Origin of the sequence: Cupriavidus sp. SK-3, from assembly GCF_000611145.1 — a bacterium.
In the GTDB taxonomy this organism is placed as follows: Bacteria; Pseudomonadota; Gammaproteobacteria; order Burkholderiales; family Burkholderiaceae; genus Cupriavidus.
Genome location: NZ_JFJV02000029.1, coordinates 1 through 55,767 on the forward strand (window position 1 = coordinate 1; position 55,767 = coordinate 55,767).

Here is a 55,767-nt window from a genome sequence, read left to right on the forward strand (position 1 = left end):
AAGTTGAAGTTGAAGTTGAAGTTGAAGTTGATTCTCAAAACCCCCGGGAGCCCCCCCCAAATCATGCCCAAACAAAGCCCCCCCCTCCTCCTCTTCGCCCTCCCGGCCCTAATCATCTTCACCGCCTTCTTCTGCCTCCCAATGGCAAAACTCCTGGCCATCAGCATCACCGGAGAAAAAGGCGCAAGCGTCTACTGGACCGTAATCTCAAGCCAACGCTACCTCCACAGCCTGATGGTAACGGTACTGCTCTCGGCAACCGTAACCCTGGCAACCCTGATCATCGCCGGCATCACCGGCACCTTCCTCCAACGCAACGCCGTCCCCGGCAAAGCGCTGCTGGTAGCCATGCTGACCTTCCCGCTAGCCTTCCCCGGCGTAGTCATCGGCTTCATGGTCATCATGCTGGGCGGCCGCAACGGCCTGCTGGCCATGGCAGGCGACTGGCTAGCCGGCGACCGCTGGACCTTCGCCTACGGCCTCACCGGCCTGTTCGTCGGCTACCTGTACTTCTCCATCCCCCGCGTCATCCTGACCGTGATGGCCGCGGTAGCCAAGCTCGACGCCTCCCTGGAAGAAGCCGCGCGCTCGCTCGGCGCAGGCCGCTGGCGCGTGGTGCGCGACGTCATGCTTCCCGCCCTGATGCCCGCCATGATCTCCAGCGGCGCGATCTGTTTCGCCACCAGCATGGGCGCCTTCGGCACCGCCTTCACGCTGGCCACGCAGCTCGATGTACTGCCGCTCACCATCTACAACGAGTTCACCAACTACGCCAACTTCGGCATGGCCGCTGCCCTGTCGGTACTGCTCGGCACGGTCACCTGGGCCTTGCTGGCGCTGGCGCGCTGGTTCTCGGGCGACGCCGTCGCCGCCACCGCGTGAGGATTGCCATGACTACGACTTCCCGCCGCGGCAACGCTTACTGGCTGCAACTCGCGCTCACGCTCCTGGTTTGCCTCTTCATGGTGGTCCCGGTGGCACTGTCGGTGCTGGCCGGCCTGACCAACAATATCTTCATCGGCGTGGCCAGCGGCCTGACCACGCGCTGGCTGGTGGAGGTATGGTCGCTCTACCGCAATACCATCTTCCTGTCCCTGGGCATCGCGCTGGCCTGCCTTGCCTGCACGCTGGTGCTGGGCGTGCCGGCGGCCTACTACATGGCACTGCGGCGCGGCCGCATCACGCGCCTGATCGAAGAGCTGCTGATGCTGCCGGTGGCAGTGCCGGGCCTGGCTACCGCGCTCGGCCTGATCCTGCTCTATGGTGGCTGGCAGGCGTTCCGCACCAGCTGGGTATTCATCCTGGTTGGCCATGTGCTGTTCACGCTGCCGTTCATGGTGCGTTCGGTGCTGGCCATCATGTCGGCCATCGATATCCGCACGCTGGAAGACGCCGCCGCCAGCCTGGGCGCGAGCCGGCTGCAGCGGTTCTTTACCGTGGTGCTGCCCAACTGCCGCCAGGGCATCCTGGCCGGAGCGCTGATGGTGGTGACGCTCTCGGTGGGTGAGTTCAACCTGACCTGGATGCTGCATACGCCCACCACGCAGACATTGCCCGTGGGTCTGGCCGACAGCTATGCATCGATGCGGCTGGAGATCGGCTCGGCCTACACCATCGTGTTCTTCTTCATGATCATTCCGCTGCTGGTGCTGATGCAGGGCCTCTCCGCGCTCGGCGCGCGCGCCCGCAAGCACCAGCCGCTTGCAGACAGCGCCGGGGCGATCTCCGGCGCCGATCCGCTTTCCCCATCCGAGGCCCGCCATGCATGAACCGACCCCCATCACCCTGCGCCACTGCGGCAAGACCTTCGCCGACGGTACGCTGGCGCTGCAACCCCTGGACCTCGACATCGGTGCCGGCGAAACCGTGGTTCTGCTTGGTCCTTCCGGCTGCGGCAAGACCACCACGCTGCGCATCATCGCCGGGCTGGAATTCCCCGATCCCGGCGGCGTGGTCATGTTTGGCGATAGCGATGTGACGCCCCTGCCTATCGAGCAGCGCGGCGTGGGCATGGTGTTCCAGAGCTATGCGCTGTTTCCCAACATGACCGTGGCGGAGAACATCGCCTATGGCCTGCGCGTGCGCCGGACCGATCCCGCCGCGCGGCGCCGCCGGGTGGACGAGATGCTGTCCATGATGCAGCTCGGGCCCTTCGCCGAGCGGCGCATCGACCAGCTCTCCGGCGGCCAGCGCCAGCGCGTGGCGCTGGCCCGCGCCATCGCGGTACAGCCGCGCGTGCTGCTGCTCGACGAACCGCTGACCGCGCTGGATGCCAAGCTGCGCGATGCGCTGCGCGCCGACATCAACCAGTTGCTGCGCAGCCTGCATATCACCGCCGTCTATGTCACCCACGACCAGGCCGAGGCGATGGCGCTTGGCGACCGCATCATCGTGATGGACCGCGGCCGCATTGCCCAGACCGGCACGCCGCAGCAAATCTACCGGGCGCCGGCCAATGCCTTCGTGGCGGATTTCATCGGCACCATGAACCGCTTGCCGGCGGTGCCGGAAGCTGGTGCCTGGCGTGTGCCGGGTGGTCTGGTGCCGCGCCAGGACAACGCAGCGGGCGCCGCGCAGCCGGCCCGCGCCGAACTGTTGTTCCGCCCCGAGGACGTGGCGCTGGCCCGGGCCGAGGAGGCGCACCTGGGCGGCTCGGTCGTCACCGCGCTGTTCCTGGGCAACTACACGCGCTTGCTGGTCGACGTTGGCGCACCGGCGCCGCTGGTCGTCGACACCACCCGGCGCGATGCCTGGCATGCGGGCGACCGCGTCGGCCTGCGCCTCGATACCGGCCACCTGATCACGCTTTCCGAAGCGCTCGCAGCATGAACTCCCTGACCAGCACTCCGGGCAATCCGGGCAATCCCGGCGATCCGGCCGGCACCTACCTGCTCGCCCACATCACCGACCTGCACATCAAGGCCGGCGGCAAGCTGTCCTACCGCATGGTGGACACCGCCGGCGCCCTGCAGCGCTGCATCGACACGTTGCTGGACGCGCCACAGCGGCCGGATTCGGTCGTCATCACCGGGGATCTCGTCGACTTCGGCACCGAGCCGGAATACCGCTTCCTGCGTGACATCCTGCAAGGCCTGCCGATGCCGGTGCGGCTGCTGCCGGGCAACCATGACCACCGGGCTACCTTGCGCCGTGTCTTCGCGGATCACGATTACCTGTTCGCCGCCGGCGATGGCGATGCGCCCATCCACTACAGCGTGGAAGCCGGCCCGTTGCGCCTGGTTGCCTTCGACTGCACGGTACCGGGCAAGCCTGGCGGCCGGGTCGATCCCGCCGCGCTGCCGTGGCTCGAAGCCACGCTGGCGGCCGAGCCGGGCCGGCCCACGCTGCTGATGCTCCATCATCCGCCCTTCCACACCGGCATCGGCCACATGGATCAGCAGGGCCTGGCCGGCGCCGGACTGCTGGAGGCGGTGGTGCGCCGGCATCCGCAGGTGGAGCGTGTGCTGTGCGGCCATTTGCACCGGCACATCACACGCCGTTTCGGCGGCACGGTGGCCATGACGGCGCCCGGGCCCGCTCACCAGGTCACGCTGGACCTCGACCCGCGGGCCGTTTCGCGCTTTCGCATGGAGCCTCCCGGCTACCTGCTGCACTGGTGGCATCCCGCGCATGGGCTGGTGAGCCATACGGCGGTCATCGGCGCGTTCGGTGCCGACCACCCCTTCTTCGATGCCGCCGGCAAACTGATCGACTGAGCGACTGAGCGGCGGCCGGACAAAAAAAACCCACAGCCGGGTGGATGTGGGTAATAAAGTGGTATGGGCAAGTCGCGGAAATCGCCCATGTCCGTATGGTGACACCCCGCGGCCGCGAGTGAAATAATCTTTCCGGACTAGAAGGCCAACACGCGTTGCGCAGGCCGTCCCCAGCGTGCCTACCGGTCACATCCCGGAAGCCGCGTGGGCGCGCGCGGCGCGGCACGGCACGGCCCCCGGTACACAAGCCAGGCTCCGCATTGCGTATCCCCTCTTTAGTGGGGAAATGGACAACACTGCCATAATCTAGTCCAATTCGCCCTTGGCGATCGCTTTGAACCGGCACTCCTTTCGCATTACCGTGGTTCCAGCGGCCGCTGCCGGCGCGCCGGCCGCCGTCCAACTTCCTACCATGCTCAACGCCCACCTGCTGCTGATCGACGACCACACACTGTTCCGCACCGGCCTGCGTTTGGTGCTGGCTGACAGCCCAAGCGTGGCAAGCATCATCGAGGCGGGTTCCGTCATGGGCGCGGTGGAGGCGCATCGCGGCGCCGCCGTGGATATCATCCTGCTCGACATCCAGATGCCCGGCCTCAATGGCATCGAAGGCGTCAAGGTATTGCGCCGCCATTTTCCCGTTGCGCGCATCCTGATCGTTTCCGGCACCTCCGGGCTGGAGACCATCCCGGCCGAGGTACGCAAGGAGATTGCCGGCTTCTTGCCGAAATCCGCGGACAGCGTCCAGATCGAGGTAGCCATCGCCGCCTGCCAGCAGGGCGACACCTACTTCATTCCGGCCCCGACCGGCGACAGCCACGACAATCCGGACGGCTCGCCAAACGGCACGGCCAGCGGCATCGCATACCAGTCCAGCTCGCTCACGCCGCGCCAGCTTGAAGTGCTTGAGCAACTCAGCCAGGGCCGCTCGAACAAGATCATTGCCCACCATCTGGGCCTCTCCGAGAACACCGTCCGGGTTCACGTGGCGGCCATTCTCGATCACCTCGGCGTAGTCAGCCGGGTGGAGGCGGTGCTCGAGGCGCAGCGCCGCGGCCTGGTGCAGACAGGCAGGTAGGCCATGCCCTTGCTCATCCCCCGCTTCGACGAACCGCGCCTGCTGGCCGCGGAAATGGAGCTGATCGACCAGAGCTTCGGCATCGCCATGCTGGGCTGTGCGCTGGCGGCCTTCATCCTGGCCCTCGGGCTGGCGCTGGGCGGCGGGCGTCCCGGCGCCTTCCCGTGGGCCCTCGCCATGGGCCTGGCCTGCGCTGCCGGGCACTTCGGGCGGCGCAGGCTGCCCGAGCGCACGAGCCAAGCCAAAGCGGGTCTTTACGCCCGTGCCATGACGGCCTTGCTGACACTGATCGGCGCGCTCTGGGGACTGGCGGCATGGCTATACATGGATGTGAAGTCGCCCGCGACGGTGATCTGCATCCTGTCGCTGATCGCCGGCATGAGCGCGGCCGCGCTGGCGGTGTTCTCCGCCTGCCTGCCGGTCGCCGTGGGCTTCTTCGTGCCGGCCATCGTGCCGGTCTGGGCGGTCTTCATCGCCACCGGCGATGCCGCCTATCTGGCCATGTTCCTCGGCACGCCGCTCTATCTCGTTGTACTCATGATCTTTGCGCGCAACTACGCGCGCGTGGCGCGCCACGGCATCGCGCTGCGCTTTGCCAACGTGGAACTGATCTCGCAATTGCGCGAGCAGACCGCCCGCGCGGAGAACGCACAACGCGAGGCAGAGGAAGCCAACCGCGCCAAATCCGTATTCCTGGCCTCGGCCAGCCATGACCTGCGCCAGCCGCTGCACGCGCTCGGCCTGTTCGTGGTCACGCTGGGCCGGTCCGATCTCACCGACAAGCAGCGCCAGTTGCTTACGCACATCGAGGCCGCCTCCTGTGCCGCGCGCGAGATGCTCAACACGCTGCTGGATTTTTCCAAGGTGGACGCCGGCGTGATCACCGCCCGGCCGCGCGCGTTCCGCCTGCAGCCGTTGCTGTACAAGCTGGAAAACGAGTTTGCGCCGCAGGCCGACGGGCGCGGCCTGTTCTACCGCACCCGGGATACCACCGCCACCGTGTTTGCAGATCCGACGCTGGTCGAGCTGATCCTGCGCAACCTGATCGCCAACGCCATCCGCTACACCAGCCAGGGCGGCGTGCTGGTGGCATGCCGCCGCCGGGGCAAGAGCATGGTGCTCGAGGTCTGGGATACCGGCGCCGGCATCCCCGCGTCCCAGCATCGCGCCATCTTCAGGGAGTTCCACCAGTTGGGCAACCCGGAGCGTGACCAGCGCAAAGGCCTGGGGCTCGGCCTGGCCATCGTGGAAGGACTGGCCCGCACCATGTCTACCCGGGTCCTGCTGAACTCGCGGCCCGGCCGCGGCTCGGTGTTCCGCTTCGCCCTGCCCGTGACCGAAGACCGTGCCGAGACACCCGCCGCCGGCTTGCACCAAAGGCCCGGTCTGCGCGGGCTGCGCGTGCTGGTGATCGACGACGACCAGGAGATCCGCATCGCCATGAGGGCGCTGCTGGAGAGCTGGCAAGCCGTTTGCCTGGCGCTGGAATCCGAGGAAGAAGCGCTGGCGGCGCTTGACACCTTCAGACCCGACCTGTTGCTGGCGGACTACCGCCTGCGCGGCGAGCGCACCGGCCAGGAAGCGATGATGGCGATCCGCGAGCGGCTGGGCCACGCCCTGCCCACCATCATCATCACCGGCGATACCGCCCCGGATCGCCTGCGCAGCGTGCATGCCGGCGGCGCCGCACTGCTGCACAAGCCCGTAGTGGCGCAACAGTTGCATACCGCCATGACCGCCCTGCTGCGCGATGCGGGCTGGCGCCAGGATATCCCCCGCTCCGCCGCCGGCAATGGCGCGGACCGCATGGCGCGTGCCGGGCGCTGAGGGGCCTTTGCGGCTCGCCAGCGCCCCTCGCCGCCTCATTCATGCGATTTTCGTATTAATCGATCCGTCCTATTAATTGGACTTAGAGCCAGTGCCCACCCAAACTGCATCGTGACAGTCGGCACGGGCGCCATCAGCAAGCCGCATCGCTTTCTCGCCAACGTGCCGCCAGGTTTCACCGATCCTAGCGAGGAGCCACCATGAGCACGCAGCCCGAACTGCCAAGACACGACTTGCTGATCGACGGCAAGCGCCTGCCACCCGGCACCGGAGAGTATTCCACCGATATCAACCCTGCCACGGAACAGCCGATCGCCCTGGTTGCGCAGGGCAGCGCCGCCGACGTGGACCTCGCGGTGACCGCCGCGCGCGCCGCGCTCAAGGTCTGGAACGGCCTGCGCGCGGCCGAGCGCGGCCGCATCCTGTACCGCTTTGCCGAACTGCTCGAAGCGCATCAGGAGGAACTGATCGCGCTCGAGAGCCTGGATGCCGGCAAACCGCTGGCCGCCGTGCGGCGCCAGGACATGCCGGCGGTGATCGATACCGTGCGCTACTACGCCGGCTGGGCCGACAAGATCAACGGCCAGGTGGTACCGACCCGCCCCGGCGCGCTGACCTACACCGTGCGCGAGCCGGTCGGCGTGGTCGCCGCCATCGTGCCGTGGAACTTCCCGCTGATGATCGGCATGTGGAAGATCGCGCCGGCGCTGGCCTGCGGCTGCACCCTCATTGTCAAACCCGCCGAGATCACGCCGCTGAGCGCGCTGCGCGTCGGCGAACTGGCGCTGGAAGCCGGCCTGCCGCCCGGCGTGCTCAATATCGTCACCGGCAAGGGCAGCGTGGTAGGCAATGCGCTGGTGGCGCATCCCGGCATCGACAAGGTGACCTTCACCGGCTCGCCCGGCGTGGGACGCGGCATCATGCAGGGCGCCGCCGCCAACTTCAAGCGCGTCACGCTGGAACTGGGCGGCAAGTCCGCCAACCTGATCTTTGCCGATGCCAACGTGGACGCCGCCGTGCGCGCGGCCGCCTCCGGCATCTTCTTCAATGCCGGCCAGGTGTGCTCGGCCGGCTCGCGCATCCTGGCGCAGCGCGAGGTCTACGACGAGGTGGTGGAGAAGCTCGCCGCCCGCGCCGCCTCGATCCGCGTGGGCGATCCGGCCGCGCCGGAGACCACCATGGGGCCGCTGGTCTCATCCGCGCAGATGAAGACCGTGCTGGACTACGTGGAGATCGGCAAGCGCGAGGGTGCCGTCGCGGTGACCGGCGGCGAGCGCGTGGGCGGCAAGGGCTATTTCGTGCAACCCACCGTGTTCGCCAACGTCGAGCACGAAATGCGCGTCTCGCAGGAGGAGATCTTCGGCCCGGTCGCCAGCGTGATCCGCTTCGAGGATGAAGCCGACGCCGTTCGCATCGCCAATGGCACCGCGTTTAGCCTGGCAGCGGGCGTGTGGAGCGCCGACATCGGCCGGGTGCACCAGGTAGCCGCAGACCTCAAGGCCGGCACCGTGTGGATCAACACCTATGGCCACACCGACGTACGGCTGCCCTGGGGCGGCGCCGGCGACTCCGGGCTGGGCCGTGAACACGGGGACGCCGCCATCGACAACTTCACCGAGCCCAAGGCAATCTGGTTGTCGCTGCGGCAGTAAGCGAACGAGGGGAGGCACGGCGGCGCCTCCCCGCCCGACGCCAGGAGGGTTAAGATCGCGGATGCGCCGGCATTGCCGGATTTGCCGGATTCGCCAGTGTTGTTTTTGGCATTGCGCGCCACACGATCCGTTCATTACGTCCCTCCTCCATGCCTGACAGACGCAAGTTCCTGCGTGCGGCGGCCGGCACCGTTGCCGGCGCCGGCGCGCTTTCCCTCTTGCCGCCCGCCATCCGCAAGGCGCTCGCCATTCCCGCCAACCATCGCACCGGCAGCCTGCGCGACGTCGGGCACATTGTGGTGCTGATGCAGGAGAACCGGGCCTTCGACCATTACTTCGGGGCAATGCGGGGCGTGCGTGGCTTTGCCGACCGCTTCCCGATACCGGTGGCCGACGGCCCGGGCCTCGCCGGCAAGACGGTCTGGTACCAGCGCGACGTGAGCGACCCGGCCGCACCCGCAACGCTCGCGCCGTTCCATCTCGATACGGAGCACGTGTTCGAACTCATGCGCGTCACCGGCACGCCGCACACCTGGTCGAATACGCAGGACGCCTGGGGCCAAGGCTGCATTCAGCAATGGCCCACCTTCAAGAAGCGTCATGCCATGGGCTACTTCAAGGAGGGCGACGTGCCCTTTCAGTACGCGCTGGCCAATGCCTTTACGGTGGCGGATGCCTACCACGCATCGTTTCTCGGCGGCACCAATACCAACCGCTGCTTCCTGTGGAGCGGCACCAACGACCCGCTGGGCAAGGGCAACGGCCCGGCCATCGGCAACGCCTACAACAAGCTCGGCGGCGGCGAGCCCGATGGCGGCTATGCCTGGACCACCTATCCCGAACGGCTGGAAGCCGCCGGCGTCAGCTGGCAGATCTACCAGGACATGGCCGACAACTACGCGCTCAATGCCACCGTCGGGTTCAAGACCTACCGGGATGCCTATCGCGGCGCGCCGGGTGCGCAGGCCGCGCTCAGGGACAAGGCACTGGGCACGCGCAACCTGGACCTGCTGCGCCAGGACGTGCTGGAAGGCCGCCTGCCGCAAGTGTCGTGGATCTGCCCCACGCGGCAGGGCTCCGAGCATCCCTCCCCGTCCAGCCCGGCGCAGGGCGCGGCCTATGTGTCCGCCGTGCTCGACGCGCTGACGGCCGACCCGGCGGTCTGGAGCAAGACCGTGCTGCTGCTGATGTACGACGAGAACGATGGCTTCTTCGACCATATGCCGCCGCCGGCGGTGCCGTCGTACCTCGCGTGGCACGCGGACCCGGCACAGGCCACGCTGGCCGGCGCCTCCACCGCCGACACCCGCGGCGAATACCACGAACTGATCACCGGCGTGGAGGCCGACGACCTGCCGCGCTACCTGCATCGCCCGTACGGCCTCAGCATGCGCGTGCCGATGATCGCCATCTCGCCGTGGAGCAAGGGCGGCTGGGTCAACTCCGAGGTGTTCGACCACACATCGGTGATTCGTTTCATCGAAGCCCGCTTTGGCGTGCACGAGCCCAATATCACGCCGTGGCGCCGCGCGGTCTGCGGGGATCTCACCTCGCTGTTCGATTTCGCCGCGCCGGACCAATCCGACGCCGTGGCGTCGCTGCCAGCCACCGCGCCACGCGCGGCGCGAGCGCGGGCGCTGAAGGGCACGCGCACGCCGGTCATCCCCGCGCTACCCGAATTGCCCGTGCAAGCCGGCGGCACGCGCCCCTCGCGGGCGCTCCCCTATGCGCTGCACGCGCAGGCCCAGGCAGATGCCGGCAGTGCCGCGCTGCACCTGAGCTTTACCAATAGCGGCCGGGCCGGGGCCGTGTTTCATGTCTACGACCGGCTGCACCTGGAGCGCCTGCCGCGCCGCTATACGGTCGAAGCCGGCAAGCGCCTGGCGGGCAACTGGGACACGCGCGCCGACGGCGGCCGCTATGACCTGTGGGTGCTCGGCCCCAACGGCTGGCACCGGCATTTCACCGGGACCGCGGGCGCAGTGCCCGCACCGGAGATCGAGATCGTCTACGACATCCCCACGCAAAGCCTGCGCATCACCTTGCGCAACGATGCGGACCAGCCCTGCACGTTCATGCTGGCTGCCAACGCCTACGTTAGCGGCGCGGCCCGCAGCACTACTGTGGCAGCCCGCGCCAGAAGCACCCTGGCATGGCCGGTGGACGCGTCGGGCGGCTGGTACGACTTCACCGTGACCGTGGCCGCCCTGCCCGGCTACGCGCGGCGCTGTGCCGGCCGCATGGAAACCGGCGCGCCCTCGGTGAGCGACCCCGCCATGGGCGGCCGTGCTATCGGGGAGCAATGGCAGCCGGCGGGATCATCGGCGCCTGCGTGAAGAACTTTCCCCAGTCTTGCAAATTCGTGCCGGCCAAACTCCATTCAGCCCCTAGATCTTCGGGATGCGCAGGGTCTTGCTGATCATCAGCGAGCCGGACAGCACGAACAGCAGCGCGAGCGGATGCAGGTCCGCCGGCCCGATGGCCCACACGCCGCCGTAGAGCGCATCGCCCACCCGGCCCTGCCACGCGCAGAAGGCCAGCACGCCAGTCAGCAGCACACTGGTGGGAATCGGCGTGCCCTCGAAGTACGCCACCTTGTCGCCGCCCTCGGACAAGGTCTCGGCAGTCACGTTGAAGCGTGCCAGGCGGCTCACGCCGCAGCAGACGAAATACATCAGCGCCGCCATGTCCCAGCCACCACGCATGCCGGCGGCAAAAGCCAGCGTTGCCGGGCCGACCCCGAACGAGATGATGTCCGCGAGCGAATCCAGCTCGCGGCCCAGCGCGGAGTGCTGGTGCCGCCAGCGCGCGATGCGGCCGTCGAGCACGTCGAAGATAAAGGCCGCCGGCGCCAGCGCTGCCGCCGCCATGAAATGGGCGGACGACTGCGTGGCGACGTAGAACATGGCGAAGAACACCGATGCCATGCCGCAGGCCGCGTTGCCCAGTGTGAACAGGTCGGCGAGATGCAGCTCGCGGACCATGGAGAAATGCTTGGGACGTTCTGGTGTGGATGCCATGGGGCGAACTCCTGAATCCTCTGGCGCATGAAAACTCCCGGCTCGCCAACAAGAAACGAACCAGGCGGCGGCGTGACTAGAAACGCAATCCCGCGTCGCGTAACGCGCTGGCGGTTTCACCTGCGCCGACGTGATGCACGGCCTGCCAGCCCAGGGACCGTGCCGCCGCCACATTGGCGGCGCTGTCATCGATAAACAGCAGCTCGCGCGCCGCAATTCCCGGCAGGTGCACACCGATGCGCGCCTCCATCAACTGGTAGATGGCCGGATCGGGCTTGGCGATGCCAACCTCGCCGGACACCAGGATATCGCGGAACAATGACAGGAAATCGCCACTGCGCACGGCGTGCGGATAGGTCTCGCTGGACCAGTTGGTCAGGCCGAACAGCGGCACCCGCGCGGCGTGCAGGCGCCGCAGCAACGCCACGCCGTCGGCCAGCGGCCCGCGCAGCATCTGCGGCCAGCGATCATAGAAGGCGCGGATCAGGCCGGCCTGCGCCGGATGCTCGGCCACCAGCGACTCGGTGGCCTCTCGCAGCGGCCTGCCCGCATCCTGCCGGACATTCCAGGCGGGCGAGCAGACTTCCGACAGGAAGCGGGTGCGCTCTTGCGGGTCCGGGATCAACTCGCGATAGAGGTACTCCGGGCTCCAGTCGAACAGCACGCCACCAAAATCGAACACTACGGCACGGACGGTCACGGTATCTCGTTGGCTCGGTTGAATACAAGACAGCATTCTCGCAGAGTCTGCCGGCCGTCAATATGAGATTTCTCTCAACATGCGGGCACGGCTTTCCCCCTAAGCTTGCCGTTACCGGTCCATGCGCCCCGTAGGCACCCCGGTCACGCAGGCGCCCCGCCCCGACAGCGGCTGGCGCCATGTCACGCAATCCGCCGAGCCCATTCCATGTCCCCGCCGAGTCCCCTTCTTCCGCGCGCCATGCCAGCCTGCCTGGCATGGCTATGCATCGCCTTGTCCGCCCACGCCGACGTGGGCCATCCCGAATCGCCGCAAACGCTGCCTGCCGCCATCTCGCCGCAATGCGGCGCGCCGGCCACGCTGATCGCCAGTCTCCGCGACGCCAGCGAAGGCACGCCGTCCGTCGGCCGCAGGGTGGCGGTGGAGGCCGTGGTCACGGCGGATTACTCGGGCACCGGCGGCTTCAGCGGCTACTTCGTACAGCAGGCCGACGCCCGGCGCCAGAACCGCCCCGGCGTGTCGGAAGGCCTGTTCGTGCACGCGCCGCGCGCGGCGGCGCGCGCCGGCGACCTGGTCCGCGTGCTCGGCACCATCGAGGAGCGGTCCGGCCAGATGCAGCTGAGGCAGTCCGGCCGGGCAACGGTCTGTGCATCGGACCAGGCCGTCACCCCGGCCGTGATCACGCTGCCGGTGCCGCACACAGGCGCGCTGGCGGCTTATGAAGGCATGCTGGTGCGCCTGCCGCAGACCCTTACCGTCAGCGAGACCTTCGAGCTTGGCCGGTATGGCAGCGTGGTACTCAGCCATGGCCGCCTGCCGCTGCCCACCAACGTGGCACTGCCGGGCGCCGGCGCCGCCGCCCAGGCCGCCGCCAATGCCTTGAACCGCCTGACGCTGGACGACGGCTCCAGCCGCCAAAACCCGCCGCTCGTCATCCATCCCGCACCGGGGCTCGGCGCCTCGAATACGCTGCGCGGCGGCGATACCGTCGCCAACGTGCAGGGCGTGCTGGAGCGGCGCCATGGCGGCTGGCGCGTGCAGCCCGTTCCGGGCGCACCGCCACTGGTGTTCCAGCCCGCCAACCCGCGCACGGGCGCACCGGTACGCGCCGCCCGCGCCGACCTGCGCGTTGCGGCATTCAACGTGGAAAACTATTTCAACGGCGATGGCCGGGGCGCGGGCTTCGATGACCCCGACAACCGCGGCGCCCGGACCCCTGCCGAATTTGCCCGGCAGGAAGCCAAGATCCTGAGCGCGCTGCAAGGGCTGAACGCCGACGTGATCGGCCTGATGGAGATCGAGAACAACGGCTATGGCGAGCTGAGCGCCATCCGCCGGCTGACTGACAAGCTCGGGCCCGACTGGCGCTTTATCGATCCGGGCGTGGAGAAGCTCGGCCGCGATAGCATCAAGGTCGCCCTGGTCTACAACGCCCGCGCCGTGGAACCAGCAGGCAAGCCGGCCACGCTCGAGTTGGGCCAGCGGACCCGCCAGCCCCTGGCCGCCACCTTCCGCCTGCCCGGCCATCCGCGCAAGATCACGGTGGTGGTGAACCATTTCAAGTCCAAGCGCTGCAACGATGCCCGCGGCGCCAATGCGGACCAGCGCGACGGCCAGAGTTGCTGGAATCCCACGCGCGTGGCGGCAGCCACGCGGATCTCGGACTGGCTCGCCACCTCGCCCACCGGCGTGCCGGACGATGGCCGGCTGGTGATCGGCGACCTCAACAGCTACGCGCGGGAAGACCCGATCCGCCTGCTGGCCGAGCGGGGTTATGCCGACATGATCGCCCGCTTCGCCGGCGCGGGCGGCGGCGCCTACAGCTACGTTTTCGGCGGCGAGGCCGGCTACATTGATCACGCGCTTGCCGATGCCGGTGCGGCCAGCCGCATCCTCGCGGCACGGCACTGGCATATCAATGCCGACGAGCCGATCGCGCTGGCCTATCCGCTGGCCCACAAGAGCGAGGCGCAGCAACAGTCTTTCTATGCGCCCGATGCCTATCGCTCATCCGACCACGACCCGCTGGTGGTGGACCTGGCCATGCGCGACGATGCCGCCGCACCGGGCGATAGCGCTGCGGCGGGTGGCAGCGCGGAAAGTGCCAACACGGGGAACAACGGTGCTGGCAATGGCGTGGAAACCAGCGAAGGGGGCGGTGGCGGTGTGGTGGATCCCTGGGTGATGGCGGTCCTGGTCCTGGCCCTGGCCGGCACTGGGGCGATGGCCGCGTGGCATCGCTTTGCCGGCCGTTCCTCGCTACGCTGATGTCCCCGCCGGATTGCGCCTGATGCTGCCGGCCAGGTAGGCCACGATCAGCACATTGGCAATGGCCAGCCCGATATGTAGCGCGCTGGGGTGAACCGCCGCTTCATACAATTCAACCGGGATATAAATCGCGCCCGACCATACCCCGAGCCACTTCGCCCAGGCCCGCTGGCGCCACAAGCCGTAGGCCTCGGTGAAGCGCATTGCCGAGTACGTCGCGGCGGAGCCGCCGATGGCCCAAAGCCTGGCGTTGGTCGGATCGGACATCAGTGACAGGAAGATGGTCGGATAGCGGCTGCCCGGATTCAGGTGCAGGCGGGCAACGATCGCCTCGGCCAGCGCCTGCGCATCCCGGTGCAGCAGCGCAATGAGCCCCAGTCCGGCGAGAATCACCACCGCCCCCTTGGCGGCCTCGAACAGCGCGATTCCCTTCAGGCCCGCGCCTGAGCCATGCTTTGCCATCTTGCGTATCCTCGTCAACAGTCAGGTGGCGATCGTACCCCGGCGCGGCGGCCAGGGGCAAACCCGGCACTTCCCGCCCAGGCGCACAGGACGCCTGGGCACACTGGTAACATTCCCCGGCCGGCGCCATCCGTTGCCGGCCCGAGGCCGTCACATGAATCCCGAACACCTGCCACTCCTGCTCACCCGCACCATGCCCTACGGCAAGTACAAGGGCCGCGTTATCGCGGACCTGCCGGGCAACTACCTGAACTGGTTCGCGCGCGAGGGCTTCCCGCCCGGCGAGATCGGCAAGCTGCTGGCGCTGATGCACGAACTCGACCACAACGGCCTGACCGGCCTGCTGGACCCGCTGCGCGGCCGTTAGCGCATCCGCAGCCTGCCGGCTCAGCCGGCGGCAATCCGGTGAATGGACCGCCCCTGCGCGTCCACCGCCACGGTGGCGGGCATGTCCTCCACCTCGAACTCATAGATGGCTTCCATGCCCAGCTCCGGAAAGGCCAGCACGCGCGCCTTGCGGATCGCCCTCGATATCAGGTAGGCCGCGCCACCCACCGCGATCAGGTAGGCCGCGCCGTGGCGGCGGATGGCCTCGATGGCACGGGGACCGCGCTCGGCCTTGCCGATCATGACCAGCAAGCCGGTCTGCTCCAGCAACTGCGGCACAAACTTATCCATGCGCGTGGCCGTGGTGGGACCAGCCGGGCCCACCGCCTCGTCGCCCACGGCATCGACCGGGCCCACGTAGTAGATCGCGCGGTCGCGCAGCGGCACCGGCAGCGGCTCACCAGCGTCAAGCATGGCCACCAGCCGTTTGTGCGCGGCATCGCGGGCCGTCAGCAAACGGCCGCGCAGCCGCAATGTCTCGCCAACCCGCCACTGCGCCACCTCCGCGGCGTCCAGGCGGTCCAGGTCGACCACGCGCCCCGGCGGGGCCGTCATTGCGGCGGGAATACCGTCCCAGGTGTCGGCGGGCGGCGGCTCCAGCCGCGCCGGGCCCGAGCCGTCCAGTTCGACCGTGACGAAGCGCGTCGCCGCGCAATTGGGAATCAGCGCCACGGGCAGCGTCGCGGCATGGCAGGGCAAGGCCGCCACCTTGACATCGAGCACGGTGGCCAGCCCGCCCAGCCCCTGCGCGCCGATGCCGAGCGCATTGATGCGGTCGAACAGTTCCAGCCGCAGCCGCTCGGCGTCGTCCGCCGCACCCCTGGCGCGCAACGCGTCGATATCGATGGGGCTGAACAAGGCGCGCTTGGCCGCCAGCATGGCCTGCTCCGGCGTGCCGCCCACTCCTACGCCAAGCACGCCAGGCGGGCACCAGCCGGCACCCATCTGCGGAATGGCAGCGAGGATCCAGTCGACCAGGGAATCGCTCGGGTTGAGCGTGGCGAACTTCGCCTTGACGTCACCCCCGCCACCCTTTGCCGCCACGGTCATCGTCACGGTATTGCCGGGTACCAGTTCAAGTTGCAGGAAGCCCGGCGTGTTGTCGCCGGTATTGCGCCGCTCGCCCAGCGCCGAGCCCACCATGGTGGCACGCAGGGGATTGGCGCTGTCGGTATAGCCGCGGCGCACTGCCGCATCGACCATCTGCTGCACCGGGATCAACGGACCGCCGTCGCGCGCGGCAAACCGCACGTTCATGCCCACCGTCATGAAGACCTGCGCCACGCCGGTGTCCTGGCAGATCGGCCGATGGGCTTGCGCGCTCATGCGGCTGTTGACCAGCAACTGCTCGATGGCGTCTCGCGCCGCGCCGGCGGGCTCGGCGGCGAAGGCGCGCTTGAGCGCCTGGACGAAATCGGCGGGATGGTAGTAGCTGACGTACTGGAGCGCATCGGCAATGGTGTCGACGACGTCTTCCTGGAAGATCACAGTCATGGCGGGGGCTGGCACAACGGGCCGACCGGGCGAACCGGGCGGACCCGCTGCTGCGCGCATCTATTATGTCTATACATAATGACACAGCCTGCAGGGCAAACGCAAACACGCCCGCGCGGCCCGGCGCAGGCTCAGCCCTGCCGCTGCAGCACGGTCGAGTACGTGAACCTGTCGGCCGGATGCAGGCTCACCACGACTTCGAACAGCCGGTCGGACTGGTCGTAATACCGCCGCACGAATTCCAGCGCATGGGCGTCCGGCGCGGTACCCAGCACCTCGGCCAGCGCCGCCGGCACCCCCACCGCCCTTACGGTCTGGCGCACTTCCCTGACCAGGCGCCCGGTTGCCTTGCCGACCAGATCGCTGATCAGGCTGGTGTCGGTCTTGAGCAGCTTGCGGATCTTGGCGCCGTCAGCCGCCATCACGTAGACATCGGACCACGACAGCGGATGGGATGGCGCTTCCGGATTGGTGCGGGATGTCTCGATATGGAGCCAGCGCGAGCCAGGCTGACAGCCTAGGCGGGTGGCCAGCTCGATATCCATCACGATCTCGCGCGCGCCGTGGATGGTGCGCAGGGTGGCGGCGCCGTATTGCACCAGTTCGTCGATGGTGGAAAGCTTGGGCGTGTATTCGCTGCTGCGCGGCGCGGCGGCTTCCACCCGCGTGCCCGCGCGCTTCTTGCGCGAAACCAGGCCAAGCTCCTGGATGCGCATCAGCGCCACACGCACGGTGCCGCGGCTGACGCCGTGCTTCTCGGCCAGCTCCAGTTCGCCCGGCAGGCTTGACCCGACAGGGTAGACCCCGCTCGTAATGTCGTGAATGAGCGCCTTGGTCAACTCGGCGTGGCGTGGCTCCATGGGTTCCCTGAATGATTGATCGATGTGCTTGCGGCGTAGCAAATGCTAGCGCCTGACGGACCGCTAGCCAAGCGCAAAGGGTAAACCTGACGCAGATCCGGCTTGACGGGCAAAACCCATATTCCTAGAATATGTTTAAACATATTCTTTAGATAGACATATTGGCAGGTTGGATGAGGCACAGGTTCAGCGTCCCTGCCGCCCGCCCCTGACCCGATTGCCGACACTTTCAGGAACCCGCACCCATGGCTACTACCGTCTTCGACTCCGTTCTCTTCCGCGACATGTTCGGCACTCCGCAGATGCGTGCCATCTTCGACGACCGCGCCTATGTGGCGCGCTGCATCGACACCGAGACCGCGCTGGCCAGGGCGCAGGCCAAGGCGGGCCTGATCCCGGCCGAAGCCGCCCGCGAGATCACCGCGCGCGCCAGCCTGGACAAGATCGACCTCGACGCGATGCGCGCCGAGACCGAGATCGTGGGCTATCCCATCCTGCCGCTGGTGCGCCAACTGAGCGAGATGTGCGGCGAAGCCGGCCGCTATGTCCACTGGGGCGCCACCACGCAGGACATCATGGACACCGCCACCATGCTCCAGTGCAAGGCAGCAGTGGCCATCATCGAGACCCAGCTCGATGAAGTGCGCGGCGCGCTCAAGACGCTGGCGGCGGCGCACGCGCGTACCGTCACCGCCGGGCGCACGCACCTGCAACATGCGCTGCCGGTCACCTTCGGCTTTCGCGCCGCGGTCTGGCTGTCGTCGCTGAACCGCCACGCGGAGCGGCTGGCCCAGGCCAAGGCGCGCGCGCTGCTGGTGGAGTTCGGCGGTGCGGCCGGCACGCTCGCCTCGCTGGGCGACACCGATATCGGCCTCACCGTGCGCGCCAACCTGGCCGAAGAACTCGGCCTGCGCGACCCGCGCATTACCTGGCACGTGGCCCGCGACGGCCTGGCGGAGCTGGTCTCGCTGCTGGCCGCGATCGGCGGCTCGCTGGGCAAGATCGCGCTGGACGTGATGACGATGGCCTCGTCCGAGTTCGGCGAGGTGGCCGAGCCCTTCGTGGAAGGCCGCGGCGCCAGCTCGACCATGCCGCAAAAGCGCAACCCGATTTCCAGCGAACTGATGCTGGCGGCAGCCAAGATGCTGCGCGAGCGGGCCGCGCTGATGCTCGACGCCATGATTCAGGATTTCGAACGCGCCACCGGGCCATGGCACCTGGAATGGAGCGCGGTGCCGGAGAGCTTCCTGCTGGCATCGGGCGCGCTGGGCCAGGCCGCCTTCATGCTCAAGGGCCTGTCGGTGGATACCGCCCGCATGCGCGGCAACCTCGACCTCACCGGCGGGCTGATCGTGGCCGAGGCCGTGATGATGGGACTGGCGCCGGCCATCGGCCGCCAGCAGGCCCACGACGTGGTCTACGACGCTTGCCGCCACGCCATCGAGCACAAGCGCAGCCTCTATGCCGTGCTCTGTGAGAACCAGGACATCGTGGCACGCCTGGGCGAACCGCAGATCCGCTACCTGACCGATCCCGCCAACTACCTGGGCGCCGCCGAGCGCATGGCGCTGGCGGTGGTGAAGGACACGGTGCTGGCCACCCGTTAAAGCATCCGAAGAACCAGAACAACCTTGATGAAGGAGACAACCATGACCAAGCAACTGGCCGCCGTCCTCGCCCTGCTAGCCCTGTCCACCAGTACCACCGGCGCACTGGCGCAAACCTACCCCACCCGCCCCATCACCTGGATCGTGCCCTTTGCCGCCGGCGGCCCCACCGACGCGCTCGCCCGCAATATCGCCGAGCGCGTCGGGCGCGACCTCGGCCAGCCGGTGCTGATCGAGAACCAGGCCGGCGCCGGCGGCACCATCGGCGCGGGCAAGGCGGCTAAGGCCGCGCCCGATGGCTATACCTTCCTGGTCGGGCACATGGGCTATATGGCCGCCGCTCCGTCGCTGTACAAGAAGCTGTCCTACGACCCAGTCAAGGACTTCGACGGCGTGTTCCGCTTCCCCGATACGCCGCTGGTGCTGCTGGTGGGCGCGAACTCGAAATTCAAGACCGTACAGGACCTCGTCGCTTTTGCCAGCGCCAACCCGGGCAAGCTGAACTTCGGCAACGCAGGGGTGGGCTCCACCTCCCACCTGGTGGCGGCCATGTTCGCCCAGCAGGCGAAGATCAAGGTGACGCCGGTGTCCTATAAAGGCGCCGGTCCGGCACTGACCGACGTGATGGGCGGGCAGGTCGACGGCATGTTCGACCAGACCAACACGGCCCTGCCCCAGGTCAAGGGCGGCAAGGTCGTCGCCATCGCCCAGACGGCGAGGCAGCGCGTGCCGCAGTTCCCCAATGTGCCCACCGTGGCGGAGACGGTGGTGCCGAACTTCGAGGCGTCCACCTGGTACGGCCTGTACGCGCCGAAGGGCACGCCCAAGGACATCATTGCCCGCAACTACGCCGCGTTCGCGAAAGCCATCGCCGACCCTGATTTCTCCAGGAAACTGACGGAACAGGGCATCCAGCTGCTGCCCGAAGCCGCCTACAAGTCCGCGGCGCTGAACCAGCACACCGCAGCCGAGGTGGCCAAGTGGAAGACGGTGATCACCGCGGCTGACATCAAGCTCGATTAAGGGCGACTCGTGAACTCGATCATGCCGAGTTCTCCGATGGGCGCCGTTCCGGCACATCACGGCGTAGATCCCGTGATGGCCAGTGCACTCTGCGCTGCCACCGGGGCTCTGATCCCCGTGAATGCGCTCGCAGTGTCGCCGCTTAGCCCCCGGTTTGGCACGCTCTCGTACAACTGGCGTCAATTTTCCTGTCAGCCCCGGGCTGCTGGGAGAGAGCCAATCGTGACCGAACGCGTTGATGATCGCCGTCTGACAGCAGCCAGCGCACTCCGAATCCTTCCGGTGCTATACTTGTCCAAGTAATTGAACAAGTCCTATAGGGGAAGTGCCATGCGCACCATTCATTTCTCCGATGCCCGCAACAACCTGAAGGCGGTCATCGACCAAGCCATCGACGATCATGACGCCATTCTGATCACGCGCCGCGACGCGCCGAATGCCGTCATCATGTCCCAGGAACAATATGACAGCTGGATGGAAACGATGTATCTGATGTCGAATCCGGCCAACGCGAAGCGACTGATGGAGTCGATCGCACAACTGCGCCAGGGCGAGGCCGTGCCACACGACCTGATCGACCCGGACGCTGAATGACGCGCAAAGTCCTATTTGCACGGAACGCCTGGGACGAATACGTCTGGTGGCAGACCCAGGACAAGAAGATCCTCAGACGCATCAATCAACTCATTGCCGAGTGCCAGCGCGACCCGTTCACGGGGATCGGCAAGCCGGAGCCCTTGAAGGGCGACCTGTCCGGTTTCTGGTCGCGCCGCATCAACGATGCGAACCGCTTGGTCTACGATGCCGATGACGACTTGCTGCGCATCGCCAGCTGCCGCTTCCAATACGGCGACAAGTAACGCCGGCTCAGGCCGGCTTCCGACACAAGTTCTCGGCAGCCATCCCGGTGATTTCGATGAACACACGGCGGAGGACAAGTGGCACAGCGCTATTCTGATCATCGCACGTGCTGTGCGGAAATCAACAGCATCATGAACCGCTCACGTTCCGTCGCGTTCCGGCATTCCAGGCAACCTGTTCCGGTGACGGTGCGAACGCCTCAACGCGGCGGATCGCAATTTCCGCATCGATCAGCGTATTCAGCGCGCTAACGCATGGGCTTGCGCGGCAATGCCCATGCCGAGCGCACGGATGTCGAGCGACTCGGCAAATTCGATCATGTCGCGTTCCACGATGACGGCCCCGGCCGCCGAAAGGCGCGCCAACGCACAGGCAAAGGCTTTCGCCACGGGCGCCGGCATCCACGTGGGAAAACGTCTTCGGCACCGCCAGGCACAGTGAGCGCAAGACCAGGCGTTCGCGCCGGGTTTTGGTAGTACGATATCGCCCTTGCAAGCATTGCCGTGTTGTCGGGAGAGAGTTTTGCCATCAGTGGATCACCGTAGCGCCGGTTCATCGCGCGCCCGGACCAGGACCGAAGAACCATCGCAGAACGAGCGGGCCTACACCGGCCTGCGGGAACGGCTGACCACGCTGGTCTACCGTCCCGGCGAGCATCTCAATATCTCCACCCTGGTGGACGATCTCGACATTGGCCGCACGCCGATCAACCAGGCGCTGCACCGGCTCGCCAACGAAGGGCTGGTTCAGATCCTGCCGCGCAAGGGCGTGGTGGTCGCGCCGCTTTCCATTGACGACGCCCTGCACCTGATCGACGTGCGGCTGGCCAACGAAACGCTGTGCGCCAGGCTGGCCGCCGAGCGCATCACCCCCGCCGGCTTGCAGAAGCTCGATGCCATCCTGCGCCAGGTCGACGATGCCGTGGCGCGGCGCGACCTGCCGCTGGTGACCCACCTGGACCGGCTGTTCCATGAGCAGATCGCGGAAATTTCGGCTAATCCGATCCTGATCGAGATCCTCAAGGTGCTGCATGCGCGCTCGCAACGCTTCTGGGCCATCTCGCTGTCGTCCGAAGGGCACCTGGGCGAAGTCGGCGCCGAGCACCGCGCCATCCTGCAGGCGCTGCGCGACGGCGACGCCGCGGCAGCGGCCAGCGCGGTCACGGCGCATGTGCTCTCTTTTCGCCAGTCCTTGCTGCAAGGCCGCCGCGAAACCGTCTTCGCGTCGGCGGACCAGGCTTAGCTTTCCAGCGGCTTGTTCGCCGTTTCCCGGGCGGCCAGCAAGGCCACCAGCGTCAACGCCAGGGCAGCGCAGACATACAGCGAGATGGCCAGCGTCGAGCCATACGACTTGTACAGGCTGGCGATGATCAGCGGCGCGAAGCCGCCTCCCACGATGCCGGCCAGCGTATAGGCCAGCGACGACCCGGCATAGCGCACCCGCGTGGGGAACTGCTCGGTCACGAAGGCCGCCTGCGGGCCGTACATCATGGCGTGGATGATCAGCCCGACCACCACTGCCGCGCAGATCTGCAGCGGCTGCGCGCTGTCCATCAGCCGGAAGAAGACGAAGGCCCACACCACCGCCAGCAAGGCGCCGGCGATATACACTGGCCGGCGCCCGAGCCGGTCCGACAGGCTGCCGAACAAAGGCACCGCAACGGCGTTGCACGCCGCCCCGATCATGGTCGCGGTCAGCGCCAGCGGCCGGGACAGGTGCAGCACGCTGGTCACGTAAGTCAGCGTGAATACCACCACCAGCGCATAGAGCACGTCGGAGCCAATGCGCACGCCGCCGGCCAGCAGCAGGCGCCGCCAGTGATCCACGAACACTTCCTTGATCGGGGTCCTGGCCGTGCTCTTGCGCGCCTCCATCTCCCTGAACAGCGGCGTTTCCTCAACGCCCTTGCGCAGCCACAGCCCAAAGACGACCAGCAGCACGCTCGACAGGAACGGAATGCGCCAGCCCCATGCCTGGAAATCCTCCGGGCTCAGCCACAGCGAAACCACGGCGATAAAGCCAGTACCCAGCAGCGTGCCGCACGACGGCCCCACCTGGGTAAAGGAAGCATTGCGCCCGCGCTGGTGCTGCTCGCCGTGTTCCATCGACAGCAGGACCGCGCCCGCCCATTCGCCGCCGATGGCCGCGCCTTGCAGGAAGCGCAGCGCCACCAGCAGGATCGGGCTCCAGATGCCCCACGACATGTAGGTGGGCAGCAAACCCATCAGGCCCGTGGCCACGCCCATCAGGACCAGCGTGGCGACCAGCACGAAGCGCCGGCCGAGCTTGTCGCCAAGGTGCCCGAACAACACGCCGCCAAGCGGGCGCGAGACATAGCCCACCGCATAGGTGGAGAACGCCAGGATCGTGCCGGTGAGCGGATCGAACGAGGGGAAGAAGACCGCGTTGAACACCAGCGCGGCCATCAGGTTGTAGACAGTGAAGTCGTACCATTCCAGCGTGGTGCCGATGGTGCTGGCCGCGGCCAGACGGCCCATCTTCGGCGCGGCGGTGCCGGAAGCGGCGGCATCGGATGCGCCCGGCGCGGCGGAAATCGTGTTGGCGTTGTGCATCACACCACCTCCCGCGCGAAGAGCTTCCACTTGAGTGCGTAGCGGGCAGCCTGCTGCACCGGGGCGCCCAGCCGTTCAGCGGCTTCCTGCAGTGCCAGTTCGCTCGCGGCTGCGGCGCTGCTCTCGATCACCAGGATGGGCAGCAACTGCCGGTCCGCCAGGCATTCCTTCGGCAAGGGCTGGCTCAGCTCCGCGTCCGGCATCAGCAGGTAGGACTGGACGAAACCGGCCCGCGCGGAGAGTTGCCCGCCCACCTCGCCAGCGAGATCGACCAGCGCCAGCGCGTCCTCCGGCTGCGCCAGCGGCAATACGGCGAGCCAGCTGCCGCTGCCTTGCCCGACCGTGGCGGTGACTTCGCTCACGCGGCGCATCGGCTGGCGCATGCGCGCCAGGTTGGCCACGGACCACGGCGTCTGGCGGCGGAACGCCGCCTGGTAGGCCGCGGACGTGAATGCCGCAAGCGACTCGGTGCGATACAGGCCGAGATACTTCGGGCCGCCCTGTACGGCCTCATAGCGCGCCGCGGAGATAAAGCCTTCGATACGGGCGCGCTCCTCGACATGCTCGCGGTCGTACCACTGATTGAAATCGGCCTCGTCGGCCGCGTCCACATTGGACGCGACGAACAACATGCCCTGCGGGGCGATCCCCGTCAGGCGTTCCATCGCCAAACTCTCGGTCGCAAACATCTCGCTCATCAAACTCTCCGGTTGCCACGCTGATTCCAAAGCGGTGAGTTGATGATCGGCGCGATCGCCGCGCGCGACAAACGGGTTTTTCTTCGTGTTTCCGATCAGTTTTTCTGTTCGACCCGGCCGCGTTCGCGCACCAGCGTAGCGCACTGCGGCGCATCACTCCGGCGCAAACGGTGCGGGCAGCGAGCGCACGAAGCGATCCGATTCGCGGCACGCAAGCTCCGCGACCAGCCGGATCGCCTCCGACGCGGCGTGATCGAGATGGCTTACCACCAGACGCTGATGCGGCAGCGGCACGTCGCACGCAATCACACGCAGCTCGCCGCGCTCGACTTCTTCGCGCACGGGTGCCAGCGGCATCAGCGCATTGCCAAAGCCGGCTTTCACCAGGCGCACGATGGCCGCGATGGAACTGACGCAGTGCACTTTGCCGACCGGCAACCCCGCCTTGCGGTACAGTTCCTTAAGCGCCAGGTGCGGCTGCGAACCGGGACTCATGGTGATGGTCGGGTGCTGCAGCAGCGAGGCCAGCTTTCCTTCGCCCGGCTGTGCCGTCCCGGCCGGCCCGATCCACCCTATCGCCATCGGCAGGCACGGCGTGCTGGTGATGCCCTCGCCCACCGCGGGATCGGTCTGCAAGGCGATATCGATGCCGCCGGCACGCAAGGTCTTGTGCAGGCCTTCGGTGGTTTCCGAAGTGATCTGCACCTCGATACCGGGATAGGACGATTGCAGATGCCGCAGGAAATCCACCAGCCAGGTATGCACCACGCTCTCGATGGCGCCGATGCGCACCAGCCCCAGCAACTCATGGCCCGAGCGGCCCAGCACCATGATCTCCCGCTGCAGTTCCAGCAGCCGTTCGCCGTAGCCCAGCAGGCGCAGGCCCACTGGCGTGAGCCGCAGGTCGCGCGCCTCGCGCTCGAACACGCGCGCGCCGATTTCCTGCTCCAGCGAGGCAATGCGATTGGACATCGCGGCCTGGGTGATATGCAGCTTCTCGGCCGCCGCGCGAAAGCTGCCAAGGCGGGCTACCCACATGAAGGCTTCGACGAAGCGCGTGTTCATGGCGCGGCACCCCGGCCCGGCCGCGCCCCACAGTGGTGCGCCCCTTCCGTCAAACCTGCTCCCGGCCAGATCGGTCCGGTTCCGGCAAATGCATGTTTATCGCCTTGTGAAATTTCACAGAATTAACAGAGAGATTGTATGCAATATCCGCGCCAGCGCTGTAGTGGCATTCCCTAGCTTGCCCTGGCGCCATCGGTTAAATGTGCAGCACAATAAACATCCCCTCTGACGTGGGGTGGTGCCCGCTGGAGCCCAGTGGGCGTAAGCCGGGACGCGGCAAGGACCGGATAAGCGCCGCCGTGTGCACTTTTTCCTCGCGCGCAGGCGCTACAATGCGCGTCCGCGCTGCCGGCAGGCAAGGGATGCGGCCTGCGACGGGCAGGCAAACCAGAGCCAGCGCTGAAAAGACCATAAGAGCAACAACCATAGAAAGGTCCAGTCTTGTCTTCGGAGCACTTTCCCAGGATCAAGGCGTTGTGGAACACTCAGGAGACGCTCTCGCGCGATGCGTGGGAAGAGTTCTATCAACGCGTGATGGCTGTTCTGGCTAACTACCGCCCGCGCGAGGCCGCGTCGCTCGACGACGCCTTGCCCGATCTGCGCCATCAGTTCTTCGTCGAGCGTGTAATGCCCGGCGAGGGGCGCAACGGCCCCGCGCACGCGGACGACCTGCGCCTTTACCGCAACCGGTGACCCAACCTGTGACCCAACCGGCGGCGCGCGGCGGGCAGCCGGACGGTGCGCAAGACACAACGGTAAGCACGGCCGGCAGCAGCGGCGGCAGGAAAGAAAGGCCCATGCCGCATCCACCGGCCGCCCCGGCTGGCCCCGCCAGCGGCGGCCGCTGGGTCAAGCCCTTTGCCGCCCTTGCCGCCGCCCTGGCCATCCTGCAATCCGGCCTGCTGCTGTGGCGCTACCACAGCGACGGCGCAACGCCGGCGGCGGCGCCCCGGGCCCCTGGCGCCGGCGGCAACGACATCCGCGCGCAGTTCCGCCCGGAAGCCACCGAGGCCGAGATCCGGGCCTGGCTGCTGCGGCAAGGCCTGCAGATCGTCGGCGGACCCGACACGGCGGGCAGCTTCATGCTGCACGCGGACGATGGGCGGCAAGCGCTGCCAGCACCCGGCCCCGGCAATCCGCTCGCCCGGCCCAATCCCTGAGCACGGCGCGCAGCGTGCAATCCGGGTTTCGCTGGCGGCAGTGGCATCGCTCTTGCGCCAGCGCCATCCTCGTCCTACGCCATGCCTCCTCCGCGCAAAGACGCAGCCTTCGGAGCGCGCGCTGCCGCCCGCCAAAGAGCACCAATCCGCGATGATTTCCGGCGGCCACTTCACGCCGTACCTGGAGCACTTCAAGACGACCAGCCAGGCCGCGCGCGAATGGTTCGCCAGGCATCTGAAGCCCTGACCACAACAAAGGCTGCGGCAGCGCCCCGCCGCAGCCTTTGCACACGGGTCCTCAGTAGCCGGGGGCGCCTGCGGGCAGGTCCAGCCGCGCTACCAGGTCCGTCAGCGCCGCCGCGCAAGACACATCCACCTTCAGCGCGAGCAGCGCATCCGCACGGGTCTGGCCGAGGTTGATGGCGGCGACAGGCTTGCCCAGCTTGCCGGCGGCGAGGCAGAAGCGGTAGCCCGAGAACACCGTCAGCGATGAACCGATCACCAGCAGTGCATCGGCCTGCGTCAGCGCCAGCATGCTGGCATCCACGCGTTCCCTCGGCACGGATTCCCCGAAGAACACCACGTCGGGTTTCAGCACGCCGCCGCAATGCCCGCAGGCGGGAATGCGTACCGCCTCGAAGCTGGCCAGTTCAAGATGGGCATCGCCATCGGAGGCGGGCAAGGCGCGCAACGCCGCCAGGTCGGGGTTCTCGGCTTCCAGCTGCGATTGCAGCGAGGCCCGTGCCCGGCGCGTGCCGCAAGCCAGGCAGATCACGCTGCCAACGTGGCCGTGCAGTTCAATCACGCCGGTACTGCCGGCGCGCTGGTGCAGGCCGTCCACATTCTGCGTCACCAGCTGGCGCAGGTAGCCGGCGGTTTGCAATTGCGCCAGCGCGAAGTGCGCGGCGTTCGGCTGCGCATTGGCAAGCACCGGCCAGCCCAGCATGCTGCGCGCCCAATAGCGCTGGCGCACCGCGTGCGAGCGGAAGAAGTCCTGCGCCTGCACGGGCGGCGTGCGCTGCCAGTTGCCCTGCGCGTCGCGGTAGCCTGGAATGCCGGAATCGGTGCTGATGCCGGCCCCGGTCAGTACGAGCAGGCGGGGATGGCCCCGCACGAACGCATGGAGATCGGCCAGGACAGGCTGGTCGGTAAGGGGCACGGGCACGGGGGAGGCTCCTTGTGCGTTGCGTGTGGCGTATTCGCCAGGCGAACCGGCGCCGGCGGCTCAGAAAACGGGGCCACCCGCGCTGGCGTCCGCCGTCTGGCCAGCGAGCGCCTGCCACGCCTTGAGTTCGGCGCGATAGCGCTCCATCGCCTCGGCGTGCAGGTCGAAAATGCAGGGCTCGCAGCCATTGCCGCAGCAATCGTTGATATCCGGCGTGGGCGGGGCAACAGGCCTGGGCGGCAATGCCGCCGCTGCCGGCTCCGGCGCGTTCGCTGGTTCTGGGTTGCGTCCTGCCTTGGACGCCGGGTTTTCTTCCGACACCATCTGCTCCGATTGATTTGCCCGGTCAGTATACGGTACGGCCCGGAGCGGCAAGCCCGGCGGCAAAGGCGGCGCACTGGTCAGCCGCCCGTCCCGGCCGCAGGCTTGCGGGCTTCCAGCACCGCGCGCAGCCGGGTGACCGCCTCGGTGGATTCGGCCTCGATGCGCTTGCGCAGCAGCAGGCGGTTGGTCAGCGCAAAAAGAAGGTTCGGCGCCGCGTAGCTGAAGTCGCGCCGGAAGCGCGTGCCCTGCGGCGTCGGGGCGAGCGTGTAGCGCACCGTTCCCGCCTCGCGCCCGTCGATGGTGCCCTGGATCATCCAGACGGAGGGGCGGCTGCGCTCGACCACGGTCCACACCACCTTGCCGCGCCGCCCGGCCACCAGGAAGGTCTCGGTAACCTGCTCGCCAGGCAGCAGCGGATGATCCGCCGCGCCGGTCACCGCCAGGGAAGACGGATGCCAGTCGGGCCAGTTGGCGGGCGTGGAGACGTAATCGAAGACCACCGCGTCGGGTTGCGCGATCGTCACCTGGTTCACGATATGCGTAACGTCGCGCCAGGCGCGGGGCACAGGCAGCAGCAGGATGGCGGCCGCGCCCACCAGGATGAGCAGCGCAGCAAAAAGGGTTCGGTGCGGTCTCATGGCGAGCAACGCGAAAGGATGGCGCGCAGGACAACTGCGGCAATGCCAGCGGCCCTTCCGGCGCGTGTGGCCGCGATGCTTCCAGTTTAGTCAGCTTTGCCGGCCGCGTCGGGCCGGCATCGGATGAAGCGCGGCAACCGCGCGAGGGCGGTTGCCGCGGCTTGCAGGCGCGCTTAGCGGCTCGCGGCCAGCGGGCCGGGGCCTGCCTGTGCCATCTCGGGCGTGGCCTCGGGCAAGGGCCCCCAACCGCCACCCAGCCTGCGCACCAGCGCCACCGTCGCGGAAGCGCGCAGGCCGGCCACCTGGTTGGCCTCGCGCTGCGACTGCAGCACTGTGCGGTCGGCGTCGATCACCGTCAGGTAATCCACCGCACCGGCCTCATACCGGCTGCGCGAGATCCTGGCCGCGCGCCGGGCGCCTCCCAGCGCGCCGTCCAGCGCACCGGCCTGCTGGCTCAGCCAGCGCACATCGGCCAGGCTGTCTTCCACCTCGCGCAGCGCCGTCAGCACGCTCTGGCGATAGCCCGCCACCGCTTCCTCGTGCTGCGCGCGCGCCGCCGCCAGGTTGGCCTTGTTGCGGCCGCCGTCCAGGATCGGCTGCGCAATCGTGCTGCCGATCAGCGGCCCCAGCATCCAGGCACGCGATGACCACTTGAACAGGTTCGACAAGTCGTTCGATTCGAATCCGAACAAGCCGGTCAGCGTGATGCGCGGGAAGAACGCCGACTTGGCCACACCGATGCGCGCGTTGGCCGCCGCCATCAGGCGCTCGGCCTGCGCGATGTCGGGACGGCGCTCCAGCAGGTCCGAAGTCAGTCCTGCCGGCACCGTGATCAGCGCGGCGTCGAGCGGGCGCGCAGCCAGCGTAAAGGCGCCCGGCGGCGCGCCGGTCAGCACCGCCAGCGCGTGCTCCTGGTTGGCGCGGCGGCGCTCGATGCCGGCCAGGTCCGCCCGTGCCGTGCCCAGCTCGGCTTCGGCGCGGGCGGGATCGAGATCGGTGGTCTCGCCTTCGTCGAAACGGCGCTTGAGCAGCTTGAGCGCATCCTCGCGCAGCGTGATGGTGGCGTTGAGCAGGTCGCGCTCGCTGTCCAGCGTGCGCAGCGCGAAGTAGGCCTGCGCCACGTCGGCTTGCAGCGCGAGCTGCACCGAGCGGTACAGGTCTTCAGCGGCTTCGCCCTCCGCCCGCGCCGCCTTGACGTTGTCGGCCACGCGGCCGAACAGGTCGACCTCGTAGCCGGCGATGGCGCGCGCCCGCAATACCGTCTGCGGCGATACGCGCGTGCCGTCGGGCAGTCCTTGCGAGGCTGCCGAAAGCTGCGTGCGGGTCGGGTCCAGGCCCACGCTGAGCTGCGGGTACTGGTCTGCCTCGGCCACGCCGGTGAAGGCGCGCGCCTGCTTGACGCGGGCCGCGGCAATGGCGAGATCCTGGTTGGACTCGGTCGCCGCGGCAATCAGGCGGTCGAGATCGGCATCGCCGAAGATCTTCCACCATTCGCCGCGCTGCGCGCCTTCGGACGGGGTTGCCACCTTCCACCGGGCGCCTTCCGCCTGCGCGGCCTCGGCTTCCTTGTAGGCGGGCGTGGCGGCGGTGGCGCTCTCCGGCACCTTGTAGGTCGGTGCCAGCGAGCAGCCCGCCAGGACCAAGGCCACGGCCAGCGTGGCCAGGCGCGGCAGTGCCGCGGGCAGTAGCGATGTCATCCTGGATGTCATGGTTGCGTTCATTTCTGTCATCCTTATTCAGCGGAGGCGATAACCTTGTGGCTCGCCGACGGCGCATCCGACACCTTGCGGCGCTCACCGCGAGTCGCCAGCATGCGCAGCGCCACGTAGAACACCGGTGTCAGGAACAGCCCGAAGAACGTCACCCCCAGCATCCCCGCGAACACCGCCACGCCCATCGCGTGACGCATCTCCGCGCCGGCGCCGGTGGACACCACCAGCGGCACCACACCCATGATGAACGCGAACGACGTCATCAGGATCGGGCGCAGGCGCAGGCGGCTGGCTTCGATCGCCGCGGCCACGATGGAGCGGCCTTCATGCTCCAGCTCCCGCGCAAACTCCACGATCAGGATCGCGTTCTTCGCCGACAGCCCCACCAGCACGATGAAACCGATCTGCGTGAAGATGTTGTTGTCGCCACGGGTCAGCCACACGCCCGTCATGGCGGCCAGCAGGCTGAGCGGCACGATCAGGATCACGGCCAGCGGCAGCGTCAGGCTTTCGTACTGCGCGGCCAGCACCAGGAACACCAGCAGCACGCACAGCGGGAAGATCCACACACCCGCATTGCCGGCCAGGATGTCCTGGTAGGTCAGGTCGGTCCACTCGAACTTGATGCCCTTGGGCAGCGTCTCGGCGGCGATGCGCTCGGCCGCGGCTTGCGCCTGGCCCGAGGAGAAGCCCGGCGCCGGGCCGCCGTTCATGTCGGCGGCGGTGAAGCCGTTGTAGCGCACCACGCTGTCGGGGCCGAACCCCTGCTTGACGGTGAGCAGCGACGACAGCGGCACCATCTCGCCGGCGGTGTTGCGCGTCTTCAGTTGCAGGATGTCCTCCGCGTGCGCGCGGAACTGCGCATCCGCCTGCACCTTGACCTGGTAGGTCCGGCCGAACTTGTTGAAGTCGTTGACATAGGCCGAGCCGAGGTAAGTCTGCAGCGTATCGAACACGTCCGTCACCGGCACGCCCAGCTGCTTGGCCTTGACGCGATCCAGCTTCACGTCGAGTTGCGGCACGTTGACCTGGTAGTTGGTGAAGATACCTGCCAGCTCCGGCGTGGCGCGCGCCTTGTTGGTGAACGCGTTGGTGGCGTCGAACAGCGCGTCGTAACCCAGCGCGGCACGGTCCTCGATCATCAGCTTGAAGCCACCGATGGTGCCCAGGCCCTGGACCGGCGGCGGCGGAAACACCGCGATGAAGGCGTCCTGGATCGAAGCGTACTTGCCGTTGAGCTGCTGCGCGATGGCATTGCCCGACAGCTCCCTGGTCTTGCGTTCTTCAAACGGCTTGAGCGAGACGAACACGATGCCGGCGCTCGGGCTATTGGTGAAGCCGTTGATCGACAGGCCCGGGAAGGCAATCGCCGATTCCACGCCGGGCTGCTTGAGCGCGATGTCGGACATCTGGCGAATCACGTCCTCGGTGCGATCCAGCGTGGCGCCGTCAGGCAGCTTGGCGAAGCTCACCAGGTACTGCTTGTCCTGCGCCGGCACGAAGCCCTTGGGCACCAGCTGGAACACGCCCCAGGTCAGCGCCAGCATCACGGCGTACACGCCGAACACCGCGGTCTTGCGCGAGATCACGCCCTTCACGCCCTTGCCGTAGCGGTCGGCACTGGCGCCGAAGAAGCGGTTGAAGCGGGCAAAAAAGCCGCCCAGCACCCGATCCATGGCGCGCGACAGCCAGTCCTTCGGCGCATCGTGGCCACGCAGCAGCAGCGCGGACAATGCCGGCGACAGCGTCAGCGAATTGAAGGCCGAGATGATGGTCGAGATGGCGATGGTCAGCGCGAACTGCTTGTAGAACTGGCCGGTCAGGCCCGTCATGAAGGCCAGCGGCACGAACACGGCGATCAGCGTCAGCGCGATGGCGATGATCGGGCCGCTGACTTCGCGCATGGCCTTGTACGTCGCCTCCTTCGGAGACAGCCCCTCGGCAATATTCCGCTCGACGTTCTCCACCACCACGATCGCATCATCCACCACGATACCGATCGCCAGCACCAGCCCGAAAAGTGACAACGCGTTGATGGAGAAGCCAAACGCGTGCATCAGCCCGAACGTACCCACGATGGACACCGGCACCGCCAGCAGCGGAATCACCGAAGCGCGCCAAGTCTGCAGGAACAGGATCACCACCAGCACCACCAGCGCGATGGCTTCGAACAGCGTGTGGGTGACGGCCTCGATACTATGGCGCACGAACTGGGTCGGGTCATAGACGATGCTGTAGTCCACGCCATCGGGGAAGTTCTGCTTGAGTTCCTCCATGGTCTTGCGGACCTCATCCGAGATCTGGATGGCGTTGGAACCCGGCGCCTGGAAGATGGGAATGGCCACCGCGGACTTGTTGTCCAGCAGCGAGCGCAGCGCGTATTCCGATGCGCCCAGCTCGATACGGGCGACGTCCTTCAGGTACGTCACGCCGCCATCGGGCGAAGTCGCCACGATGATGTCGCCGAAGGCCTCGACCGTTTCCAGCCGGCCCTGCGCGTTCACGGAAAGCTGCAGGTCGGCGCCCGGCAGCGACGGCGAGGCGCCGATCACGCCGGCGGCCACCTGCACGTTCTGCTCGCGGATGGCCTTGACCACGTCGGCCGCGGCCAGCTTGCGCTCGGCCATCTTCTCCGGGTTCAGCCACACGCGCATGGAGTAGTCGCCCGAGCCGAACAACTGCACCTGGCCCACGCCCTGGATCCGCGCCAGGCGGTCCTTGACGTTGATCACCGCGTAGTTGCGCAGGTAGGTCATGTCGTAGCGGTCGTTCGGCGAGACCAGGTGGACCACCATGGTCAGGTCGGGCGAGCTCTTGACGGTGGTGATGCCGAGGCGGCGCACGTCCTCCGGCAAGCGCGGTTCGGCCTGCGCCACCCGGTTCTGCACGAGTTGCTGCGCCTTGTCCGGATCGGTGCCAAGCTTGAAGGTGACGGTCAGCGTCAGCAGGCCATCGCTATTGGATTGCGACGACATGTAGAGCATGTCTTCGACGCCGTTGATCTGCTCCTCCAGCGGAGACGCCACGGTAGCGGCGATCACCTTGGGGTTGGCGCCGGGATACTGCGCGCGCACCACCACGGACGGCGGCACCACCTCGGGATACTCCGAGATCGGCAGTTTGAACATCGAGATGGCGCCGATCAGGAAGATCAGCACCGATAGCACGCCGGCAAAGATAGGCCGGTCGATAAAGAATTTCGAGAGATTCATCTCAGTCTCGGCAGTCTTGGCGAAAAGGCTCCCCCTGGCGGCCTGGCATGCAGGCGCCATGTGGAGCGGGGAAGCTAAATATGGTTTGGCCTCGGGGGAGAGGTAGTTTCAATGCCGGCACATTGTGGATGCGCCCGCCCTCTCCCCCGGTCGCTCTCCCGCCATGCGGGAGAGCGAGCAAACCCTTGGCAGATTCAGCTCATGCGGCTCTTGCAGGATCGGCTCAGGTCACCGGTTTTCCATCGGCTGCCTTGTCCGTGGTTTTCTCCGTGGCCGCCTGCTTGCGGTCAGCCGATTCGGCACGTTGCTCCAGCTCGCGCTTGAACGCCATATCGACCGGCTTGGGCGCGACCGTGACGCCGGGACGCACGCGCTGCAGCCCGTTGACCACGATCTTCTCGTCGGCCTTCAAACCCTGGCGAATCACGCGCAGCCCTTCGTACGACGGTCCGAGCGTGACTTCGCGGTAGGCCAGCTTGTTCGCGCTATCCAGTACCAGCACGAACTTCTTGCCCTGGTCGGTGCCGATGGCGCGGTCGTTGATCAGCACCACCGGGTGCGGCGAGCCGCCACCGAGCTTGATGCGCGCATACAGGCCCGGCAGCAGGCGGCCATCCGGGTTGTCGAACACGGCGCGCACGCGGATGGTGCCGCTCTTGGTGTCGAGCCGGTTGTCCACCGACTGGATGCGGCCCTCGCGCGGATAATCCTCCTCGTTGGCCAGGCCCAGGAACACCGGCAACCTGGACTGCCCGCCTTGCGCGCCGGACGCGCCACCGGCTGTATCCGCCTTATCCGCCTTATCCGCCTTATCCGCTGTATTCGCCGTATTTGCCGTATAGCGCAGGTAAGTCTGCTCATCGAGTTCAAAGCTGGCGTACACCGGCGACACCGACACCACCGTGGTCAGCACCGGCGTGCCGGCACCGGCCGCCACCAGGTTGCCCACGGTGATCTCGGCACGCGATACGCGCCCGCTGACCGGGGCGGTGATCCGCGTATAGGCCAGGTTCAGCCGCGCCACTTCCAGCGAGGCCTGCGCGGCGCGCACATTGGCTACCGCTTCGCGGGCGCCGTTGTCGCGCTCGTCGAACTCGCGGCGCGATACCGCGTTGTCCTGCACCAGCCGCTGCGCGCGGGCCTGCTCGGTCTGCGCGTGGCTGGAACGCACTTGCGCGGCGGCCAGCGCGGCCTCGGCGCGCGCCACCTCGGCGGCGTAAGGGCGCGGGTCGATGGTGAAGAGCGGATCGCCCTTCTTCACCAGCGCGCCTTCGCGGAAGTGCACGGCGTCGATGGTGCCGCCGACCCTGGCGCGAATCTCCACACGGTCCACGGCTTCGAGACGGCCGGAGAACTCATCCCATTCGGTGATGGTCTTGCCCAGCGCGCTTGCCACGTCCACCGTGGCGGGCGCTGCCGGCGCGGGCACGGCCTGCGCCTCGCCGGCGTGCCAGGGCTTGAAGATCGAGGTGGCCAGGCCGGCGCCGAGCACAGCGACGATGGCCAGGGCAATCATGGTGCGCCGATATTGCTGATTCATTTTCTTGACTCCGTATTCCGTCTGCGGTTTTCTTCAACTGGAAAGCAAAAATGGGACGAACGCCCCCGCCGGCGCGCGCAAAGGATCGCGCCCGGTACGCCTGCTATGCGCAGGCCGGCTTGGCTTTGTAATTCGGGATCAGCCGGGCGGGCTGGCTCCTGTCTGGCGTTCGGCCTTGGGCGAGGCGTCGTCGTCGCCGGCAAGATAGCCTTGCAGGTAGCGCGCGCCTTCGTTTATCCACACCTGACATCGGTCGTGGGATTCTTCCACGCCGGCGCCACAGGCACCGGCCATGATTCGGGCTTCGGACGGCACGCCGGCCGTCAGCAGGCGGCCGGCGAAGGCTTCGCCTTCGGCGCGCAGCGCATCCTCCTCGGCCACCTGGATCAGCGTGGGCGGCAGGCCGGCCAGCCGCGAGGCAAGGGCCGGGGCCGCGTAGGGGTGCACGCTGGCGGCCGGGGTAGGCAGGTAATCGCGGTAGTACCCGGCCAGCCGCTGCAGCATTTCCAGCGGCACGCTGCGCCCGCCCTGCCCCACCGCGCACGATGCATGCTGCAGGCAGGGATCGGTAACCGGGCGGATCAGCCACTGCGCGCGCGGCTCCGGCAAGCCGCGGTCGCGCAGCATCTGCGACAGCGCGATCGCCAGGTTGCCACCCGCCTCCTCACCCACCACGGCAAAGCGCAGCTTGTCCACCTTGAGGCGGCGCGCATGGCGCAGCACCCACTCTGCGGTATGGAACGCATCTTCCGGCGCCGCCGGGAACGGGAAATCGGGGGCCAGCGAGTATGCCGGCGTCACCACCACCGCGGGTACCGTGCCGGCCAGCGAGCCTGCCAGGCGCTGGGACTTCTCCAGGCTGGCGTCGACAAAGCCACCGGCGTGCAGGTAGATCAGCCAGGGCAGCAGCGGCGCCGTCTTGCCCGCCGGATAGCCCGGCGGGTAGCTCAGGCGCACCGCGATCGTGCGGCCGCTGCTTTCCACCGTATGCTCGGTCGTGTGCCCCTCGGCCAGTTCGGCTGCGGAGGCTGCTGCTGCGGATTTCGGTTGCGTGGGCGACATGGCGGTGAGTTGTTGCGCGCTAACGGGTGCACTAGCGGGTGCACTAACGGGTACGTTAACGGCGCCTCCATTGCATATTGCGATGCAGCGAATTATGGTGGTTGATAAAGGTGGGATAAAGCGAGGCTTCACCAATGCACTGTTTCCCAGATGGAATAATCGCGGTTTCCGCGATCGGGAAACCCTTCGCTGTGCAAGGTCATCCGTTTTGTGATCCACTCCCGCACTTCCGCAGCCGCGCCACACGCGCAACCCGTCATGCGCCTGGCCGGGGCGCACCCCATTCGGGTGCCTGCCCGGCCGGCCGGACCTGCCTGTTTCCTTATCCGGGGGAGTGAACATGGATCGTCTCGTATCAATGCAGGCATTTACCCGCGTGGTGGATGTAGGCAGCTTTGCGCGGGCGGCCGAGTCGCTGGACCTGCCCAAGGCCACGCTCACGCGCCTGATCCAGAACCTGGAAACGCACCTGGGCGTCAAGCTGCTGCACCGGACCACCCGGCGCATCAGCGTCACCACCGACGGCGCCGCCTATTACGAACGCTGCGTGCGGATCCTGGCGGACGTGGAAGAGGCCGAGCAATCGCTCACCCACCAGAACAACACGCCACGCGGCACGCTGTGCGTTGACACCACCGCCGGGCTGGCGCAGCTGGTGCTGATCCCCAGGCTGCATGAGTTCTTCGCCGCGTATCCCGAGCTGAAGATGGAGCTGACCATCAACGGCAAGCCCATCGACCTGCTCAAGGAGGGCGTGGACGTGGTGCTGCGCGTGGGCGATCCGGTGGACGACACCATGGTGGCGCGCCGCATCGGGCAACTCCGGCTCGGCTTCTATGCCTCGCCGCTTTATCTCAAGAGCAACGGCACGCCCACCCAGCCCAGCGACCTGGTGCAGCACAAGGCCGTGAATTACCTGTCCAATCGCACCGGCCGCGAGATGCCGTGGCCGATGGGAGCGGGCGAGCAACGCACGGAAATGCTGCTGCCCTCGGCCATTTCCACCAACGACGCCGACGTCTACCTGGCCTGCGCGCTGGAAGGCCACGGGATTGCGCGCATCTCGCGCGTGATGGCGCTGCCGTATGTGGAAAGCGGCCGGCTGGTGGAGGTGCTCGCCGACTGGCCCACCGACTCGCTGCCGATCGCCGCCATGTATCCGCAAAACCGCCACCTGTCGGCCAAGGTGCGCGTCTTCGTCAACTGGGCAGCCGAACTGTTCGCGCGCCATCCGCATTTCGGGGAAACACAGGCGGGGCCGGCCCGGCAACCCCAGCCGCCCAAACTGGCGGCCTGAACGCGCCACGGGCTAGGTCGCGCTGGCCTTGGCGGATACGTTGGACGCATCCGCCACGGCCAGCGCTTCCACCTCGAACAACATCCCGTCGAGCGCCAGCCGCGGCACCGGGATCAGCGTGCAGGCCGGCTTGGGCGCATCGCCCCAGGCCCGCGCCAGCACCTCCGCCAGCACGCGCAGGCGCGCCTCATCGTGATCCACCACCAGTACGGTCAGCCTGGCAACCTGATGCAAGTGCGAACCGGCGGCGGCCAGCGCCACGCGCAGATTGTCCAGCGCCTGCCGCACCTGCGCCTCGAAACTGTCCGGCAAGCTGCCGTCCGCCCGCTCGCCGCCCTGCCCGGCCACGCAGATCAGGCTTGCGCCGGGCGCCACCAGCGCCACATGGGAGTAACCGTTCGCGCTCGGATCGTAGAGACCGAGGGGATTGAGCATGGTGAGCTGGCGCCTGGCGGGATGCGTGAGTGAGGCTGACATGGATGCAGTTTCCTTTTTCGGTGGCAATGCGCTGCTTGGCCGGATGCGGGACAGGCTCGACAAGGCTGCCCGTCTGCCCTAATATCCAAGAACGTTTTTGGATATTAGGCGCGCCGCATGAATTACACAACAGAAAGCTTGGATAACCCTACTGGTTCTCCGGGTGATCGCATCCTGTTCCTGCTGAAGACCAAGGGCGCGGCCTCGACCACGCAGATCGCGCAGGCGCTCGGAGGTACCGCGGAAGCCGCGCGCCAGCAGGTGCAGAAGCTGCTCGCCGCCGGACTGATCGAAGGCCGCCAGCAAAGCGCCGGCGGTGCCGGACGGCCGCGCCAGGACTGGACCCTGACCGCCAGCGGCCACGGGCGCTTTCCCGATACCCATGCGCAGCTCACCATCCAGTTGATCGGCTCGGTGCGGGAGTTGTTCGGGGAGGATGGGCTGGACAAGCTGATCGGCCAGCGCGAAGCGGAAACCCGCCAGCAATACCTTGCCGCCGTCGCCGGCCAGGAGCAGCTCGCGCAGCGGCTGGCGACCCTTGCCGCGCTACGCCAGGCCGAAGGCTATATGGCGCGCCTGGAGCAGGACGGGGCGGACTGGCTGCTGATCGAAGACCATTGCCCGATCTGCGCCGCGGCGCGGACCTGCCAGGGATTCTGCCGGGCCGAGCTGCGGATCTTCCAGGAAGTCGCCGGCAGCGAGGCGACGGTCACGCGCGAGGAACACCTGCTCAGCAATGCGCGCCGCTGCGTGTACCGGGTCAGGGCCGCGGCATAGGTTGCCGGGGGACAAACAGCAAGCAAGCGGAAAGCAAACAGAAACCGGAGACCCAGCCCATGACCTGCCGCCACGCAAACACGCCGACGGGATTGCTGCTGCAAGCCGCATTCTGCGCCTCCCTGCTGCTCTGCGCGCTGGTGGCGCGGGCACAGCCGGCGCCGGCACAGGTCGTCGATATCCCGACCCGTCCCGGCGTGACGCAGCGCTTCCTCTACCTCGCGCCCGCGCAGCCCAAGGCCGCCGTGATCCTCTACGCGGGCGGCCACGGCGGCCTGCAGATTTATCCCAACGGCAGCCTAGGCTGGGGTGCCGGCAACTTCCTGGTACGCGCACGCCAGCTCTTCGTCGACAACGGACTGGCGGTTGCGGTCATCGACGCACCCGGCGACCATCTGACCTCCCCCTTCCTGAACGGCTTCCGCCAGTCCGCCGAGCATGCCGAGGACGCCAGGGCCGTGATCGCCTGGATGCGCGGCCATACCAGCCTGCCCGTCTGGCTGGCCGGCACCAGCCGCGGTACGCAGTCGGTGGCCGCCATCGCCATCCGGCTCGCGGACGGCGGCGGCCCCGACGGCATCGTGCTGACCTCCACCATCCTGCGCGAGGAACGCGGCCGCCCGGTGCCGGCGATGGACCTCGGCAAGATCAAGGTGCCCGTGCTGGTCGTGCACCACGAGCAGGACGGCTGCAAGCTCTGCCCGTTCAGCGAAGTACAGGGACTGATGGACAAGCTCGCCAAGACGCCCAAGGCCGGCCTGATCCAGTTCGATGGCGGCAACAACGTGGGCGACCCTTGCGAAGCCATGGCGTATCACGGCTTCAACGGCATCGAGCCGCAGGTAGTGCAGGCGGTGGCGAGGTGGATCGGGGAGCGGTAGGCGCGAGGCTGGGGCTGCACCCGCCAGGATAAGCAAGTGACATCGCCGGCCGAGCATGCGCCGGCGCGTTACGCGCTACGCGTTACCCGTTAATTTCCCGGGGGTGCGCGCAGTGCCGCGCCCGCCCCGGCGTGCTGTCACTCGGCCTGGATGCCAGCCGCCTGCACGATGCGGCGGTACTTATCCGTTTCCGCGGAGATGAACTCGGCAAATGATGCGGGGCTGCCGCCGACGATCCGGTAGCCGGCCTCGGTCAGGCGCGCCTGCACATCGGGCTGGCGCAGCACCTGGCCGATTTCGCGGTTCAGCAGATCGACCACTTCCGGCGGCGTCTTTGCGGGCGCCAACAGGCCCGACCAGACGCCCATGTCGACCGATTCCAGCCCGCGCGTTTCGCTGACCGTGGGCACCTGCGGCATCGCAGTGGCGCGGCGCTTTTCGCTGAGCGCGATGGCGCGCATGCCGCCGGACTTCACATGGGCCTGGGCGCCGGACAGGGTCACCACCGCCAGGTCCAGTTGCTTGCCCAGCAGGTCGTTGATGATGGGAGCCGCGCCCTTGTAGGGCACGTGGAACAGTTTCACCTTGGCGTCGAGATTGATCAGTTCGCCCATCAGGTGCTGGGGCGTGCCGACGCCGGCAGTGCCGTAGTTCAGCTTGCCGGGGTTGGCCCGGGCCAGCGCCAGCACCTCGTCCATGGTGCGCGCGGACAGACTGTTGCTGCCGACCAGGACCAGGGGCTGGGTGCCGACCAGCGCCACCGGCGCAAGGTCGCGCTGGCCGTCGTAGCGGATCTTCGGATTGGTCAGGCGCGCGATCGACACTTCGCTGCCGGAGCCCAGCAGCAGCGTATAGCCATCGGGCGCGGCAGCCACCACCTTGGCGGCGCCAATGGTGCCGCTGGCGCCGCCGACGTTCTCCACCACCACCGGCTGCTTCAACCGCGTCGACAGCTTCGCGGCAACGGTGCGGGCGACGAAATCGGCGGCGCCACCGGCCGCGTAAGGCACCACGATCACCACCGGCTTGGCGGGGAAATCGGCAGCGAGCGCGGGCGCGCACAAGGTCGCGAAAACGGCACACGCGGCCAGCCATTGCTTCACAAACATGGGGATATCTCCTGAAAAAACGCCGCGTACGGCAAAGGGCACGACTACGGCAAAGGGCACGACAACAGATTCAATGAAGGGCGCCGTAACCGATAGCGGCGTGCGGTCCCGGGGGCGGCGCGGCGGCCATCCGCTCGATCGGCAGGGTGGGAAAGCCGGTCGATGGGCTGGTGGCCGCGTTGTCGGGAATGCGCGCAACCGCGCGCGCACTCCCGATGCGTACCCCGTCCAGGGCCCGCGCCACTTCCCACGATGCGTTGATGCGTTGATGCGTTGATGCTGTCGGCGCCGAAGGGCCGGAAGCCCGTTACAGCGCGCTCATCGCTCGCACCCTCAGGCAGCGCCGCGGCCAAAGCCGCCGCCGCCCGGGGTGTGGATTTCGAACACATCCCCCGGCTGCATCTCCGCCTGGCCAATATGGTCCAGCGGCTCGACGCGGCCATCGGCCCGCACCACCCGGTTGATACCCGGCGCGCCGGCCTGCCCCCCGGCCATGCCGAAGGCACCATGGTGGCGGCCGTTGGACAGGATGCTGGCGGTCATCGGCTCCAGGAAACGCACCCGGCGCACGCCGCCGTTGCCGCCCTTCCAGCGGCCGGCGCCGCCCGAACCCTCGCGGATGCGGTAGCCCTCCAGCCGGACCGGGAAGCGGAACTCCAGCACTTCCGGGTCGGTCAGGCGCGAGTTGGTCATATGGGTCTGCACCACGCTGCTGCCGTGGAAGCCGCCCGCCAGCTGGCCGGTCTCGTCATGGAACCCGCCCGCGCCGCTGCCGCCCGAGATGGTCTCGTAGTACTGGTAGCGCGCGTTGCCGAACGTGAAATTGTTCATCGTGCACTGCCCCGCCGCCATCAGCCCCAGCGCGCCGTACAGCGCATTGGTGATACAGGAGGAGGTCTCCACATTGCCCGCCACCACCGAAGCCGGCGGATTGGGATTGAGCATCGAGCCCGGCGGAATGACCACCTGCAGGGGTTTCAGGCAGCCGGCGTTGAGCGGGATATCGTCCTGCACCAGCGTACGGAAGACATAAAGCACGGCCGCCATGCACACCGCGCGCGGCGCATTGAAGTTATTGGCCTGCTGGGCACTGGTGCCGGTGAAGTCGATCACGGCGCTGCGCGCGGCGGCATCCACCCGCACCGACACGCGGATCTGCGCGCCGTTGTCCAGCGGCAGCGTAAACTCGCCGTCGCGCAGCCGCGTGATGACCCGCCGCACCGATTCCTCGGCGTTGTCCTGCACATGGCGCATATAGGCCTGCACCACGTCGAGCCCGAACTCGTCCACCATGCGGCGCAGTTCCTGCGCACCCTTCTCGTTGGCTGCCACCTGCGCGCGCAGGTCGGCCATGTTCTGCTGCGGATTGCGCGACGGATATTCGCCGCTGCGCAGCAGGGCCAGCATCTCGCTCTCGCGCAGCCGGCCTGCCTCGACCAGCTTGAAGTTCTGGATCTGCACGCCCTCCTCTTCGATGCGCGTCGAGAACGGCGGCATCGATCCCGGCGTGGTGCCGCCGATATCGGCGTGGTGCCCGCGCGATCCCACATAGAAGGTGGGCTCGGCGCCTTCGCCCACGTACACCGGCGTGATGACGGTGATGTCGGGCAGGTGCGTGCCACCGTGGTAGGGGTCGTTCAGCACGTAGACATCGCCCGGGCGCATGCGCCCGGCGTTGCCGTCGATCACCGCCTTGATGCTCTCGCCCATCGAACCCAGGTGCACCGGCATATGCGGCGCATTCGCAATCAGGTTGCCGGCGGCGTCGAACAGGGCGCAGCTGAAATCCAGCCGCTCCTTGATGTTGACCGAATAGGCGGTGTTCTGCAGTTGCAGCCCCATCTGCTCGGCGATGTTCATGAAGAGGTTGTTGAACACCTCCAGCAGCACCGGGTCCACCGTGGTGCCGGCGGCGGTCAGCGCCGGCCGCGCCATCGTGCGTTCGAGCATCAGGTGGTCCAGCGCCGTCAGGCTGGCCTGCCAGCCGGGCTCGACCACGGTGGTGGCGTTCTTCTCGGCGATGATGGCCGGGCCGGCCAGCACATCGCCCGGCCGCATGTCCTCGCGCACCACCAGCGCGGCGTCCTGCCACGCCGGCGCGCCGTCGGTGCCCGCGGTGAACATCGGCACGGTGCCGCGCCGCGGCACCTCGCGCACCGGATGCAGCGGGTGCGCGCGTTCGGCCGGCGCATCGCCCGGCACCACGGCCTCGACCGACACCGCCTCGACCACGAGGCCCTTGCCCTGCATCAGGAAGGCGAAGCGCTGGCGGTAAGCCGATTCGAAACCCCGCACGATTTCGTCCAGATCGCCGTGCGGCACTACCAGGGCTGCGTCGCTGCCTTCGTAGCGCACGTGCACGCGCCGGTGCACCGCTACCGGCGCATCCCCCGCCGCCTGACGCCGCAACTCGGTCTGCGCGGCCTCGGCCAGTTGCCCCAGGGCCGCGTCGATCGCGGGCAACGCCGCCGCGTCGAGGCGGGTTTCCACCGCCTGCTCGCGGATCACGTTCTGGTCGGCCAGGCCCATGCCATAGGCCGACAGCACGCCCGCCAGCGGGTGCACGAACACGCGCGTCATGCCCAGCGCATCGGCCACCAGGCAGGCATGCTGGCCGCCCGCGCCGCCGAAGCACTGCAGCGTGTAGCGCGTCACGTCATAGCCGCGCGCCACCGAGATCTTCTTGATGGCGTTCGCCATCTGCTGCACCGCGATCTGGATAAAGCCGTGCGCCACCTCCTCGGCCTCGCGGCCGCTCTCGCGCGCCAGCGTGCCGAAACGCTCGCGCACCACCTCCGCGTCGAGTGGCTGGTCGGCGCCGTGGCCAAACACGTGCGGGAACCAGGCCGGCTGGATCTTGCCCAGCATCACGTTGGCATCGGTGACCGCCAGCGGCCCGCCGCGCCGATAGCTGGCCGGGCCGGGGTTGGCCCCCGCGCTTTCCGGCCCCACGCGGAAGCGCGCGCCGTCGAAGGTCAGGAGCGAACCGCCGCCGGCCGCCACGGTGTGGATGCTCATCATCGGCGCGCGCATGCGCACGCCCGCCACCTGCGTCTCGAACTCGCGCTCGAATTCTCCCGCGTAGTGGCTGACATCGGTCGAGGTACCGCCCATGTCGAAGCCGATCACGCGCGCCTGGTCCGCCAGCCCCGCGGTACGCGCCATGCCGACGATACCGCCAGCCGGACCGGACAGGATGGCGTCCTTGCCCTGGAACGCCTGCGCATCGGTCAGGCCGCCGGAGGACTGCATGAACAGCAGCCGCACGCCTGGCATCTCGCCGGCCACCTGATCCACGTAGCGGCGCAGGATCGGCGACAGGTAGGCATCGACCACGGTGGTATCGCCACGGCTGACGAACTTCATCATCGGGCTGGTCTCGTGCGAGGTGCTGACCTGGGTGAAGCCGACCTCGCGTGCCAGGCGCGCCGCGGCCTGCTCGTGGGCGGCATAGCGGTAGCCGTGCATGAAGACGATGGCCGCGCTGCGCAGCCCGGCATCGTAGGCGGCCCAGAGCCGCTCGCGCAGGTGGTCCTGGTCCAGCGGCTCGACGACATCGCCGTGCGCGCCGATGCGCTCCTGGGCCTCGATCACGCGGCTGTACAGCAGTTCCGGCAGCACGATATGGCGATCGAACAGCCGCGGCCGGTTCTGGTAGGCGATGCGCAGCCCGTCGCGGAAGCCGCGCGTGGTGATCAGCAGCGTCGGTTCGCCCTTGCGTTCCAGCAAGGCATTGGTGGCCACCGTGGTGCCCATCTTCACGCATTCGACCAGGTCCGCCGTCACCGGCTCGCCCGACGCCAGGCCCAGCAGGTGGCGGATGCCGGCCACCGCCGCGTCGCGGTACTGCTCCGGGTTTTCCGACAGCAGCTTGTGTGTGACGAGGGTACCGTCGGGACGGCGCCCCACCACATCGGTGAAGGTGCCTCCACGGTCGATCCAGAACTGCCAGCGGGGAAGGATTGCGTTTGCCATGATGTGTGCCAGTACGAGTGGAAATGCCCGTGCAGTATATCCACGATTTGTCGATAAATTGGCAACGTTTTGCACCATTTGAACCGGGGGATTTCCCTAGGTAGCGGATGCGGACCGGGCAGGCGGCGATTTCCGACGCGCCCTGCAGATCGGAGAGAATGCGCAGCCATGCCCGCCTGCCCGCTTGGCTGGCCGGCACCGGCCGCGGTACGCAGCCGGTGGCCGCCATCGCCATCCGGCTCTCGGACGGCGGCGAGGTCAAGGTGCCCGCGCTGGTCGTGCATCACGATGCAGGACGGCTGCAAGCTCTGCCCGTTCAGCGAAGTACAGGGACTGATGGACAAGCTCGCCAGGACGCCGGAGGCCGGCCCGCAACAACTTGAGCGGCCCTTGCGAAGCCCAGGTGTATCGCGCCTTTATGCGGCTTCATGCGGCAGGTGGTGCAGGCTGCGGCGAGATGGATCGGGGGCGCGCCGCGCGAGCTTGCCGGTGCACCAGGTTTGATCCGATGCGCGAACACCTTTGCACGATTTTTTCGCTATGCGTCCAATACGCGCACAACAGCAAGAATTCGAACACGGTGTATGACAATTCCGTGACAGCGCCGCGCGAATTCGAAAAAAACGCCTTGCCGGCTGCGCGGGACCAGGTGCTAGGATAAGCAAGTGACCTCCTCGGCGGAGCATGCACCGGCGCATTCCCCGTTCTCCGTTACTCGTTACCCGTTCCCGATCCGCCGGCACGGAGGTTGCGATATGACTGGATCCCTGTTCTTTCGGAACACGTGGCGCCAAGCCACCCTCGCATGCGCGCTCGCGGGCTTTGCACTCGCTGCGCACGCTGGCGACATCACCGGCGCAGGGTCCACCTTCGTCTATCCCTTGCTGGTCAAATGGGCGGCCACGTATCACACCAAGACAGGCCAGGAGGTGAACTACCAGCCCACGGGTTCGGGCAACGGCATCCGGCAGATCAAGGCAGCCAATGTCACCTTCGGTGCCTCGGACATGCCCCTCAAGCCGGATGAATTGCGCGCTGCCGGGCTGGCGCAGTTTCCGCTGGTGATCGGCGGCGTGGTGCCGATTGTGAACCTGGACGGCGTCGCGGCGGGCCAGATTCGCTTTACCGGCCAGTTGCTGGCGGATATCTACCTCGGCAAGATCGCCAGCTGGAACGACCCCGCCATCAGCGCAATCAACCCCGGCATTCACTTCCCCGACCAAAAGATCCTGGTCGTGCATCGCAGTGACAGTTCGGGAACGACGTTCAACTGGGCCGACTATCTGTCCAAGGTCAGCGGCGAATGGAAGAACAGCGTGGGCGCCGGCACGATAGTCAAATGGCCCGCCGGCGTCGGGGCCAGCGGCAACGAGGGTGTGGCCACTTATATCAAGAATGTCAAAGGGGCGATTGGCTATGTCGAACTGACTTACGCCCTGCAACGCAAACTGCCTTACGCAGTAATGCAAAACAGAGACGGCGCGTACGTCAGCCCTTCACGCGAGAGTTTCAGCGCGGCGGTGGCATCCGTTAACTGGACCCAGCAAACGGATTTCTACCAGGTCATCACGGACGCGCCCGGCACGCAGGCGTGGCCCATTGCCGGCGCCGTGTTTGTGATCATGCCGAAAATCCCGAAGGATCAGGCAAGCGCACAGGGTGCGCTGGCATTCTTCAAATGGGCACTCAACGACGGGCAGGCCGACGCCGCTGCGGAGCACTATGTGGCGCTGCCACCCGGACTGGTCAAGCAGATCGAAACCTATTGGCGCGACAACTTCAAGTAAGCGTGGCAAGTCACGCAAGCGGGCAAGGGGATGCGCCCGATGCGCCGGTCAATGCTCGGTACTGCCGGCCCTGGAACTCCAGTCGGTGTGATCGGACAGATAGTGCCTGTAGGCGTACTCGACCTCGGCATCGGCGTCCTCATGCGCCTGCAGCGGATTGTCCCAGCATCTGGTGCACGTGTGCCGCGAGGAGGCCGCCGGCTGTACGCCCGCCGTGAATGTCACAAAGCCCCGGTAACGCCCCCATGGCAGTTCCTCGACGGAAGTGACGATAAAAAGATCGCCGCGCTGGTATGTCGCCATGACTGCGCTCCTGCATGCTGAAAAGGGAAATTCATTCTAGCAGCGGCGCATGGGATCACAACCCCGGTATTGTTCTTCGCTGATGCAAGTCAATATGCGGCGTAGCCCGGATCACGCGCCGTCCCTGTCGGGCGTTCATGGGTGCCGCCGCATTCACTACCCTCGGAGCCTGGGGGCGCACCCTGGCATGTGCCTGACACCCGCCCGCTGGCTGGCACGACTGTCCTGGAACCGTACGGTGAGCAGTCATGACCGCGACACCGACGTGATCCTGGGCGGTATTGGCTATCGTTTTTGACACGACCGAAGATCGCACCGCTTGCTTCTCCTGTTCCGCAATCCGCACCCTACCGCGAACAGCCACGGCAAACCATACTGGTTATCGAAAGCGAAAGGTGATCCGGCATTGCCGCGACTCACTATGCTGCATATTCGAAATGCAAACCCTATGCTTGACATCCTCCCCTGCCTAAAGGCAAAGGATTCCTACGGCTTCTGAGACGACGATCGCCATCTCAGATCGCTTCGGTGGGTTCCTGCTTCACGGAGCGGCCCGACTGCACCGGCTCTCCACAGGCTGCAACGCGGTGTCCCCGCGCCAAAACGTTAATCGCGCCGACCACATCGGCGTTTTCCTCAAAGCTGCACGCCTCGCACGCGAACTCGGCCTGCGTCCTGCGATTTTCGGGCGAGACATGGCCGCAGCACGGACAGGTCCGGCTCGTGTTTTGCGGCGGCACCGCGATGAGCCAACCGCCATTCCACGCCAGCTTGTAGTCCAGCTGCCTGCGGAACTCGAACCAGCCTTGGTCGAGAATGGCTCTGTTCAGGCCTGACTTGGCCCGAACATTCTTGCCCGGCGCTTCGGTGCTGCCTGCCGCTGACTTGGACATATTCTTCACCTGCAGGTCCTCGATGCATACCATCGCGTGGTTTTTGCTGATCGTGGTCGTGGCTTTGTGCAGGTAGTCGCGGCGGGCGTTGCCGATGCGGGCGTGAATACGCTGGACACGGGCCTTAGCCTTCTTCCAGTTGTTGCGGAACTTCGTCTTCCGGCTCATCGCTTGCTGCGCTCGGCGCAGTGCCGCCTCGTGCCGCTTAAAGCTGTTGAGCGGCGCGAGGTACGTGCCATCGCTGAGCGTAGCGAAACGGGCAATGCCCATGTCAATGCCGATAGCACTGTTGGCCTGCGGCACCGGCTGCTCCACTTCCCGCTCGGTCTGGACCGATACGAACCACTTGCCACCCGACTGGCTTACCGTGGCGTTTTTGACCGTGCCCAACACATCCCGGCAGTTGCGATAGCGCAGCCAGCCCAGTTTCGGCAGGAAGATTCGTCCGTTAGCCTGGTCGAGCTTGATCTGCTTCGAGTCGGGGTAGCGGAAGCTGTCGCGCTGCCCTTTCTTCTTGAAACACGGGAATGCCGCGCGCTTGCCGAAGAAGTTCTTGTAGGCTCGCTCCAAATTCTTGAGCGCATGTTGCAGCGGGTGAACCGGGGAGTCCTTGAGCCAAGGTGTTTCCGTTCCGTTGCGCCACTCGGTCAGGCGTTTCGCCATTTCGACGTAGCCGATGAACTTGCCGCCCGATTCGTAGTTCTCCTTCTGCAACGCCAGCGCTTTGTTGAACACGAAGCGGCACGATCCGGCGAAGCGGCGCATGTCGCGCTGCTGCTCGCCGTTAGGCATCAGTTCGTATTTGAAGGCCTGGAGTCGTTGCATCGGGCCATTATAAACTTGGCCCATGCGAGAGAACCAAGACATTCGGCACGGCAGGCATGGCGTTTTCCTGATGCACGTGCATTTGGTCTTCGTGACCAAGTATCGGCGCAATGTGTTCACCAAGGAGATCATCGATGACATGCGCGGCATCTTTGCCAGCGTCTGCCTGGATTTCGAATCTGAACTGGCGGAGTTCGACGGCGAGGACGACCATGCCCACTTGCTGATGAACTATCCGCCCAAGGTCTCAGTATCATCCTTGGTAAACGGCCTGAAGAGCGTATCCAGCCGTGTGATTCGACAAAAGGGATACCCCAGTATCCGCAAGAAGCTATGGGGCGGCGCACTCTGGTCGCCGTCCTACTTCGCTGGCAGCTGTGGCGGTGCACCTATCGAGATCGTGCGGCAATACATCGAACAGCAGAAAACGCCGCACTGATCTCAGCATTGGACGCCTACGGCGTCCGCGCTATCCTTCCCCGCCCTGAAGAGGCTGTCGCAAAAGGTACAAATCGAAACAATTCAGCTTTGTAAGTGCTTGAATTGTCCGGAAAAAAAAGCCGGCGTGCTCGGCTGTGTACCCTTTTGCGACAACCTCTTTAGGCAGGGGAGGACGTCAACACAGCTCCTGATCGAAGCGGCCACCTCGGCCTTGAGATTCAACATAGTCGATGGCCGCATGGGGCTGCAAGCGTGCGATTGGCGGCGCGATTGGCAACGCGTGTTGTAGTGCACTTTGTCTGGCGCCGCCAAGCTGCGGTGCGTACGAAGTACCGTATCGATGTCATGCGCCGCGCAGCCATCGTCGTGCGCTGCGGCTAAACGGCCTGCCAGCCATCATCCATCGCCGCCCTCCCCCTCCCCCTCATCGTCCTGCGCGGCCAACTCGCTCAGCACCAGCGTTTCATGCGAGAGCACGGCCGCCAGCGAAAGCAGATGGCTCTGCGTCTCTTCGGTGATGTTGCACAAGGAGCCGCCGGCAGCGTTCTCGACAGCCACCGAAAGCAGCGCGTTGAGTTGCGCGGTTTTCTCGGCGGCGAGGCTTAGCGGGCTTTCGGAAGGGGCGTGGGCCGTGAGGAAGGTGTCACGCCCGGCGCGTTGGGCGGTGATGCTGTAGTGCGGATACCTATGCATCGGGCGCCCTCCGTTGGGGGGCGCGCAGGCGCTGGCAGGGAATGGATGGCTTGGGAGGTGCGATTTGCCCGGGATGGGCGAGCGAAGGCTGGGGCATGGGTGTGCCTCCTTTTTCACGCGAATTCGACTCCGCTCCCCGCTGCTAATCGGGGTGGGCGGGCGCAAGGCGAGGTTAGCAGACCGGGAAAAAGGAACCGGCGAGCCCGAAGGCTCCCCCGCCCAAGCCCGCCCGTAGGGGCGCACAAAGGCGTGACGGACAAAAAAAGCCGCCTGATGGCGGATTGTCCACCTTTTTCCGCGGGCTGCTAAACCCGGTCGCTGTGGTTGCAACGACCTGCGCAGTATAACGGCACAAAGTACGCTCCAAACCACCCGCTACAAAAAGTCACACTGCTACACCATCCGCTGGCAAAAAGCACCAAATCGACGTTTTCCAACCCTTTCCGTGCTGCAACCGCGCCCCTAGGCCAGCCGTTTCGCCAGTTCGGCGCCGTGGGCAAAGCCCGCCTTCTCCGCCGCGTCCGCCGTGGGGAACAGGTCCGTCACCTTGGACGATTCCAGCAACGTCCCGGCGGCCCGGATGTTCGTGCCCGGGCGGCAGACCCGCACCGTGTACTCCCAGACCGTGGGCGTTCTCGGCCGCACCTGCACTTGTACTTCATGGGTCTCGAAAACCCGCTTCTTCCACGCGTATTCTTTGATCATGGCTGTCTCTGCCTTTTATTGGAGAACCGCAACTTAACCGGGCGAACACTAGTCGTTCAAGCGCGCATCGCAAGCGCCATGGCGGTTGCGGGCTACCGTTGCGTTCTAACCATCATCGTATCAAAACACGCAATGTCTGCTCATCTCGTGCATTCCCGGCTTGTATTTTTGCCAATTGCGCAACACATGGCGCGGCAGCGCCGGGCATGCCAGGCACTGGACAATCTGCCGGCGGGCAATCATTCTATGTGCCCCGCCCGCCCAAGCGGGCGCCAGCCAGATTGCACCATGACGCTCCCTACCCTGCTGCTCTTCCTCTTTGCCTCGGCCGTGACCATTGCCACGCCCGGCCCGACCGTGCTGCTGGCCCTGAACAACGGCTCCAGGCATGGCGTACGCAAGGCGTGCTGGGGCATGGCCGGGGCGCTGGCCGCCGATGTCATCCTGGTCGTCACCGTGGCCGCAGGGCTTGGCGCCGTGATCGCCGCGTCCGAGGTTGCCTTCGAGGCGATCAAGTGGTTTGGCGCCGCCTACCTGGCGTATGTGGGGTGGAAGATGCTGCGCTCAGGCAAGGCGGCGCAGACGGTACCGGAGACGACACCGAAGACGACACCGGATTGCGCTGCCACCCGCACGCCGGCTGCGGTGCGCGGCCGCGTCCTGTTCTCGCGCAGTTTCCTGGTGGCGCTGACCAATCCCAAGGCGCTGCTATTTATCTCGGCCTTCCTGCCCCAGTTCATCGATACGAGCGCGGCGCTGCTGCCGCAGTACGCCATCCTGACGCTGGCCCAATGCCTGCTGAACCTGGCCGTCATGCTGGTGTACGCGGCGCTGGGCGCGCGCATCGTGCACGCCTTTCGTGGCGACGGCATGCGCTGGCTGAACCGGCTGTCGGGCGGCACGCTGATTGCGCTGGCAGGCGGGCTGGCGTTCTACCGCCGCGCGCAAGCCTGAAGCACGCAGCACCGCTGCCGCACTATCGCGCCCTATCGGGCCAAAAAGGGCCAATCCATCATGCCGAAGCCCCAGATCCTGACCTATATCGACGCCGGCACCTCCGACGGAACCTCACGCCTGATGCGGATGATCGGGCAGCAGTTGCTTCCCGGTGCGTACGAGATCCGGGCGGTGATGGCCGACGACATCCGGTAAGACGAGACGCTCTTCGATGATGCCGTGATGTTTGTCATGCCGGGCGGTGCGGACCTGCCTTATTGCGCCGCCCTGAACGGCGCGCCCAACGCGCGCATCCGGCGCTTTGTCGAAGAAGGCGGCGCCTACCTGGGCATCTGCGCGGGCGCGTACTACGCCTGCAGGGAACTCGCGTTCCATGCCGGCACCGAAGGCGCTATCTGCGGCCCGCGCGAACTGAGCTTTGTGGATGCCGTCGCGGTTGGCTGCTTGCCCGAACTCACCCGGGGCGTCGCTTATGACGCAACGCCGCGCAGCACCGCTGCGGCAGAAATACGCACCACCCATCGCCTGACCCATGCCCCGATCACGCTGTATGCGCACTACCACGGCGGCTGCCGCTTCGACTTCGGCGAGGCAACAAACCACGCGGCGCAGATCCTGGCCGTGTACACGGGCCTGGAAGGCACCCCGCCCGCCATCGTGAGCGCTCCCGTGGGCAAGGGCTGCGCCATCCTCACAGGCATCCACCTGGAAATCTCGGAGCGCGAGTGCAATGACGCCCTGCGCGGGCACAGCGACATGACGGCGCACCTGCACGTTTGCCGCAAGCTGGCGCAAACGGGAGAAGCCCGGCGGGCGGTGTTCCGGCACTTGCTGGCGCATGCGGGGTTGATGCTGGGCTGACTGGCTGCCCCCATTCAGAAAATCGAATGCCCGCTCAACGTGGTCAGCCACTCCAGCGCTTGCACCCCGGCCAGCGAATTGCCGCTGTGGTCCAGCCCCGGTGACCAGACGCACACGGCCCACCTGCCGGGCAGCACCGCCACGATGCCGCCGCCCACGCCGCTCTTGGCCGGCAAACCCACCCGGTAGACAAAATCGCCCGCGGCATCGTAGGTGCCGCAGGTGAGCATCAGGGCCGAAAGCCGCTTGGCAGGGCTGGCGCCTAGCACGCGCTCGCCGCTCCATGGCACCACGCCGCCGTGCGCAAGGAACAGCGCCGCGCGTGCCAGGTCTTCGCAGGTCATGGCAATGGCGCACTGGCGGCAATAGGCGTCGATGACTTTGTCCACCGGCATATCCAGCCGGCCAAAATCCTTCATGAAGTAAGCCATGGCGCGATTGCGGTCCGCGTGCTCGCGCTCGGACTGCGCCACCTTCGGGTCATAGTCGATGGCCGGGTTATTGCTGAGGCGGCGGATGAACTGCACCAGCGCGGTCTCCGCCTGGACGAAGCGGCTGCACAGTACGTCCGTCACCACCAGCGCGCCGGCGTTGATAAAGGGGTTGCGCGGCTTGCCTTGCTCGTACTCCAGCTGCACCAGCGAGTTAAAGGCATTGCCCGAAGGCTCTCGCCCTACCCGCTGCCACAGGTCCTCCCCCAGCAACTGGAAAGCCAGCGTGCAGGCGAACAGCTTGGAAATGCTCTGGATCGAAAACGGCACCGCAGCGTCGCCCACGCAATGGCTGCGGCCATCGGCAAACACCAGCGCCATGCCGAAACGCGTGGCGGGCACCTTGCTCAGTTCGGGGATGTAGTCCGCCACCCGCCCCTGGCCAAGCAGGGGCGCGATGTCGCGGTGGATGCGTTGGAGGATGTGTGCGTAGTCCATGCCGGGGGTCGCCGAGCCGCTCTGTTCCGGGCCGCCGCGGGCCGGACAACATCCGGGCCGCCAGCGGGTTCCGCGTATCGTACAACGAGACATGGCCCGGCGCGGTGCCCCGACGGCATCGTTACAGGGCCCGGCGTGCACCGCCCGCAGCGCCTGTGCCGAATCGGCGCCGGGCAAATATCTCCGCAAGCCCGGCCGGATGTTTCGCGCGATGGGCGCCGCTGCCCCCTAATCCTCGGCCTTACGCCGCCACCCGCCGGCCCCGGTCCAGCGAGGCCGACACACCGACCGCCAGCAATGCCAGCGCGGCCACCGCTGCGCCCAGCCAGGGCAGTTGTGTCAGCGGCAGGCCCGCGCTGATCATCAACCCGCCCAGCCACGCACCGGTGGCGTTACCCAGGTTGAAGGCGCCCTGGTTCAGTGTGGAAGCCAGGTTGGGCGCGCCCTTGGCCTTGTCGAGTACGCGCACCTGCGTGGCGGGCACCACCGCAAAGCTCACCATGCCCCAGACAAACAGCGTGAACAGCGTCGGCACCGGGAAATGGCTGGTCCACGAGAACACCAGTTGCACCACCGCCACCGCCGCCAGCAGGCTGGCAAGCGCCGGCATCAGCTTCCAGTCGGCCAGCTTGCCGCCGGCCAGGCCGCCCACCGTGATGCCTGCGCCGAACAGCAGCAGCACCATGCTTTCCTGCTGCGCGGTGAAGCCGGTCACGTCGCGCAGGATGTAGGCGATATACGTAAACACCGTGAACATGCTGACCGAAGCCAGCGTGCTGATCAGCAACGCAAGCTGGACCTGGGCCGCGCCGATCGAGCGGAATTCGCGCAGGATGCTGCCCGCCTGCATCGGAATGGCCTTTGGCAGCCATGCCACCAGCGCCGTGGCGGCGGCCACGCCGATCACGGTGACAGCCCAGAACGTGGAGCGCCAGCCCATCAGGTGGCCGAAGGCGGTGCCAAACGGCACGCCCAGCACATTGGCCACAGTCAGGCCGGTGAACATCAGCGCGACAGCCTGCGCGCGCTTCTCGCGCGGGACCAGTTCGGCGGCCACCACCGCGCCAATGCCGAAAAAGGCGGCATGGCAGAACGCCGTAACCACGCGCGCAGCCATCAGCAGTGCATAGTTGGGCGCCAGCGCGCACAACGCATTGCCTAGGATGAACAAGCCCATCAACCCGACCAGCGCGGTCTTGCGCGGCCACCTGGCGGTGAGGATGGCGAGGATGGGCGCGCCCACGGCCACGCCGATGGCATAGCCGGAAACCAGCATGCCGGCAGCCGGCGCGGAGACGCCTAGATCGGCGGCGACATCGGGCAACAGCCCCATGATGACGAATTCGGTGGTGCCAATGCCAAAGGCCGCGGCAGCCAGCGCGAGTAGCGGTAATCGCATGATGTTGTTATTGAAGGACGAGAGAGACCGGCGAAGCTTGCGCGCCCGGCGGAGATGGACGTTGCGCACGCCGCGGCGAAAAGGACAGCACGCCGCGTGTATGTGAAAGGCGCTTTGCGGCGCGCCGGCACGATTGCGCAAGTCCGGCATTCTGCGCCAATTTCGCGCGGGACGTTGGCCGCCCCGCTAAAGACCTTGTGCCCGAAGCGGTCACAAGGTGACCGGCTACGCAGTACTACTCAGCGGTTTCGCCTGTGCATTTCCGTCGACCGCGCAGTACTACGCAAAGCCGCCTCAAAAGAACACGCTGCGGATCAGCGGTGCCGCCAACACGCTGACCAGCCCGGCGATCATCATCACCAGCGATGCCACCACGCCCTGCACTTCGCCAAGCTGGCGCGCCTTGGCCGTACCGGCGCCGTGCGCGGCGGCGCCAAAGATGGCGCCCTGCGCCAGCCGGCTGCGTACCGAAGGCAGGCAGGCCAGCACGGCCTCGCCGATGGCCATGCCCGTCAGCCCGGTGATCACGACAAAGATCGCGGCCAGATCAGGCGGGCCGCCCAGCGCGCGCACCGCATCCACGGCGAACGGCGTCGTCACCGAACGCACCGCCAGGCCCTTCTGCAGCATCACCGACAAGCCGAAACCGCGCGCCAGCCAGACCGAACTGAACACCGAGGTCAGCACCGCAGCCAGCACGCCGAGCGAAATCGAAAGCCAGTGCTGGCGCACCAGCTTGCGGTGATCGTAGATCGGCAACGCGAAAGCGATGGTGGCCGGGCCGAGCAGCCACATCAGCCAGCGCGTGTCCGCGATGTAGTCGCGATAGGGAATATGGGCAGCCAGCACCAGCGCGATCAGCACCACGGGCGTAGCCAGCAGCGGCATCAGCCACAGGCGGGCGCGGCGCGCATAGAGACGCTTGTTGAAGTAATAGAAGGCAACGGTAGCCACCAGGCTCAGCGCCGCCAGCGCGGTGTCATGCATGACGCTGCTGCCCGTTGCGGGTGGCGTTGCTCGCGCGGCGCGCCAGCCTTAGCTCCAGCCGGTACACCTGTTCCACCACCAGTGCCGTCACCACCATCACCGCCAGCGTGCTCAGGGCGATCACCGCGCAGATGCGCCAACCCTGGTGCCTGACCAGTTCGGGATACTGCACCACCGCCAGCACCGCCGGGATAAAGAACAGCAGCATCTCGCCCAGCAGCCAGTCCGCGCCGCGCCGCACCCAGCCGCCGCGCACCGCGCCGCTGAACAGCAGCGCAGCCAGCGCCAGCAGCCCGAGCAGACCCGCCGGCAACGGCAGCCCGAGGCGCGCGCGCAGCCAGTCCGCCAGCAACCACAGCGCCGACAG

52 protein-coding genes (1 of these 52 only partly in view) are annotated in these 55,767 nt (G+C 67.0%); 25 read left to right on the forward strand and 27 right to left on the reverse strand.

Annotated features, from left to right (window positions below):
- Positions 1 to 63 precede the first annotated feature (63 nt).
- The 8 genes from CF70_RS02355 (at position 64) to CF70_RS02390 (ending at position 10,609) form a co-directional block, all read left to right on the forward strand.
- Positions 64 to 882: an ABC transporter permease gene (locus CF70_RS02355; RefSeq protein WP_035859960.1), complete on the forward strand. Its 819-nt coding sequence runs from the start codon at positions 64 to 66 to the stop codon at positions 880 to 882.
- Between the two features lie 8 nt (positions 883 to 890).
- Positions 891 to 1,769: an ABC transporter permease gene (locus CF70_RS02360; protein WP_035859828.1), complete on the forward strand. Its 879-nt coding sequence runs from the start codon at positions 891 to 893 to the stop codon at positions 1,767 to 1,769.
- A complete protein-coding gene (locus CF70_RS02365) occupies positions 1,762 to 2,829 on the forward strand; it encodes an ABC transporter ATP-binding protein (RefSeq protein ID WP_035859830.1) in 1,068 nt (355 codons plus the stop codon). The genes CF70_RS02360 and CF70_RS02365 overlap by 8 nt, the downstream gene beginning before the upstream one ends.
- A complete protein-coding gene (locus CF70_RS02370) occupies positions 2,826 to 3,716 on the forward strand; it encodes a phosphodiesterase (RefSeq protein WP_051647989.1) in 891 nt (296 codons plus the stop codon). Before CF70_RS02365 ends, CF70_RS02370 begins: the two co-directional genes overlap by 4 nt.
- 412 nt (positions 3,717 to 4,128) lie before the next feature.
- A complete protein-coding gene (locus CF70_RS02375; protein WP_035859965.1) occupies positions 4,129 to 4,794 on the forward strand; it encodes a response regulator transcription factor in 666 nt (221 codons plus the stop codon).
- A gap of 3 nt (positions 4,795 to 4,797) precedes the next feature.
- Complete coding sequence (locus CF70_RS02380) at positions 4,798 to 6,621, forward strand: hybrid sensor histidine kinase/response regulator (RefSeq protein WP_035859833.1); 1,824 nt, start codon at positions 4,798 to 4,800, stop codon at positions 6,619 to 6,621.
- 200 nt (positions 6,622 to 6,821) lie between these two features.
- Positions 6,822 to 8,273 (forward strand): aldehyde dehydrogenase family protein, encoded by a 1,452-nt coding sequence (locus CF70_RS02385; protein WP_035859836.1) that lies wholly within the window; start codon positions 6,822 to 6,824, stop codon positions 8,271 to 8,273.
- A 149-nt stretch (positions 8,274 to 8,422) separates the two neighbouring features.
- The gene (locus CF70_RS02390) at positions 8,423 to 10,609 is read left to right on the forward strand and encodes a phosphocholine-specific phospholipase C (protein ID WP_035859838.1); all 2,187 of its coding nucleotides are present in this window, start codon (positions 8,423 to 8,425) and stop codon (positions 10,607 to 10,609) included.
- Positions 10,610 to 10,660: 51 nt separating this feature from the next.
- On the opposite strand, the gene CF70_RS02395 is transcribed toward CF70_RS02390, so the two are convergent.
- A complete protein-coding gene (locus CF70_RS02395; protein ID WP_035859841.1) occupies positions 10,661 to 11,293 on the reverse strand; it encodes a CDP-alcohol phosphatidyltransferase family protein in 633 nt (210 codons plus the stop codon).
- 76 nt (positions 11,294 to 11,369) lie between these two features.
- Complete coding sequence (locus CF70_RS02400; RefSeq protein WP_200876680.1) at positions 11,370 to 11,993, reverse strand: HAD family hydrolase; 624 nt, start codon at positions 11,991 to 11,993, stop codon at positions 11,370 to 11,372.
- A 207-nt stretch (positions 11,994 to 12,200) separates the two neighbouring features.
- On the opposite strand from CF70_RS02400, the gene CF70_RS02405 reads away from it, so the two are divergent.
- Positions 12,201 to 14,261 (forward strand): ExeM/NucH family extracellular endonuclease, encoded by a 2,061-nt coding sequence (locus tag CF70_RS02405; RefSeq protein WP_235184858.1) that lies wholly within the window; start codon positions 12,201 to 12,203, stop codon positions 14,259 to 14,261.
- Here CF70_RS02405 and CF70_RS02410 read toward each other — a convergent pair.
- Complete coding sequence (locus CF70_RS02410) at positions 14,253 to 14,723, reverse strand: DUF2127 domain-containing protein (protein ID WP_035859847.1); 471 nt, start codon at positions 14,721 to 14,723, stop codon at positions 14,253 to 14,255. The two genes, CF70_RS02405 and CF70_RS02410, sit on opposite strands and share 9 nt — an antisense overlap.
- A gap of 154 nt (positions 14,724 to 14,877) precedes the next feature.
- Between CF70_RS02410 and CF70_RS02415 the strand changes: the two genes are divergently transcribed.
- Positions 14,878 to 15,090: a DUF3820 family protein gene (locus CF70_RS02415; protein ID WP_035859850.1), complete on the forward strand. Its 213-nt coding sequence runs from the start codon at positions 14,878 to 14,880 to the stop codon at positions 15,088 to 15,090.
- A gap of 20 nt (positions 15,091 to 15,110) precedes the next feature.
- Here CF70_RS02415 and CF70_RS02420 read toward each other — a convergent pair whose 3' ends face one another.
- Both CF70_RS02420 and CF70_RS02425 read right to left on the reverse strand, forming a co-directional pair.
- On the reverse strand, positions 15,111 to 16,604 hold the full coding sequence (locus CF70_RS02420) for a fumarate hydratase (RefSeq protein WP_035859852.1): 1,494 nt from the start codon (positions 16,602 to 16,604) through the stop codon (positions 15,111 to 15,113).
- Between the two features lie 131 nt (positions 16,605 to 16,735).
- Entirely contained in the window at positions 16,736 to 17,464 is a 729-nt protein-coding gene (locus tag CF70_RS02425; protein ID WP_045240184.1) for a GntR family transcriptional regulator, read from the reverse strand.
- Between the two features lie 245 nt (positions 17,465 to 17,709).
- On the opposite strand from CF70_RS02425, the gene CF70_RS02430 reads away from it, so the two are divergent.
- From CF70_RS02430 to CF70_RS02445, 4 genes are all read left to right on the forward strand, one after another.
- A complete protein-coding gene (locus CF70_RS02430) occupies positions 17,710 to 19,071 on the forward strand; it encodes a class-II fumarase/aspartase family protein (RefSeq protein WP_035859854.1) in 1,362 nt (453 codons plus the stop codon).
- 42 nt (positions 19,072 to 19,113) lie between these two features.
- Complete coding sequence (locus tag CF70_RS02435; RefSeq protein WP_051647991.1) at positions 19,114 to 20,094, forward strand: Bug family tripartite tricarboxylate transporter substrate binding protein; 981 nt, start codon at positions 19,114 to 19,116, stop codon at positions 20,092 to 20,094.
- Positions 20,095 to 20,424: 330 nt separating this feature from the next.
- Positions 20,425 to 20,688: a type II toxin-antitoxin system Phd/YefM family antitoxin gene (locus tag CF70_RS02440; protein WP_035859856.1), complete on the forward strand. Its 264-nt coding sequence runs from the start codon at positions 20,425 to 20,427 to the stop codon at positions 20,686 to 20,688.
- Positions 20,685 to 20,954, forward strand: a complete 270-nt coding sequence (locus tag CF70_RS02445; RefSeq protein ID WP_035859858.1) for a Txe/YoeB family addiction module toxin — start codon at positions 20,685 to 20,687, stop codon at positions 20,952 to 20,954. Before CF70_RS02440 ends, CF70_RS02445 begins: the two co-directional genes overlap by 4 nt.
- A 240-nt stretch (positions 20,955 to 21,194) precedes the next feature.
- Here CF70_RS02445 and CF70_RS36450 read toward each other — a convergent pair whose 3' ends face one another.
- Positions 21,195 to 21,344, reverse strand: coding sequence for a hypothetical protein (locus CF70_RS36450; protein WP_160172224.1), 150 nt, complete (start codon positions 21,342 to 21,344; stop codon positions 21,195 to 21,197).
- Between the two features lie 142 nt (positions 21,345 to 21,486).
- Here CF70_RS36450 and CF70_RS02450 point away from each other — a divergent pair, with 142 nt between their 5' ends.
- Positions 21,487 to 22,197 (forward strand): GntR family transcriptional regulator, encoded by a 711-nt coding sequence (locus CF70_RS02450; protein WP_035859860.1) that lies wholly within the window; start codon positions 21,487 to 21,489, stop codon positions 22,195 to 22,197.
- Here the strand turns inward: CF70_RS02450 and CF70_RS02455 are convergent.
- The 3 genes from CF70_RS02455 to CF70_RS02465 all read right to left on the reverse strand — a co-directional run bounded on the left by CF70_RS02455 (position 22,194) and on the right by CF70_RS02465 (position 25,291).
- Complete coding sequence (locus CF70_RS02455) at positions 22,194 to 23,528, reverse strand: MFS transporter (RefSeq protein ID WP_051647992.1); 1,335 nt, start codon at positions 23,526 to 23,528, stop codon at positions 22,194 to 22,196. The genes CF70_RS02450 and CF70_RS02455 overlap by 4 nt on opposite strands.
- Positions 23,528 to 24,226 (reverse strand): DUF4286 family protein, encoded by a 699-nt coding sequence (locus CF70_RS02460; RefSeq protein WP_200876681.1) that lies wholly within the window; start codon positions 24,224 to 24,226, stop codon positions 23,528 to 23,530. Before CF70_RS02460 ends, CF70_RS02455 begins: the two co-directional genes overlap by 1 nt.
- A 153-nt stretch (positions 24,227 to 24,379) precedes the next feature.
- Positions 24,380 to 25,291 carry a LysR family transcriptional regulator gene (locus CF70_RS02465; protein ID WP_035859863.1) on the reverse strand — a complete coding sequence of 304 codons (912 nt, stop codon included), beginning with the start codon at positions 25,289 to 25,291 and terminating at the stop codon, positions 24,380 to 24,382.
- Between the two features lie 474 nt (positions 25,292 to 25,765).
- Here CF70_RS02465 and CF70_RS02470 point away from each other — a divergent pair, with 474 nt between their 5' ends.
- Together CF70_RS02470 and CF70_RS02475 are read left to right on the forward strand one after the other, a co-directional pair.
- Positions 25,766 to 25,984: a hypothetical protein gene (locus CF70_RS02470; protein ID WP_152561667.1), complete on the forward strand. Its 219-nt coding sequence runs from the start codon at positions 25,766 to 25,768 to the stop codon at positions 25,982 to 25,984.
- 104 nt (positions 25,985 to 26,088) lie between these two features.
- Positions 26,089 to 26,451, forward strand: coding sequence for a hypothetical protein (locus tag CF70_RS02475; RefSeq protein ID WP_035859867.1), 363 nt, complete (start codon positions 26,089 to 26,091; stop codon positions 26,449 to 26,451).
- A 298-nt stretch (positions 26,452 to 26,749) separates the two neighbouring features.
- Here CF70_RS02475 and CF70_RS02485 read toward each other — a convergent pair whose 3' ends face one another.
- The 7 genes from CF70_RS02485 to CF70_RS02515 form a co-directional block, all read right to left on the reverse strand.
- Complete coding sequence (locus CF70_RS02485; RefSeq protein WP_414629419.1) at positions 26,750 to 27,616, reverse strand: NAD-dependent protein deacetylase; 867 nt, start codon at positions 27,614 to 27,616, stop codon at positions 26,750 to 26,752.
- Between the two features lie 60 nt (positions 27,617 to 27,676).
- Positions 27,677 to 27,940 (reverse strand): oxidoreductase-like domain-containing protein, encoded by a 264-nt coding sequence (locus CF70_RS02490; protein WP_051647993.1) that lies wholly within the window; start codon positions 27,938 to 27,940, stop codon positions 27,677 to 27,679.
- Positions 27,941 to 28,017: 77 nt separating this feature from the next.
- Positions 28,018 to 28,578, reverse strand: coding sequence for an SRPBCC family protein (locus CF70_RS02495; RefSeq protein ID WP_051647994.1), 561 nt, complete (start codon positions 28,576 to 28,578; stop codon positions 28,018 to 28,020).
- A 173-nt stretch (positions 28,579 to 28,751) separates the two neighbouring features.
- Positions 28,752 to 30,275 carry an efflux transporter outer membrane subunit gene (locus tag CF70_RS02500; RefSeq protein WP_035859987.1) on the reverse strand — a complete coding sequence of 508 codons (1,524 nt, stop codon included), beginning with the start codon at positions 30,273 to 30,275 and terminating at the stop codon, positions 28,752 to 28,754.
- Positions 30,276 to 30,310: 35 nt separating this feature from the next.
- Entirely contained in the window at positions 30,311 to 33,502 is a 3,192-nt protein-coding gene (locus CF70_RS02505; protein ID WP_035859873.1) for an efflux RND transporter permease subunit, read from the reverse strand.
- Positions 33,503 to 33,725: 223 nt separating this feature from the next.
- Positions 33,726 to 35,042 carry an efflux RND transporter periplasmic adaptor subunit gene (locus tag CF70_RS02510; protein ID WP_035859876.1) on the reverse strand — a complete coding sequence of 439 codons (1,317 nt, stop codon included), beginning with the start codon at positions 35,040 to 35,042 and terminating at the stop codon, positions 33,726 to 33,728.
- Positions 35,043 to 35,180: 138 nt separating this feature from the next.
- Positions 35,181 to 36,104 carry an alpha/beta hydrolase gene (locus CF70_RS02515; RefSeq protein ID WP_035859878.1) on the reverse strand — a complete coding sequence of 308 codons (924 nt, stop codon included), beginning with the start codon at positions 36,102 to 36,104 and terminating at the stop codon, positions 35,181 to 35,183.
- Positions 36,105 to 36,444: 340 nt separating this feature from the next.
- Here CF70_RS02515 and CF70_RS02520 point away from each other — a divergent pair, with 340 nt between their 5' ends.
- The gene (locus tag CF70_RS02520) at positions 36,445 to 37,401 is read left to right on the forward strand and encodes a LysR family transcriptional regulator (RefSeq protein ID WP_035859880.1); all 957 of its coding nucleotides are present in this window, start codon (positions 36,445 to 36,447) and stop codon (positions 37,399 to 37,401) included.
- 12 nt (positions 37,402 to 37,413) lie between these two features.
- Here the strand turns inward: CF70_RS02520 and CF70_RS02525 are convergent, their stop codons facing one another.
- Entirely contained in the window at positions 37,414 to 37,878 is a 465-nt protein-coding gene (locus tag CF70_RS02525; RefSeq protein ID WP_035859883.1) for a RidA family protein, read from the reverse strand.
- A 117-nt stretch (positions 37,879 to 37,995) separates the two neighbouring features.
- On the opposite strand from CF70_RS02525, the gene CF70_RS02530 reads away from it, so the two are divergent.
- Both CF70_RS02530 and CF70_RS02535 read left to right on the forward strand, forming a co-directional pair.
- Entirely contained in the window at positions 37,996 to 38,655 is a 660-nt protein-coding gene (locus tag CF70_RS02530; protein ID WP_035859885.1) for a helix-turn-helix transcriptional regulator, read from the forward strand.
- A 59-nt stretch (positions 38,656 to 38,714) separates the two neighbouring features.
- A complete protein-coding gene (locus tag CF70_RS02535; protein ID WP_051647995.1) occupies positions 38,715 to 39,536 on the forward strand; it encodes an alpha/beta hydrolase in 822 nt (273 codons plus the stop codon).
- 137 nt (positions 39,537 to 39,673) lie between these two features.
- Here the strand turns inward: CF70_RS02535 and CF70_RS02540 are convergent, their stop codons facing one another.
- Complete coding sequence (locus CF70_RS02540; protein WP_152561669.1) at positions 39,674 to 40,645, reverse strand: Bug family tripartite tricarboxylate transporter substrate binding protein; 972 nt, start codon at positions 40,643 to 40,645, stop codon at positions 39,674 to 39,676.
- Between the two features lie 333 nt (positions 40,646 to 40,978).
- On the reverse strand, positions 40,979 to 44,620 hold the full coding sequence (locus tag CF70_RS02545) for a hydantoinase B/oxoprolinase family protein (RefSeq protein WP_035859887.1): 3,642 nt from the start codon (positions 44,618 to 44,620) through the stop codon (positions 40,979 to 40,981).
- Positions 44,621 to 45,375: 755 nt separating this feature from the next.
- Here CF70_RS02545 and pstS point away from each other — a divergent pair.
- A complete protein-coding gene (gene pstS / locus CF70_RS02555) occupies positions 45,376 to 46,407 on the forward strand; it encodes a phosphate ABC transporter substrate-binding protein PstS (protein ID WP_051647996.1) in 1,032 nt (343 codons plus the stop codon).
- A gap of 48 nt (positions 46,408 to 46,455) precedes the next feature.
- On the opposite strand, the gene CF70_RS02560 is transcribed toward pstS, so the two are convergent.
- Both CF70_RS02560 and CF70_RS02565 read right to left on the reverse strand, forming a co-directional pair.
- Positions 46,456 to 46,710, reverse strand: a complete 255-nt coding sequence (locus tag CF70_RS02560) for a hypothetical protein (RefSeq protein WP_035859893.1) — start codon at positions 46,708 to 46,710, stop codon at positions 46,456 to 46,458.
- A gap of 515 nt (positions 46,711 to 47,225) precedes the next feature.
- Positions 47,226 to 48,428 carry an RNA-guided endonuclease InsQ/TnpB family protein gene (locus CF70_RS02565; protein WP_035859994.1) on the reverse strand — a complete coding sequence of 401 codons (1,203 nt, stop codon included), beginning with the start codon at positions 48,426 to 48,428 and terminating at the stop codon, positions 47,226 to 47,228.
- Between the two features lie 22 nt (positions 48,429 to 48,450).
- Between CF70_RS02565 and tnpA the strand changes: the two genes are divergently transcribed.
- Positions 48,451 to 48,867 (forward strand): IS200/IS605 family transposase, encoded by a 417-nt coding sequence (tnpA, locus tag CF70_RS02570; RefSeq protein ID WP_035859896.1) that lies wholly within the window; start codon positions 48,451 to 48,453, stop codon positions 48,865 to 48,867.
- Between the two features lie 398 nt (positions 48,868 to 49,265).
- Here tnpA and CF70_RS02575 read toward each other — a convergent pair whose 3' ends face one another.
- A complete protein-coding gene (locus CF70_RS02575) occupies positions 49,266 to 49,562 on the reverse strand; it encodes a hypothetical protein (RefSeq protein WP_035859900.1) in 297 nt (98 codons plus the stop codon).
- Positions 49,563 to 50,024: 462 nt separating this feature from the next.
- Positions 50,025 to 50,267, reverse strand: a complete 243-nt coding sequence (locus CF70_RS02580) for a hypothetical protein (protein WP_035859902.1) — start codon at positions 50,265 to 50,267, stop codon at positions 50,025 to 50,027.
- Between the two features lie 288 nt (positions 50,268 to 50,555).
- Between CF70_RS02580 and CF70_RS02585 the strand changes: the two genes are divergently transcribed.
- From CF70_RS02585 to CF70_RS02590, 3 genes are read left to right on the forward strand one after another with little or no spacing between them, the layout of a single operon-like run.
- Positions 50,556 to 51,221 (forward strand): LysE family translocator, encoded by a 666-nt coding sequence (locus CF70_RS02585; protein WP_035859905.1) that lies wholly within the window; start codon positions 50,556 to 50,558, stop codon positions 51,219 to 51,221.
- 60 nt (positions 51,222 to 51,281) lie between these two features.
- Positions 51,282 to 51,419, forward strand: a complete 138-nt coding sequence (locus tag CF70_RS37265) for a hypothetical protein (protein WP_235184859.1) — start codon at positions 51,282 to 51,284, stop codon at positions 51,417 to 51,419.
- A 27-nt stretch (positions 51,420 to 51,446) separates the two neighbouring features.
- Positions 51,447 to 52,085, forward strand: a complete 639-nt coding sequence (locus CF70_RS02590) for a BPL-N domain-containing protein (RefSeq protein ID WP_235184861.1) — start codon at positions 51,447 to 51,449, stop codon at positions 52,083 to 52,085.
- Positions 52,086 to 52,099: 14 nt separating this feature from the next.
- Here the strand turns inward: CF70_RS02590 and CF70_RS02595 are convergent, their stop codons facing one another.
- The 4 genes from CF70_RS02595 to CF70_RS02610 all read right to left on the reverse strand — a co-directional run.
- Complete coding sequence (locus CF70_RS02595; RefSeq protein ID WP_035859907.1) at positions 52,100 to 53,014, reverse strand: glutaminase; 915 nt, start codon at positions 53,012 to 53,014, stop codon at positions 52,100 to 52,102.
- Positions 53,015 to 53,255: 241 nt separating this feature from the next.
- Positions 53,256 to 54,413, reverse strand: a complete 1,158-nt coding sequence (locus CF70_RS02600; protein WP_035859996.1) for an MFS transporter — start codon at positions 54,411 to 54,413, stop codon at positions 53,256 to 53,258.
- A 294-nt stretch (positions 54,414 to 54,707) separates the two neighbouring features.
- On the reverse strand, positions 54,708 to 55,400 hold the full coding sequence (locus tag CF70_RS02605) for an LrgB family protein (protein WP_035859910.1): 693 nt from the start codon (positions 55,398 to 55,400) through the stop codon (positions 54,708 to 54,710).
- Positions 55,393 to 55,767 carry the 3' portion of a CidA/LrgA family protein gene (locus CF70_RS02610; RefSeq protein ID WP_346430200.1) on the reverse strand. It continues 111 nt past the right edge of the window, so 375 of the gene's 486 nt are visible here — the last part of the coding sequence; its start codon lies off the right edge, out of view — the gene reads right to left on this strand; it ends in the stop codon at positions 55,393 to 55,395. The genes CF70_RS02605 and CF70_RS02610 overlap by 8 nt, the downstream gene beginning before the upstream one ends.

What these genes read in the sequence shown, in the direction of transcription:
- CF70_RS02355 (WP_035859960.1), top strand. Translation starts at nt 64, where the DNA reads ATGCCCAAACAAAGCCCCCCCCTCCTCCTCTTCGCCCTCCCGGCCCTA.
- CF70_RS02360 (WP_035859828.1), top strand. Translation starts at nt 891, where the DNA reads ATGACTACGACTTCCCGCCGCGGCAACGCTTACTGGCTGCAACTCGCG.
- CF70_RS02365 (WP_035859830.1), top strand. Translation starts at nt 1,762, where the DNA reads ATGCATGAACCGACCCCCATCACCCTGCGCCACTGCGGCAAGACCTTC.
- CF70_RS02370 (WP_051647989.1), top strand. Translation starts at nt 2,826, where the DNA reads ATGAACTCCCTGACCAGCACTCCGGGCAATCCGGGCAATCCCGGCGAT.
- CF70_RS02375 (WP_035859965.1), top strand. Translation starts at nt 4,129, where the DNA reads ATGCTCAACGCCCACCTGCTGCTGATCGACGACCACACACTGTTCCGC.
- CF70_RS02380 (WP_035859833.1), top strand. Translation starts at nt 4,798, where the DNA reads ATGCCCTTGCTCATCCCCCGCTTCGACGAACCGCGCCTGCTGGCCGCG.
- CF70_RS02385 (WP_035859836.1), top strand. Translation starts at nt 6,822, where the DNA reads ATGAGCACGCAGCCCGAACTGCCAAGACACGACTTGCTGATCGACGGC.
- CF70_RS02390 (WP_035859838.1), top strand. Translation starts at nt 8,423, where the DNA reads ATGCCTGACAGACGCAAGTTCCTGCGTGCGGCGGCCGGCACCGTTGCC.
- CF70_RS02395 (WP_035859841.1), bottom strand. Translation starts at nt 11,293, where the DNA reads ATGGCATCCACACCAGAACGTCCCAAGCATTTCTCCATGGTCCGCGAG.
- CF70_RS02405 (WP_235184858.1), top strand. Translation starts at nt 12,201, where the DNA reads ATGTCCCCGCCGAGTCCCCTTCTTCCGCGCGCCATGCCAGCCTGCCTG.
- CF70_RS02410 (WP_035859847.1), bottom strand. Translation starts at nt 14,723, where the DNA reads ATGGCAAAGCATGGCTCAGGCGCGGGCCTGAAGGGAATCGCGCTGTTC.
- CF70_RS02415 (WP_035859850.1), top strand. Translation starts at nt 14,878, where the DNA reads ATGAATCCCGAACACCTGCCACTCCTGCTCACCCGCACCATGCCCTAC.
- CF70_RS02420 (WP_035859852.1), bottom strand. Translation starts at nt 16,604, where the DNA reads ATGACTGTGATCTTCCAGGAAGACGTCGTCGACACCATTGCCGATGCG.
- CF70_RS02425 (WP_045240184.1), bottom strand. Translation starts at nt 17,464, where the DNA reads ATGGAGCCACGCCACGCCGAGTTGACCAAGGCGCTCATTCACGACATT.
- CF70_RS02430 (WP_035859854.1), top strand. Translation starts at nt 17,710, where the DNA reads ATGGCTACTACCGTCTTCGACTCCGTTCTCTTCCGCGACATGTTCGGC.
- CF70_RS02435 (WP_051647991.1), top strand. Translation starts at nt 19,114, where the DNA reads ATGACCAAGCAACTGGCCGCCGTCCTCGCCCTGCTAGCCCTGTCCACC.
- CF70_RS02440 (WP_035859856.1), top strand. Translation starts at nt 20,425, where the DNA reads ATGCGCACCATTCATTTCTCCGATGCCCGCAACAACCTGAAGGCGGTC.
- CF70_RS02445 (WP_035859858.1), top strand. Translation starts at nt 20,685, where the DNA reads ATGACGCGCAAAGTCCTATTTGCACGGAACGCCTGGGACGAATACGTC.
- CF70_RS02455 (WP_051647992.1), bottom strand. Translation starts at nt 23,528, where the DNA reads ATGCACAACGCCAACACGATTTCCGCCGCGCCGGGCGCATCCGATGCC.
- CF70_RS02460 (WP_200876681.1), bottom strand. Translation starts at nt 24,226, where the DNA reads ATGAGCGAGATGTTTGCGACCGAGAGTTTGGCGATGGAACGCCTGACG.
- CF70_RS02465 (WP_035859863.1), bottom strand. Translation starts at nt 25,291, where the DNA reads ATGAACACGCGCTTCGTCGAAGCCTTCATGTGGGTAGCCCGCCTTGGC.
- CF70_RS02475 (WP_035859867.1), top strand. Translation starts at nt 26,089, where the DNA reads ATGCCGCATCCACCGGCCGCCCCGGCTGGCCCCGCCAGCGGCGGCCGC.
- CF70_RS02490 (WP_051647993.1), bottom strand. Translation starts at nt 27,940, where the DNA reads ATGGTGTCGGAAGAAAACCCGGCGTCCAAGGCAGGACGCAACCCAGAA.
- CF70_RS02495 (WP_051647994.1), bottom strand. Translation starts at nt 28,578, where the DNA reads ATGAGACCGCACCGAACCCTTTTTGCTGCGCTGCTCATCCTGGTGGGC.
- CF70_RS02500 (WP_035859987.1), bottom strand. Translation starts at nt 30,275, where the DNA reads ATGACATCGCTACTGCCCGCGGCACTGCCGCGCCTGGCCACGCTGGCC.
- CF70_RS02505 (WP_035859873.1), bottom strand. Translation starts at nt 33,502, where the DNA reads ATGAATCTCTCGAAATTCTTTATCGACCGGCCTATCTTTGCCGGCGTG.
- CF70_RS02510 (WP_035859876.1), bottom strand. Translation starts at nt 35,042, where the DNA reads ATGAATCAGCAATATCGGCGCACCATGATTGCCCTGGCCATCGTCGCT.
- CF70_RS02515 (WP_035859878.1), bottom strand. Translation starts at nt 36,104, where the DNA reads ATGTCGCCCACGCAACCGAAATCCGCAGCAGCAGCCTCCGCAGCCGAA.
- CF70_RS02520 (WP_035859880.1), top strand. Translation starts at nt 36,445, where the DNA reads ATGGATCGTCTCGTATCAATGCAGGCATTTACCCGCGTGGTGGATGTA.
- CF70_RS02525 (WP_035859883.1), bottom strand. Translation starts at nt 37,878, where the DNA reads ATGTCAGCCTCACTCACGCATCCCGCCAGGCGCCAGCTCACCATGCTC.
- CF70_RS02530 (WP_035859885.1), top strand. Translation starts at nt 37,996, where the DNA reads ATGAATTACACAACAGAAAGCTTGGATAACCCTACTGGTTCTCCGGGT.
- CF70_RS02535 (WP_051647995.1), top strand. Translation starts at nt 38,715, where the DNA reads ATGACCTGCCGCCACGCAAACACGCCGACGGGATTGCTGCTGCAAGCC.
- CF70_RS02540 (WP_152561669.1), bottom strand. Translation starts at nt 40,645, where the DNA reads ATGTTTGTGAAGCAATGGCTGGCCGCGTGTGCCGTTTTCGCGACCTTG.
- CF70_RS02545 (WP_035859887.1), bottom strand. Translation starts at nt 44,620, where the DNA reads ATGGCAAACGCAATCCTTCCCCGCTGGCAGTTCTGGATCGACCGTGGA.
- pstS (WP_051647996.1), top strand. Translation starts at nt 45,376, where the DNA reads ATGACTGGATCCCTGTTCTTTCGGAACACGTGGCGCCAAGCCACCCTC.
- CF70_RS02560 (WP_035859893.1), bottom strand. Translation starts at nt 46,710, where the DNA reads ATGGCGACATACCAGCGCGGCGATCTTTTTATCGTCACTTCCGTCGAG.
- CF70_RS02565 (WP_035859994.1), bottom strand. Translation starts at nt 48,428, where the DNA reads ATGCAACGACTCCAGGCCTTCAAATACGAACTGATGCCTAACGGCGAG.
- tnpA (WP_035859896.1), top strand. Translation starts at nt 48,451, where the DNA reads ATGCGAGAGAACCAAGACATTCGGCACGGCAGGCATGGCGTTTTCCTG.
- CF70_RS02575 (WP_035859900.1), bottom strand. Translation starts at nt 49,562, where the DNA reads ATGCATAGGTATCCGCACTACAGCATCACCGCCCAACGCGCCGGGCGT.
- CF70_RS02580 (WP_035859902.1), bottom strand. Translation starts at nt 50,267, where the DNA reads ATGATCAAAGAATACGCGTGGAAGAAGCGGGTTTTCGAGACCCATGAA.
- CF70_RS02585 (WP_035859905.1), top strand. Translation starts at nt 50,556, where the DNA reads ATGACGCTCCCTACCCTGCTGCTCTTCCTCTTTGCCTCGGCCGTGACC.
- CF70_RS37265 (WP_235184859.1), top strand. Translation starts at nt 51,282, where the DNA reads ATGCCGAAGCCCCAGATCCTGACCTATATCGACGCCGGCACCTCCGAC.
- CF70_RS02590 (WP_235184861.1), top strand. Translation starts at nt 51,447, where the DNA reads ATGTTTGTCATGCCGGGCGGTGCGGACCTGCCTTATTGCGCCGCCCTG.
- CF70_RS02595 (WP_035859907.1), bottom strand. Translation starts at nt 53,014, where the DNA reads ATGGACTACGCACACATCCTCCAACGCATCCACCGCGACATCGCGCCC.
- CF70_RS02600 (WP_035859996.1), bottom strand. Translation starts at nt 54,413, where the DNA reads ATGCGATTACCGCTACTCGCGCTGGCTGCCGCGGCCTTTGGCATTGGC.
- CF70_RS02605 (WP_035859910.1), bottom strand. Translation starts at nt 55,400, where the DNA reads ATGCATGACACCGCGCTGGCGGCGCTGAGCCTGGTGGCTACCGTTGCC.